Consider the following 53,418-nt stretch of genomic DNA (forward strand, 5'->3'; position numbering starts at 1 on the left):
GCATCGCCATCGCGAACGAGCCGCCCTTCACCGCCGTCGCCGCCGACGGCACCGTTTCGGGTGCTGCTCCCGACGTCGCGCGCGAGGTATTCAAGCGGCTCGGCGTGCCCGAGGTCGTGGCCTCGATCAGCGAATATGGCGCGATGATCCCCGGCGTTCAGGCCCGCCGCCACGACGCGATCACCGCGGGCCTCTTCATGAAGCCCGAGCGTTGCCAGGCGGTCGCCTATTCCGAGCCGATCCTCTGCGATGCCGAGGCGTTCCTGCTGCCGAAGGGCAACCCCAAGGCCTTAAGGTCCTATGCCGACATCGCGGCCGATCCCTCGGCCACCATCGGCGCCCCCGGTGGCGGCACCGAGGAAAAGCTGGCGCTCGAGGCGGGCGTCCCGCGCGAGCGGGTGATCGTGGTGCCGGACGGCCAGTCGGGCCTGAAGATGCTGCAGGACGGCCGGATCGACGTCTACTCGCTGCCGGTGCTGTCGATCTCGGACCTGATGGCGAAGGCCGCCGATCCGAACCTCGAGATGCTGGCCCCCGTCGAAGGCGCGCCGGTCTATTGCGACGGTGCCGCCTTCCGCAAGCAGGACACGGCGCTGCGCGACGCCTTCGACGTCGAGCTGGCGAAGATCAAGGAGTCGGGCGAGTTCGCGAAGCTCATCGAACCCTATGGCTTCTCGGCCGAGGCCGCGAAATCGACCAGCCGCGCCGAGCTTTGCGGCGAATGAACCGGTCGGCGGACGGGATCCCCGTCCGCCCCTTCTCCTTCCTGCACGACAGCCCGGGGTACCGCGCGCAATGACCGACTGGTCCGGATATCTGACCCTGATCGTCGAGGGGGCGCTGATGACGGCGCAACTCACCCTCTACGGCTCGGCGCTTGCCCTCGCGGTCGCCTTCGCCGCGGGCCTTGCGCGGCTGTCGCGCTTCTTCGCGGTGCGGGCGCTTGCCACGACCTATATCGAGTTCTTCCGCGGCACCTCGATCTTCGTCCAGTTGTTCTGGGTCTATTTCGTACTGCCCTTTGCGGGCGTCAGTCTCTCGCCGCTGGCGGCGGGGGTGCTGGCGCTTGGTCTGAACGTGGGCGCCTATGGCGCCGAGGTGGTGCGCGGCGCGGTCCTGTCGGTGCCGAAGGATCAGGTCGAGGCGACGGTGGCGCTGAACCTGACCCGGTTCCAGCGCATGCGCCACGTCATCCTGCCACAGGCCCTGCCGCTGATGCTGCCGACCTTCGGCAACAACGCGATCGAGCTGCTGAAGGCCACCGCCGTCGTCTCGCTGATCTCGCTGCCCGACATGACCTTTCAGGCCCAGGTGGTGCGGGCGCAGACCGGCAGCACGCTGCTGCCGTTCCTGACGATCCTCGTGCTCTACTACGCGATGGCCACGGCGATTGGGGGCGGGGTGCGGTATCTGGAACGCCGTGCGACGCGCGGCCTCGACGGGGTGCGCTGATGGAATGGGACTGGGCCTTCGTCGCCGAGATCATGCCGGTCCTGCTGCAGGGGCTGCGGCTGACGCTGCTTGTCACGCTGCTGTCGGCGGTGGTGGCGGCGGTGCTGGGACTGGTCTTCTCCATCGCCCGCCGCTCGCCGCGCCGCTGGATCGCGCGCCCGGTGGGCTTCTCGGTGGACTTCATCCGGGGCACCCCGCTTCTGGTGCAGCTCTATTTCATCTTCTACGTGCTGCCCGATGCGGGTGTCCTGCTGCCTCCGCTGGTCGCCGGCGTGATCGGAATGGGCCTGCATTACGCGACCTACGCCGCCGAGGTCTATCGCGCGGGCATCGAGAACGTGCCCCGCGGCCAGTGGGAGGCGGCGCGCGCCACCAACCTGACCATTGCCCAGACATGGCGGCATGTGATCGTGCCGCAGGCGATCCCGCCGATGATCCCGGCGCTGGCGAACTACCTGATCGCCATGTTCAAGGAGACGCCGCTGCTGTCGGCGATCACCGTGCTGGAGCTGATGAACCAGGCGAAGTCGGTGGCCAATTCCAGCTACCGCTACGTCGAGCCGATGACGCTGGTGGGCGTGCTGTTCCTCGCCATGAGCCTCGTCTCGGTCGTCCTCTTGCGCTGGCTGGAACGCCGCTACGGAAGGCTTGCCAAATGATCGACCCCATTGTCGCCACCCGCATGCCGCGGCTTGACCCGCGGCCGGTTCCGCACCGGATCGGCCTGATCGCGCTGGCCACAGACCACACGACCGAGGTGGATTTCGCCCGCATCCTCGTGCCCGCCGGCGTGGGCATCTACGTCAACCGCATCCCCTTCGCCAATCCGGTGACGCCCGAGACGCTGCGCGCGATGGAGGCGGATCTGGCCGAGGGTGCGGCGCTGATCCTGCCGGGCGAGGATCTGGACGCGGTTGTTTTCGGCTGCACCTCGGCCTCGGTCTGCATCGGAGATGCGGCAGTGCGCGCGCAGGTGGCGCGCGGAAAGCCCGGTTGCCCGGTGGTCACGCCGGTCTCGGGCACGCTGAACGGCCTGCGGGCGATGGGCGCGCGGAGGATCTCGGTGCTGACGCCCTATTTCGTCGAGACGACCCGGCCGATGGCCGCGATGTTCGAGGCCGAGGGTTTTGCCATCGACCGGCTCACCTGCCTGAACATGGCCGACGACCGTGACATGGCGCGGATCGCGCCGGACGATCTGGTGCAACTGGCCCTAGAGGCGACCGACCCCGCGTCGGATGCCACCTTCATCTCCTGCACCGCCGTGCGGGCGGCTTCGGTCATCGACCGGATCGAGGCGGCGACGGGGCTGCCGGCGCTGTCTTCGAACCACGCCGCCGCTTGGGAGGTCGCCCGCCGCATCGGCCTTGGGGGCGCGCTGGCGCCCGGCCACCTGATGACGCTGGGGCTGCCGGCATGACGCTGCCCGTGACGCTCGACGACATCCGCGCGGCCGAGGCGCGCATCCGCGGACACGTCCGGCGGACGCCGATGCAGGCGGACCCGCGGCTTCCGGGGCTGCTGCTGAAGCTGGAGCATCGGCAGGAGACCGGCGCCTTCAAGCTGCGCGGCGCGACCAACGCTGTCCTCTCGCTACCAGCGGAGCGGCTGGCGCGCGGTGTGGTGACTGCCTCGACCGGGAACCACGGCCGGGCGCTGGCCCATGCCGCGCGGGCGGCCGGCGCGCGGGCGGTGGTCTGCCTGTCGCGGCTGGTGCCGGCGAACAAGGTCGCGGCGGTGCGCGACCTTGGCGCCGAGGTGCGGATCGTGGGCGACAGCCAGGACGATGCGATGGAGGAGGTCGCCCGCGCGGTCGCGGCCGAGGGCCTGACCGAGGTGCCGCCCTTCGACGATCCCGCCGTGGTGGCGGGGCAGGGCACACTGGGGCTCGAGATCCTTGCGGATGAGCCGGCACCCGAGCGGGTGCTGGTGCCGCTGTCGGGCGGAGGGCTGGCCGCGGGCGTCGCGGCGGCGGTGAAGGTGCTGTCGCCGCGGACCCGCGTGGTCGGCGTCTCGATGGAACGGGGCGCCGCCATGGCCGCAAGCCTTGCCGCTGGCCATCCCGTGACGGTCGAGGAACTGCCGACGCTGGCGGACAGCCTCGGCGGCGGCGTCGGGCTTGCGAACCGCGTCACCTTCGCCATGTGCCGGGCGCTGCTCGATGAGGTCATCCTTGTGTCGGAAGACGAGATCGCCGCCGCCATGCGCCACATCCATGCCGCGACCGGCGACGCTGTGGAAGGCGCGGCGGCCGTGGGGGTTGCGGCCCTGCTCGCGGGCCGCCTCGCCCCCGGACCTAGAACCATAGCCATCCTGTCCGGCGCCAACATTTCACCGGACGCTTTTGCCCGGATCCTCGAAAGGCCCGGCGCATGAGGGATCCCGTCATCCTGCTGACCGAGGCCGACCTGCGCGCACTGGTGCCGCTGGATCTTGAAGCCCTCGCCTGCGTCGAGGGCGCCTTCCGCGCGCTGGCGACCGAACCCGTCGCCATGCCGCCGATCCTGCGGCTCGACATCCCCGAGCATCGCGGCGAGGTCGACGTGAAGACGGCCCATGTGCCCGGTCTCGACCACTTCGCCATCAAGATCAGCCCGGGCTTCTTCGGCAATCCCGCGCTCGGCCTGCCTTCGACCAACGGGCTGATGGTGGTGCTCTCGGCGCGCACCGGCCTCGTGCAGGCGATCCTGCTCGACAACGGCTATCTGACCGACGTGCGGACCGCCGCGGCAGGCGCGGTCGCCGCGCGCCACCTGAGCCGCGCCGACAGCGCGACGGTTGCGGTTCTGGGCGCCGGGATGCAGGCCGAGCTTCAGGTCGCGGCGCTGCAACTCGTCCGCCCGATCCGCGCGGCCCGTGTCTGGGCGCGCGATGCGGGCAAGGCGCAGGCGCTTGCGGCGCGGCTCGCGCAGCGCGGGCTGGAGGCTGTGCCGTGCGCCACGCCCGAGGATGCCGCGAGTGGCGCCGACATCGTCGTGACCGCGACGCCCGCCACGACGCCGATCCTGCGCACCGCCCATCCTGGCCAGCACATCACCGCGATGGGATCGGACGCCGAGCACAAGAACGAGATCGCCCCCGACCTGATCGCGCGCGTCACCTATGTCGCCGACCGGCTGTCCCAGACCCGCCTTCTGGGAGAGTTGCACCATGCCATTGCCGCGGGCCTCATTGCCGCCGACCGGGAGTTTCCCGAGCTGGGACAGGTGGTGGCGGGCCTTCGCGCGGGGCGGACGGCGCCCGACCAGATCACGCTGGCCGACCTGACCGGCACCGGCATCCAGGATACCGCCATCGCCGCCCTCGCCGTCGCCCGCGCGACCGCCGCGAAGGCCGGCCAGAGCTTCACCGTCTGACACGAGACCGGGCTGAACTGCCCGAAGGAGGACCTTCCCCGATGACCGAAGTCGACCTGCGGTTCAGCCGCGACGAGTTCGCCCAGCGTCTTGCGAAGACGCGCCGGGCGATGGAGGCGAAGGGGGTGGACCTCCTGATCGTCACCGACCCCAGCAACATGAACTGGCTGACCGGCTATGACGGATGGTCCTTCTACGTCCACCAATGCGTGATCGTGCCGCCCGACGGCGAGCCGATCTGGTATGGCCGCGGGCAGGACGCGAACGGCGCGAAGCTGACCGCCTACCTGCGGCACGAGAACATCATCGGCTATCCCGACCATTACGTTCAATCGACCGAACGGCATCCGATGGATTACCTCTCGGCGCTGATGACCGACCGCGGCTGGGGCAGCCTTCGGATCGGCGTCGAGATGGACAACTATTACTTCTCGGCCGCCGCCTTCGCGAGCCTGACGCGCCACCTGCCGAACGCCCGCTTCACCGACTGCACGGCGCTGGTGAACTGGCAGCGCGCGGTGAAATCGCCGCAGGAAATCGCCTACATGCGCCGCGCCGCCCGCATCGTCGAGAAGATGCACGCGCGCATCGTCGACAAGGTCGAGGTGGGGATGCGCAAGTGCGACCTCGTGGCCGAGATCTATGACGCGGGCATCCGCGGCGCCGAGGGCTTCGGTGGCGACTATCCGGCGATCGTGCCGCTGCTGCCTTCGGGGCGCGACGCAAGCGCGCCGCACCTGACCTGGGACGACCGGCCGATGAAGGCGGGCGAAGGCACCTTCTTCGAGATCGCGGGCTGCTATCACCGCTATCACCTGCCGCTGTCGCGGACGGTGTTCCTCGGCAAGCCGACGCAGGCATTCCTCGATGCCGAGAAGGCGACGCTTGAAGGCATGGAGGCCGGCCTTGCCGCCGCGCGGCCGGGCAACACCTGCGAGGACATCGCCCGCGGCTTCTTCGACGTGCTGGCGAAATACGGCATCCTCAAGGACAATCGCACCGGCTATCCGATCGGCGTGAGCTATCCGCCCGACTGGGGCGAGCGCACCATGAGCCTGCGTCCCGGCGACCGGACCGTTCTCGAACCGGGCATGACCTTCCACTTCATGACCGGCCTCTGGCTCGAGGACATGGGCCTCGAGATCACCGAGTCGATCCTGATCACCGAGACGGGCGTGGAATGCCTCGCCAATGTCCCGCGCAAGCTGTTCGTGAAGGACTGACATCCATGACCGCGCATCCGAAGCCGTCGCCGATTTCGGCGACGGTGGATTTCGACGCCCCGGGCGTGCAGCACGGGTTCCTGCGGCTGCCCTACAGCCGGGACGATGCCGCCTGGGGCTCGGTGATGATCCCCGTTACCGTGGTCGCGAACGGGACGGGTCCGACGGCCCTGCTGACCGGCGCGAACCATGGCGACGAATACGAGGGGCCGATCGCGCTCTTCGAACTCGCCCGGTCGCTGCGCCCCGAGGAGGTGACCGGTCGGGTCATCATCGTGCCCGCGATGAACCAGCCCGCCTTTGCGGCCGGCACGCGCACCTCGCCCATCGACCGCGGCAACATGAACCGCAGCTTTCCCGGCCGCCCGGACGGGACCGTGACGGAAAAGATCGCGGATTACTTCCAGCGCGTGCTGCTGCCCTTGGCGGACGTGGTGCTGGACTTCCACTCGGGGGGCAGGACGCTCGACTTCCTGCCCTTCTGTGCCGCCCATGTGCTGCCCGACAAGGCGCAGGAGGCCCGGGCCTTCGATCTGGTCCGCGCCTTCGGGGCGCCCTGGTCGGTGAAGATGCTCGAGATCGACGCGGTCGGCATGTATGACACCGCCGCCGAGGAGATGGGCAAGGTCTTCGTCACGACCGAACTGGGCGGCGGCGGCACCGCCAGCGCCCGCACCACCGGGATCGCGATCCGCGGCTGCCGGAATTTCCTGATCGAGGCGGGGATCCTCAAGAGCGAGCCACACCCGCAGCCGACACAATGGCTCGATATGCCGGACGGCGACTGCTTCACCTTCGCCGAGGACGGCGGCCTGATCCGCTTCTGCGCCGATCTGGGCGAGCAGGTCGAGAACGGCCAGACGGTCGCGATGATCTATCCCATCGGCCGGACGGGAGCGGAACCCATCACGCTGAGCGCGCGCCGGGCGGGCCTACTTACCGCGCGCCACTTTCCGGGCTTGGTGAAGCCGGGCGACTGCGTGGCAGTGATTGCCGACGAAGTGGAGGGCTGATCGCGACCTCAGGCGATGCAGCCTTGAGAGCGCGCCGCGACGTGCGCATTATCCGTTTCTTCCGCGGGTCGCCACCATCGGTCGGCCCAACTGCGACGTAGGACGCCACGCAGCTGACCTTGCCCCCGGGACTTGATGCGGTGCCGCCGGAGAATCGCTCGCTCTATGACATGATCGGGCGGCAGTACGGCGTGCGCCCCACGCCGGCCCTGCGGTATATCGAGTTCAGCCTGAACAACGCGATCAGGCCGCGGCGGGTGGGTAGCTTTCGGTTCGCTCCTTCCGGATCGCCGCCAGAACGAGAGCGATGACGGCGGCAAGAAGCTTCCTCAGGTGGGCGAGGATCTTGCGGATGTTGTGGCCGCAGCCGCAGAGCACGGCGAAGATGGCGTCACCGAACGTGCCCTTCAGAAAGCATCGCGCGAGCCTTCCGCCGGTCTTCATGTGGCTGATCTCGGGCTTGATGCTGCTGCGCCGTCGGAGCGCCTTCGCCAGCGCCGGGGTCAGCCCGCGGCGAGTGCCGCTGATCAGGACCTGGGTGTGCTCGACGCCGTGACCCTTGTAACCGCGGTCGACGACGGCGCGTTTGGCCAGACGGCCGGTGAGGATGACCACCTGCTCCAGCGCCTCGCCGAGGGTGTGGCCTTCGTAGGGATTTCCGGGCAGCGACCGCGTGCCCACCACGAAGCCGCCCGTCAGCGTGGTGGCGATGCTGACCTTGGTGCCGAACTCGTAGCGCACCCGAGCCTTGTCCTTCGAGATGCAGTCACCTCCGGCTCATGGAGCGCGTAGATCTTGCCGGGGTCCGCTTGCGCCAGCGGGTGAGCGAGGTGGGATAGATCGGCGGGCGATGCTGAAAGAAGGTCTCGCCGGTGAAGTGCTGAAAGTACGGGTTCTCCACCCACCGGGCGACCACGGCCTCATCCGACAGCCGGAAGGCGTGCTGGAGATAGAGCAGACCAGCGACCAGCCGCGGCGACGTCGCCGGACGGCACGTCGTGGACGGGAAGAACCCCGCCCATTCCCGTTCGAAAAAGTCCCAGTCGATCAGCGCTGCCAGTGCAACCAGCTCGTGGGCAACCAGCTCGTGACGCAGGTCGATCATGTCGACGCGGCGCGGCCGGAAAAGATCGTTCTGCTCGGGAGGACGGGGGCGGTGCTTCATGCCACGGGCCGAAATTGCAGGGTTCTGGGCCGGATCCTATGAAATCCTGCAGGACACTGCGACAGAAACCTCCGGTTTCTGGCTATGTATCAACCACTTCGCCGTTGTTCAGGCCGGACTATCGAGGCGGTTCCCGCCTTAGGCGAGGACGCGGCCCTTCTGGAAGTGCCCGAGGGCAGCCCAATATTGGGAATCGAGTCGGCGGCCTTCAACCCGCCCGACGAAGCGGTCGAATTTTTCGTCGCGCTTCACCTGACTGACCGGTTGCGGCCGCATTTCACGATCTCGGTCGTGTCGCAAATGCTGTGGAAATTCCCCTGGCGGCGTACTCCGGGCATGGCAGGTTCGGTTTCTCAGGCTGCACGGTCAAGAAGCATCGGCTCGAGAGGCTGGGACAGCGTCTCCCAGCCGTCGACCTTGCGCATCTGGATCTGGCCGGACGCCAGCAGCGCCCAGAGCAGCATCGGCACGGTCTCGGCACAAGGCGACACCGTCCGGGTCTTAACCCGGCGGCGGAACTCCTCGTTTAGCCGCTCGATGGCGTTGGTGGTCCGGGCCGACTTTCATTGCGGCGGGTCGAGGCGGGTGAAGCTGAATAGCCAATCCCCCGCTTCTTCCAAGCTGTCGGCCACCGCCCGGCGCTTGAGCCGCCATTCGCGGAGGAAGGCCTTTCGGCGGGTCTCGATCTCGGCGACCGTACTGGCGTAGATCATGTCGCGGTAGTCCTCAGTCAGCTCGTCCTGAAGGGTCTTCGGCGCGTGAGCCAGCAGGTTGCGGTGCTTGTGGACCCTACAGCGCTGGATCGGCAGGTCTTCACCCCAGAGCGCGGTCAGTGGGCCGCGACGCTCTTGCAAGACATCTGTAGGACGACCAAGCGGTTCCGTTTCAGACATATTTTGACTGCTCGAAGAGCGAACAGCCGAAACAGGCTGTACGGGACCTTGCTGCGCAGTGCTCAAGCGACGGCTTTGCGGAACCGAATTCCAATCGGTCGACCGGCACGTAAGGGCCTAGCCTGCTTGCCGCGACCTGACGCCGCAGGGGCGGAGAGTAGCCGGTAGGGCCAGCAGCATTGCATCCGCAGAAATCGGCGATAGCAGCCTTTCATGGCTCTCCGGGGAGCGAAGGAGTGAGCAGATACCGACCAGCGTGGACGCGCCGCACTAGAGTGTGATCCTGGCTTCACCCCCGGACTCTCGATCAACTCGGACGCAGACGCTTGTGGCGGTCGAATAGCAGATCCTCGCTGCCGTATGTGGCAATTAGGGCGGCGGCCCTTCGATCGGACTGCCACGGGTGGGAACCTGAGGACTTCATCTGGTCCAAACAATCCCAAGCCTGGCCGATGCGTACGCTGCCTATAGCCTCACCCGCCGCAGCCGAAGGGCGCTTGCGATGACGGACACCGACGAGAGGCTCATGGCGGCCGCCGCGATCATCGGCGAGAGCAGGAGGCCCGACCACGGATAGAGCACCCCCGCCGCCACCGGCACGCCGAGCGCGTTGTAGGCGAAGGCAAAGAACAGGTTCTGCTTGATGTTCCGAAGGGTGGCCCGCGCGAGCTTCCTGGCCCGGACAATCCCCATCAGGTCCCCGCCCAGAAGCGTGATGCCCGCACTCTCCAGCGCCACGTCCGCTCCCGTCCCCATGGCGATCCCGACGTCGGCCGCAGCCAGCGCGGGCGCATCGTTCACCCCGTCGCCGGCCATGGCCACGCGCCGACCCTCGACACGCAGCGCGTCGATCAGCGCCTTCTTGTCGGCCGGCAGCACGCCGGCGCGAACCTCGTCAATGCCGAGACGCCGGGCGATCGCCTGCGCCGTGCGCTCGTTGTCGCCCGTGGCCATGATGATCCGCAGTCCATCCGCGTGAAGCTGCCGGATCGCCTCTGCGGTCGAGGCCTTGACGGGGTCCGCCACCGCCACCAGACCGGCCAGCCGCCCGTCGATGGCCAGGAACATCGCCGTCTTGCCTTCGGCGCGGAGGGCGTCCGCCGTCGCTTCCGAGGTGGAGGTCTGCATCCCGAGATCGGTCATCAGCGCCGCATTGCCAAGCGCCACGGAGTGCCCGGCGATTACACCCTTCACGCCTTTTCCGGTCACGGCCTCGAAGCTCTCTGCGGCCAGAAGCGCCAGCCTGCCCGCTTCGGCACCCTGCACGATGGCCTCGGCCAGCGGATGCTCGGACCCGCGCTCGAGGGTCGCGGCGGCGGCCAGCACTTCCCGCTCGGTGAACTCGGCCAAGGCCACCACGTCGGTCAGCTTCGGCTTCCCCTCCGTCAGCGTTCCGGTCTTGTCCACGATGAGCATGTCCACGCCGGCCATCCGTTCGAGGGCCTCGGCATCCTTGATCAGCACCCCCGCCTGCGCTCCCCGGCCCGCCGCCGTGGTGATCGAGATGGGGGTTGCGAGCCCGAGGGCGCAGGGACAGGCGATGATGAGCACCGAGACGGCGGCGGCCGTGGCGAAGAAGAACGCCGGATCCGGACCCGCAAGCCACCAGACGAGGAAGGCGAGCACCGCCACCGCGACGACCGTCGGCACGAAGATCGCCGAGACGCGATCCGCCATGCCCTGGATGGGCGCGCGCGAGCGGCGCGCGTTCGCCACCATCTCGACGATCTGCGCGAGCACGGTATCGGCCCCCACCCGGCTCGCCACCATGACGAGCGAGCCGTTGCGGTTCAGGGTTCCTCCGTTCACCCGGTCCCCCGGGCCTTTCTCGACCGGCATCGGCTCGCCGGTCAGCATGCTTTCATCGACCGCCGAGTGGCCCTCCAGCACCTCTCCGTCCACGGGCACCGCCTCGCCAGGCCGGACCCGCAGTCGGTCGCCGGCCAGCACATTTTCAAGGGGCGCGTCGTATTCCTGCCCGTCCGGCAGGATGCGGCGCGCCACCTTCGGCGCGAGGTTCAGGAGAGCGCGGATCGCATCACCCGTCCGCTCGCGTGCGCGGAGTTCCAGCACCTGGCCCACGAAGACCAGCGCGATGATGACGGCGGCCGCTTCATAGTAGGTGCCGACCATGCCGTCCATCCGGTAGGCCTCGGGGAAGAGGCCGGGCAGGAAGGTCGCAGCGATCGAGTAGAGCCAGGCGGCACCCACGCCCAGCGAGATCAGGGTCCACATGTTGGCGCTGCGACTTCGGATCGAGTCGAGACCGCGTCGGAAGAACGGTGCTGCCGCCCAGAGCACGATGGGTGTCGCGATGAGGAACTCCAGGTACACCGCGGTGCGGTGACCGATCCAGTCGCGGACGGGCAGTCCCATCGTCCCGCCCATCGTGAGGATCACCAGCGGCACCGAGGCGGCGACGCTGATCCACATCCTGCGGGTGAAGTCCGTCAGCTCGTGCGAGGGCTCGTCCGTCGGAACCATCGGTTCCAGTGCCATGCCGCAGATCGGGCACGAGCCCGGCGCGTCGCGCACGATCTGGGGATGCATCGGGCAGGTGTACTGCGTGCCTTTGGGCGGAGCGGCCACGACCTTCCCGGCGTTGCCCGAGGCGTAGAACCACGGATCCGCTTCGAACCTCGCCAGGCATCCCTCGGAGCAGAAGTGGAAGGTCCGGCCCTGGAACGTCGCGCTGCGGGCGCCCTCCTTCAGGACGACCTTCATCCCGCAGACCGGGTCGATGGCGATGGCGGCGCCCTCGGGAACCGCCGCCTCGTGCCCATGGTGAGCGTGATCGTGCGACCTGGGATCGTTCGGTATCATCCTGCCTCCTGACCCTCCCGGAACTGAAGTTGGCCGATGACGGCCCATGATGGATCCTGCACCTTCCGGAAACTGGAAGGTCAAGCCGGCGTGTCACGCTCACCGGCCCCGGCGTGCGCGGCCCGGGAGGCGTCAGAAGGTCGCCGTTGCGGTCGTTCCATCCGGCGACGTCAGGCGCACGGCTCCGCCGCTGCCCGCGGGAACCGGCGCAGCGGCTTGGCCCTGGAGGACTTCGCCCGCGGGAGCGAGAGGGAATCGCTGCGGCGCGCCTCCGATCACCAGCGTCGCCTGACCCTTCCAGCCCTCGACCGAGACCGGTGCGTCGGAGGCGTCGAACAGGTACACCGTGACGGTCGGGCTCCCGTCCGCGACCAGTTCCGCATGCCACGCACCGGCGTCAACCTTGAGTCCGCCGTGCGGTCCGGGGCTCGGCTCGTGCGCGAGGACGGGAAGCGCGGCGAGACCGAGCAGGACGGCGAGGATCCGGATCATGATGTTCTCCAATCAGAAGGCTTCGATGGGTTTGATGGTGGAGGCCGGGGCTTCGGCCGTGTCGCGGGCCCGGGCGACCAGCCGTTCAAGCGGGCGGCGGCCGTAACGCAGGAACAGGGTGGGCGTCAGCAAGGTGTCGAGGACAGTGGCGGTCACAAGGCCGCCGAAGATGGTGATGGCGACCGGGTGGAGGATCTCCTTGCCGGGCGCGTGGGCATCGATCATCAGCGGCACCAGCGCCGCTCCGGCGGACAGTGCGGTCATCAGCACCGGTGTCAGACGTTCGAGACTGCCCCGCACCACCAGGTCGGGGCCGAACGGCAACCCTTCGTGGATCGCCAGGTTGATGTAGTGGCTGATCTTGAGGATGCCGTTGCGGGCCGCGATCCCGGTCAGCGTGATGAACCCCACCATGGAGGCGACCGACAGCGGCTGCCCCGCAAGCCAGAGCGCGGTCACGGAACCGATCAGCGCCAGCGGAACGCTGGCCATGATGATGAGGACGAACAGCGCGGAGCGGTATCGGCTGTAAAGGATGGCGAAGATGAGCGCCAGCGAGACGAGCGACAGCAGGCCGATTGTCCCCATCGCCTCCTCCTGCGCTTGGAACGTGCCCTCGAGGCTCGCGAAGGTTCCGGTCGGCAGGGCGCGCTCGGCGAGAAGCCTGCGGATGTCCGCGATCACGCGCGCCATGTCCGCGCCGCCCTCGACGTTGGCCAGGACCACGACCCGGCGCTTGCCATTCTCTCGCAGGATCTGGTTGGGTCCATCGGTCTCCACCACGTCGGCGATCTCGCGCAGAGGGATCCAGCCCTTGGGGGTCTGGATCAGCAGACCCTCGAGCCCCGCGGTTGTACGTTCCTCGTCCTGAAGGCGGAGCACGACGTCGAAGCGCCGGTTGCCGTCGACCACGCGCGACACGGTCCGTCCGTTCGACAGACCCTCGAGTTGCTCGGTGACCGCAGCGGGCGTCAGCCCGTAAAGTGCGGCGCGCGCCGGGTCGACGAGGATTTCGAGGTGGGGGATGCGCACCTGCTTCTCGATCTGCAGATCCACCACGCCCGGCACCTGCGCGAGCATCGCGCGATGCTCCTCGGCCAGGGCGCGCAGCATGTCGAGATCCTCGCCGAAGATCTTCAACGCGATCTGCGCCCGCACGCCCGACAGCATGTGGTCGAGCCGGTGCGAGATCGGCTGGCCCACGTTCGTGACCACCGGCAGCACGCCGAGCCGCGAACGGATGTCGGCAATGATCGCGTCCTTGGGCCGCCCCTCCTTCAGGGCAACCTCGACTTCCGAGGAATGGACACCCTCGGCATGTTCATCGAGTTCGGCACGTCCTGTCCGGCGTCCGACGAGTTGAACCTCCGGAACCTCGAGGATCAGGCGTTCGGCGATCAGGCCGACCCGCTGGCTTTCCTGGAGCGAGATCCCGGGATTGAAGAGCATGTTGATGGTCAGCGTGCCCTCGTTGAACGGCGGCAGGAACGCGCGCGGAAGCTGGGTTGCCATTCCGGCCGCGCCGAGAACCCCGGTGAGCGCCAGGGCCATCAAAAGGCGCGGGTGGCGGAACGACCAGCCGAGAAGGCCGCGATTGGCGCGCTTCAGCCCGCGGACGATCAGCCCCTCGTGCTCGTCCAGCCGCTTCAGGCCCGGCAGCAGGTAGAAGCTCATCACCGGGGTCAGCGTGATCGAGACGAGAAGGCTCGCGAGGATCGAGATGATGTAGGCCTGCCCGAGCGGCGCGAAGAGCCGCCCCTCGATGCCCGACAGGGCAAAGAGCGGCACGAAGACCAGCACGATGATCATCGTGGCGTACACGATCCCCGAGCGCACCTCCTGACTGGCGGCGACCACCACGGCGAAGACGGATCGCGGATTGCCGCGTTCGCGGTTCTCGCGCAGCCTGCGGAAGATGTTCTCGACATCCACCACCGCGTCATCGACCAGCTCGCCGATGGCGATCGCGAGGCCCCCGAGCGTCATGGTGTTGATCGACAGGCCCATCAGCTTGAAGACGATGGCGGTGGTCAGGATCGACACCGGGATGGCAGTAAGTGAAATGGCTGTGGTTCGCACGTTCAGCAGGAAGGCGAACAGGACAATTGCCACGACGACCGCCGCCTCGATCAGCACCGTCTGCACGTTGTGGATGGACGTCTCGATGAAGTCGGCCTGACGGAACAGCACCTGATCGGCGCGCACGCCTTCGGGGAGGCTTGCGGTGATGCCCGCCACGGCCGCCTCGATCTCGCGCGTAAGCGCCACGGTGTCCGCGCCCGGTTGCTTCTCGACCGAGACGATCACGGCAGGCTCGCCCATGAAGCCCGCCTCGCCCCGCTTCGCGCGCGCGGCAAAGCCGACCTCCGCCACCTGGGCAAGCGTCACGGCCTGACCCTGGACGGTCGCCACGACGAGGCGCCGTAGATCCTCCATGCCGCGGCCACCGCCGATGTTGCGGATCAGGAACTCCCGTCCGTACTGGTCGGCGAAGCCGCCGCCGCTGTTGCCGCCGAAGCCTGCAAGCGCGTCCTCGACCTGGTCGAGGCTGACCCCCATGCTGCGCAGGGCGGCCGGGTTCGGCGCCACGCGGTACTGGCGCACCTCGCCTCCGATGGGGATGACCTGCGCTACGCCGGGGATCGTCAGGAGGCGAGGGCGGATGGTGAAATCCGCGATGTCGCGCAGGTCCATGGGCGAGACCGTCCCGGGCCCCGTCATGGCGATCAGCATCACCTGGCCCATGATCGAGTTGATCGGCCCCATCTGGGGGACCACGCCCGTCGGAAGCTGCGGCTGCACCAGCGAAAGCCGCTCGGCGATCTGCTGGCGGTTGCGGTAGATGTCGGTATTCCAGTCGAACTCGACATAGACGATCGAGAGGCCGACCCCCGAGGTCGACCGCACCCGCGCCACGCCCGGCAGCCCGGTCATCTGGGTTTCGAGCGGAAAGGTGACGAGCTGCTCGACCTCCGGCGGGGCGAGGCCTTCGGCCTCTGTCATGATGGTGACCGTGGGGCGGTTGAGGTCGGGGAACACGTCCACCGGCAACCGCTGGGCCGTGAGCGCGCCATAGAGCACCAGGACGATGGCGGCCGCGATGACGAACAGCCGGCTCTTCAGCGACTGCGTGACGAGGAAATTGAACATGGCGGCGTCAGCGGATCTGGTTCAGGAGCTCGGCGCCCTGGGTCACGACGCGCGCGCCGTCGCCGATCCCTGCCAGCACCAGAACCCGTGCGCCGTCGAGCGGGGCGACCCGCACCTCGCGCGGCTCGAACCGCTCGGCGGTCGTGTGTTCATAGACCAGCGCCTGTCCATTGCCCGCGCGCACCACGGCCTCGCGCGGCAGCGCCAGACCCTCGCGGGTGCTTTCCGCCTCCGCCAGGACCGTCAGGAGTTGGCCGGCCCTGAGGCCGGGCGCGGAGCCCGTCACGCGGAACTGGACCGGCGTGGCCTGCCCGAGTTCGGCAAGACCGATGCCAAGAAGGCTGAGGGCCACGGGACTGCCTCCGGCCGGCAGGCCCGTGGCGGGGCCGGCAAGGGGCTCGGAGGAAAAGCTCAGCGCCTCGACCCAGAGCGCCTTCGGGTCGGCGATCTGGAAGATGGTGCTGCCCGGTGTCGCAATCTGGCCCGCCACCGCGCGGCCCGCCGCGATCACGCCCGATGCCGGGGCAAGCAGCGGTTCCGACGCGAGATCCCCGCTCTCGAGTCCCGCCCGGCGCTCGAGCAACCCCTTGAGTTCCAGGTCTGCATCGGCCACCTGCGCCTCGGGCACCGCGCCCACGAGCCGGCGGAGACGGTCCAGCTTCTGGCGGGCCAGTGCAATGTCCTGGTCCAGCGCCCTGCGTTGCTGCTCGATGTCGACGGCATCCGCGGCGCCGAGCGTCGGCTCGACGGTGGCCAGAAGCTGTCCACGTTCCACGCGCTGCCCGAGTTGGGGAAAGCCCCCCTCCGGCGGAAAGAGCCTGCCTTCAAGGGAGGCCTGGACGTAGCCGCTCGCATTCGGGTCAGGCACGACCCGGCCCGCCAGTTCCACCGTGCCGGAGTGACGTCCGGCTTCTGTCACGGCGGTCCGGATCGCCAGAAGTCGCTGCGTCGGCTTCGGCACGAAGAGGGATCCGTCCGGCAATCGCTGCGCCACATCGCGGGCGGTGGCCTGGGCCGGCGCGGGAATGGCGGCCAGCGCCACTTCGGCGCGGCCGAGGTTCGGCGCGAGCAGCAGGAGAGCCAGCGCAGCCGCTGCCGTCGGGCGCCGGCGGATCAGCAGCGCCGCGACGAAACCGCCGAGAAACCCGGTCGCTACCCCCAGCAGGAGCAGCGGATCCGCCGCCTCCAGCCGTTTCTGCAGATCCCCGAGGATCGAAGCCGGGGAGATGGCAGCCGAAGATGCGGGCGCGGCGACCGGAGGCTCGGGAACCGACAGCGTCAGGGCGAGAACATCGACATCGCTTCCCGCGATCACCGTCAGCACCAGATCATGGCTCCCCGGTCCGGCGGCAAAGGGCACCCGGTAACTGCCGTCGGCCACGGCTTCCGCCAGAAGCAATTGCCCGTCCGCTTCAAGTTCGACCGAGGCGTCCGACACGGGCTCATTGGTCTCCCGCCGGTCGAGATGGATGTCGACCGCCCCGGCTGCGGCCACAGCGACCGCCTCGAACAGGTTCGAGACGGCTTCGGCTCTCGGGGCCACATTGACGTTGACGGGAGGAGGCGCTTCGCCGTGATCGTGGCCTTCGTGCGCCGCCGCAGGGGTGACGAGCAGCGCAAGCAGGATGGGGAGAAGTAGGCGCACAGGGGTTGCTCCGGCACAGGTTCGACCGGAAAACCTAAAGGTGCTCCGCAGCGCCGTGATTGCGCGTCTGTAACAAAGTGTGTCAGCGCCTCAATGATTCCTGGGAAGCGTCACCCGGACGAGAAGACCGCCTCCGCCTTCACCGTCGAGCAGCGCGAGCGTGCCGCCGTGCCCGTCCACGATCGAGGCCGCGATGGTGAGGCCAAGCCCGAAGCCCCCCGTTTCGACGTTGCGCGAAGGCTCCAGCCGGACGAACGGTTCCAGCGCACGCGCGCGGTCGCCAGGGGCGATGCCGGGGCCGTCATCCTCGATCTCCACAACAAGGTCGTCCCTCCCCTCGACCAGACTGATCCGGGCTTTCCCGCCGTACTTGACGGCATTCTCCGCAAGGTTTCCGAACGCGCGCTTCAGGGCGAGCCTGCGTCCCGCGATCACCGCCCGGTCCGGCACATCCAGCGTCACCTCGGCCCCCCGATCCGCAAGCCCATCGGCAACCGTCTCGAGGATCGTCACCAGATCCACCGGGCGAAGCTCCTCGTCGCGCCGCTCGCCGCGCAGGAACGCAAGGGTCTGGTCGATCATCCGTTCCATCTCGTCCAGATCGCGGGCCACCGCACCGGCCAGATCCGGATCCGCAATCTCCTCGGCGCGGAAGCGCAGGCGTGTGATTGGCGTCTTCAGGTCGTGGGACACCGCGGCCAGCGCCTGTGTCCGGTCGAGGATGAGACGGGCGATGCGGGCCTGCATGTCGTTGAAGGCACGCGCCAGCGCCCGCACCTCGCGAGGCCCGGTTTCCGCGACGGGCGAGGCCGCCGCACCTTCCGAAAAGCTCTGGGCCGCGCGGGCGAAGGCCCCGAGCGGCCTCGAGAGCCAGCGCACGAGGAAGGCGGCCAGAACAAGGCCGCCGAGCGCCATGAGGCTGGTCGAGAGCAGCGTTCGTCCCGCCGTGACGGGAGGGGGCACGGCGTAGGACAGAAGGGCCACGTTCAGCCAGCCCGAGTCCGGCAGCCGGAAAGAGATGAGTGCGACATGCGGGTCGTCGAGACCTCCGTCGCCGCCCGTGCCGATCGTCAGCCCGCCGCCGGCCAGTTCGGGCGCCATGGCTTCAAGCCGCCGGGCCAGCTCGCCAAGGTTTTGCGAACCGGGACCCCCGGGGACCGCATGATCCGTGCGGCTCCAGTGCGCGCGGATGGCGCCTCCGGACAGGTTGTGGGCCACGAGATCGCGTTCTTCCTCGGGTGCGAGCGTGACCGCGCGCATGATCGTGACCATGCGGTCGGCCAGACGGGCTTCGCTGGCCAGCGTTGTCTCCTCGGTCAGCGATCGACGGTAGCCGTGCAGGCTTACAAGGTGGACGAGCGCGATCGACACCATCAGCACCAGGGTGGTCCGGCCCGCCAGCCCGTCCAGCCAGTGCGACACGACCGCGAGAAGGCGCCTCAAGACCGCACCACGTCCGCCGAGAACAGGTAGCCCGCACCGCGGACCGTCCGGATCAGCGTCCCCTGTCGGTCGATCTTGCGCCGGAGCCGGCTCACCTGCACATCCATGGAGCGGTCGAAGCCTTCGGCCACACGGTTGCGGGCCGAGTCCAGAAGATAGTCGCGCGAGAGCACCCGCTGCGGCGCCTCGAGGAAGGTCAGCAGCAGATCGTACTCGCCCCCGGAGAGATCGACCAGCGCGCCGTCCGGCCCAAGAAGTTCGCGGGTCATCGTGTCGAGCGTCCAGCCGGCAAAGGCGATCTTCCGCCCGCGCCGGACGGGCAGAGGTGCCGCGCCACGGCGCAGCACGGCGCGGATGCGGGCAAGAAGCTCGCGCGGGTTGAAGGGCTTCGGCAGATAGTCGTCGGCGCCCATTTCGAGGCCCACGATGCGGTCGACCTCGTCCCCTTTCGCGGTCAGCATGATGATCGGAACAGGATTGTCCCGTCGCAACTCACGGCAGAGGTCTAGGCCGCTCGCGCCCGGCAACATGACGTCAAGCACGACCAGCTCGATCCCGCCGGTCGGAAGCGCGGCCATCATCTCGGCGCCGTTGCGGGCGGTGAGGACGCGGAAGCCGTTCGCCCGCAGGAAGCGCGACACGAGAAGCAGGATCTCCCGGTCGTCGTCCACCAGAAGAACCGTCGCTTCTGCCAGCGATGCCTCTTCGGTCACTTCTGCCACACCTTGTCCCTGTTCCGCTGGTCGGACGCTACGTAACCGCGCCTCGCCGAAACAGGCTCACGCGTGCCCGCGACGGATGGGTCGTCGCAGACAGACAGGCAGGGGAAACGGCGGCGCTTCATCGTGTCGTTCGTCCTGATCCCGCTCGGTTGGGTTTCCGGGCAAAGACGCATTATCTCTTGCCTGAGGCGCCATTCCAAGGCGCGTATCGGACCCATGTCTCGTCTCGCCCCTGGTCCCGAAGTTCCACACCGCCGCCATGCAGGTGACCATGTGCGCCGTTCCCGAACATGTTCATCAGGGAACTGACATGAGCCCGAGGTCACGGGGCATGCTTCACGCCACTCCCGGTTCGGCGGCGCGCTCTCAACTGAAGGAGGGCGATATTGCGAGCGCGCGGAAGAAGTTCGGGAACGGATGCGATTCCTTTGTGTGCTCCGGCTGCCCCGCCTTTCCGTCACCTCTGACCGTGTTCCCAGATCCAGTCCGTCAGTTCCCTGATCTCCCGGGTCTGGTCATCGATCATCTTCTGCGCCATCGCCTTGATCGTCTCGTCCTTGCCGTGCTGCTGCACGGTGCGGGCCATCTCGATCGCGCCCTGATGATGCGGGATCATTCCGCAGGCGAAGGCAAGGTCGGGGTCCTCGATGGCCATGGCCATCATCATCGGACCCTGCATCTTCTGCATGGCCGCGCCATAGCCCGCCGAGGCGGCGCCGCCGCCGTGGGGCATCTGCATCATCCCGCCATGATCCATCATGCCGCCACCCGATGTCTGGCAGGCAGCGGGAAGCGCCGCTGCGTCACCGGCCGAGGGCGCGGGCGCATCCTGTGCCAGCGCAAGGCCGGCGCACAGGATCAGGGGAAGGGACAGGGGAATCGTGCGATGCATGGGACCCGTCCTTTCGCTGGAACAAGGGAGAAGCCCGCGAGAGCTTCGTCGGTTCCCGGCTACGGGCGTCACCCCGTGCCGCGGGAGTGCGGATAGATTGATCGGGATCAAGGATAGGCGCCGGTTATCGTGCAAGCATTCCGCACCTTTGGGAGGGCGCACAGGTGATTGCGGAGAGGTTCATGGCCGGAATGGAACGGGCGGCGCGCCGCCTGCTCGTCGGCTTGCGCCTGTCCTTCCTGCTGCTCGCTGTCTGGCTTGCCGCCATCGTGCCGGTCCACATGGCCGAAGCCCTCGGCCAGGATACGGTGGCGCTGACGGCGGCCGCTCATGCGGACGATGCGGACTGCCTGCACCCGACCCACGGAAGCGTCGGGAATGGCGGCCTCTGCATCGGCCACGCCGCCTGTCTCGTCGTGCCGACAAGCAACGCCGGACCGTCGCCACCGCTTACGGTCGAGCGGGCCATGACCCTGCTGCTCGAGACAGGCCTGCCGCCGGGCCGCTCGCTTCCTCCCGACCGGCGCCCGCCGAAATCCACCTGATCCAGCCGCCGGCGCGCTGCCGGATGCGGAAACCTGCGCCTCGGCCCCCGGTGGCCGTCGCGGCGCAGGGCACGCGCGGTTCCTGCACCCGACACCGATTGCGGCGGGGGTCCGGGGGCTGCCGGTTCCTCCATCGAGATCAGGAAAATGACGAACAGAAATCACTTCACGACGCGCCGCGGCTTCATCGCCACGGCCGGTTTCGGGGGCACGGCCCTCTATGGACTCTGGGCCCTCTATGGCGTGGCGCCCGGCCCCTTCGATCTCATCGATGCGGCTCCCGCACCCTCGGCCGGCGCCGCCGGGCATGCGGCGCATGCGGGCGGAGGGATGGACGCGTCCTCCGAGGTGGCCGCCTTCGAGGACGAGGTCCGGGCTTTCGTCGCGCGCTACGAGCAACCGGATGGAAGCGTCTTTCCACGCAGCGGACCCGCCGCGGCGCAAGACGCACACGCTGGGCATGCGAAACCTGCACCGGCCAGCGACGAGCACGATGTGGCAGGCCCGGACCTGCACGCGATGCACATGCCGGGAATGGATATGCCGACGGATCACGGCACCGGGCATGGCGCGGCGCAGGGTCCCGACTCTCACGCCGAGGCCATCGTGGTGCCGCTTCTCGCCAGCCGCTGGTTCTACGAGCCTTCGCACCTGCGTCTGGAGGTCGGCCCGACCTACCGTTTCCGCATGATGGCCACGGACGTGGCGCACGGGGCCTCGATCCAGTTCGGCACCGGCGGGCGCATGATCCGGCTGCGTCCCGGGCAACTGGTCGAGCAGGAGTTCACCTTCCGCGAGCCGGGCGAGTTGCTCGTCACCTGCAGCTTCTTCTGCGGAGCCGGCCACGACGCGATGCAGGCGCGGATTTCGGTGGTGGAAGGAGCAAAGGCATGACCGGCCCGCTTTCCCAACGGCTTGGGGGCCTCGCCCCCTCTGCCCGGAGCCTGCTGCTTGCCATGGCGGGTGCTGCGATCGTGGCGCTTCTGGTCGGCGTCGCCGGGGGCGCGCTCACGGCCCTCGTTCGCGGCGGCCTGATCCGGCTTCCGTTCGACGACGGCTATCGCGTCCTGACGCTGCACGGGACCAGCGCCTTCTTCTACTGGCTCTACCTCGTGCAGGCGGCGATCCTTCTGGCCTTCGCGGCCGCCGATCGCGGCCGGGGACTGGACTGGAGCCGCCTCGGCTGGCTGGGCTTCGGCCTTCTCGTCTCGGGCTTCGTCCTTTCGGCGGTGGCGAGCACCGGTACGCCCTTCCTCTATGACGGGAACCCGGACCTCGCGCGCGATGCGCCCGAGGAACTGGCGCTGTTCAACGCGGGCTACCTGCTCCTCGGCGCGGCGCTGCTGGTCCTGCCGCTGCCGGCGATCCGCACCCTCACCCGGGGCAAGGCGCTGTCCGCCACCGGCTTCGCCCTGTTCATCTGGGCGGGCTTCCTGATGGTCAGCGGCTTCGCGGCGCTCTACGCCTTCCTGCCGGGCTTTCTCTGGTCGCTGGGCCTTGCGGGCTTCCCCGAGGGGCACGGCACGAGTTGGCACATCCTGTTTCACAACATGCACTATCTGCCGCTGATGGGCACCGTCATCGTCTGGTATGTGCTGATGCGCGAGCTGACCGGAGTCACCTCGATCTTCGGGGAACGGTTCTCGAAGGTGGTCTTCGCGATGTATCTCGTCTTCGTGCCGCCGACCTCGCTCTACCACATGTTCCTGGAGCCGGACCTGCCCCAGCCGATCCGGGTCCTGGGCTCGCTGCTCTCGCTTTTCGTTAGCGTGCCGACGCTGACCGCCTTCCTGATCATCGTGACCTCGCTCGAGGTTCACGCCCGTTCGCGCGGTGGGAGGGGCCTCTTCGGCTGGATCAGGATGCTGCCATGGGCGAACCCGGCGATGGCGGCGGCCGGATGTGCGGTGGTCAACATGGGACTGGGCCTCGTCTTTGCCTTCGTCCTCATCCAGGCCGATCTGGCGCCGCTTCTGTCCGACAGCTTCTTCGTGCCGGGCTATTTCCACTTCTTCACCGTGGGCACGGTGACGCTGAGCTTCCTCGCGGCGCTGGCGGTTCTGCTTCCCGCCCTGACCGGGCGCGCGGCCGCCTGGCCTCGGCTGGCGTTCCGCCTGCCCGTCGCCGCCTCGCTCGGGCTGCTGGCCTTCGGGGCAGCCGGGATCGCGGCCGGCTATCTGGGCGTGCCGCGTCGGGTGCTGGACGCGAGCTATGGCGGCGAGGCTCCCGCGATCTGGGGCCAACTCATGCCGGTCGTCGCCGGGGGCGGCATCGTGATGGCGCTGTCGATTGCGCTCTATGCGCTCGCCCTGGCCGCGTGCCTGCTGCCGCAGAGGCCTGCCGCGGCGCCCGTTACCCTCGCCTGGGCGGGACCGATCCGTCCCGGTGTCGCCGCTCTGGCTGGACCCCTGAGCATCCTGGCGATCGTGATCGGCATGTACGGCTTCACGGCGCTGGGATTCGAACTGATGCGGGCGCTGCCCATCGAGGCCACAGGAGGCACCGGTGGCCACTGAAGCAAGGGAGACGACCATGAAATTCGAGATCGGACTTCTGCTTGCGGTTGCCGCCATCTGGACCGCACTTGCCGCGGCCTACGCCCTCGCGCCGTGGGGGGACATGATCGGCTATGCGTGGGTCTGGGGCTTCGGTGCCGCGCTGTTCCTGGGACTGGCCCTTGTCCTGATGCGCACCGGATCGCGCTGGTCCACAACTGACCATTGAGATGCGTCGCCGGGCGCGTTCTGGAACGCGCCCGCTCATCTGGAGAAAGGAAGAAAGATGGAACGGAAGACCACACGCCTCGTGATGCTCGCCGGGCTTTTCATTCTGACGGCGGCGGTTGCGACAGCTCAGACGAACGCCGAGGATCATGAGGCCCATCATCCTGCGGGGCAGCCCGAGGCTGCAACGCAGGCGGCGCCCACCGAGACGGTCACGCCGGAAGCAAGCCCGCCTGCGATGACGGGCGGGATGACCGGCATGATGTCGCCCGAAATGATGGGCATGATGCAGGGGATGATGCCAGGGATGGCCTCCTCCGGCATGGGTGGAGCAATGGGCTGTCCGATGGTGGCTGGCGGAGCCGCGGCCGGAAAAGGTCTTGGACCCGATGCCCTTTATGGCGCCGCGACGCCCGCCCGGGAGATGACGCCGGAACGGGTGCGTGTCTACCTGCAGGGGCTGCTCGACGCTCACGCCAACCCGCGCCTGAAACTCGGAGAGATTGCGGAGCAGCCCGATGGAAATGTCATCGCCGAAGTCCGCACGGTTGACGGTTCGCTTGTACAGCGGCTGGCGTTCAACCGCTATCCGGGCGTGTTCCGTCCGCTGTCGGACTGAAAGAACGAGGGGCCGGTCGTTGGGCCCGACGGCGCTTGGAAGGCCCGATGATCGGCCGCACCTCTGGCCACACTTCTCCGATGCGTACTAAAGCTGCGAGGGCTGCATTCAGCACTTTATCCCGACGACGGGCGGAGGCGCGAATTGCACGACGAGCGGCTAAAGACTGATGGCGCTATCGCTCGGCGAGGCTCAAGCGGCACAACCCGAGAAGGGACTGATCCCGCGCTGCGGCGTGCTCGAGCGGCGCCTTTGGGAAATTGGGCTCGAAGGATCGACAGGCCGCTGTGGGCCGGGCTGAACAGGTCGTGCCAAGCGCCTTCCCGTGCGCTACGGCCGCTTCCTGCGCATCGCGCCCGTTCACGTCGTCGGCTTGAGCGGCCGATTTCACAGAGCGCTGCGGATGCCGTGCCGCGCGTGCGTCAGACCGCTGACGCGCAGCATGACCTTCTAAGCTGGGCTAAGCAGACCTATTCGCCATCAAGCTTTCTGGCACCATCTGCCGCCAGCCACTCGGCGAGGCGCGACCAGCGCCGTCGCCCGGTCACGTTCTTCACCGCAATTGCCACCGCCTTGGGCTGGCCGACGAGGACCACCAGCTTTCGCCCCCGGGTGACGCCGGTGTAGAGGAGGTTGCGCTGCAGCATGGTGAAGTGCTGCGTCATGACCGGGATCACCACCGCCGGGTACTCGGACCCTTGGGCTTTGTGGATCGTCGTGGCGTAGGCCGGCACCAGCGCGTCGAGTTCGCCGAAGCCGTAGCTCACCGTCCGGCCGTCGAAATCCACCGCCAGCTCGGCCTCCTCGGCATCGACCGCTCCGATGAAGCCGATGTCGCCGTTCCAGACCTCCTTGTCGTAGTCGTTCTCGACCTGCATGACCTTGTCGCCCGCCGCGAAGCGCCAGCCGAAGCGCTCGACACCCTCGGCGCCGGGGTTCAGCGCTGCCTGCAGCTCGACGTTCAGCGACCGCGCCCCAACGCCGCCGCGGTTCATCGGGCAGAGCACCTGCACCTCGCGCACCGGGTTGAGGCCGAAGCGGCGCGGGATGCGCTCGCGCACCAGCTCGAGGATCCGCGCCACCGCCTGGGGCGGGTCGGCGGCCGGCATGAAGTAGAAGTCGGTCTCGCCCTCGGGGCGCGCGAGGTCCGGCATCAGCCCCTGGTTGATCCGGTGCGCCGAGGTGATGATCCGGCTCGCCGCCGCCTGCCGGAACACCTCGGTCAGCCGCACCACCGGCACCGCGCCCGAGCCGATGATGTCGGCCAGCACCTGCCCCGGTCCGACGGAGGGCAGCTGGTCGATGTCGCCGACGATCAGCAGGCCCGCGCCGTCGGGGACCGCCTTCAGCAGCGCATGCATCAGCGGCACGTCGACCATCGAGCTTTCGTCGACCACCAGCAGGTCGCAGTCGAGCGGGCTCTCCTCGCCGCGCTTGAAGCCGAAGGCCTTGGGGTCGAACTCGAGCAGGCGATGGATGGTGCGGGCCTCGAGGCCGGTCGCCTCGGTCATCCGTTTCGCCGCACGGCCGGTCGGCGCGCAGAGCAGGAGCCGCACGCCCTTGGCGCCGAGGATGCGCAGGATGGCGTTCACCAGCGTGGTCTTGCCGACGCCGGGGCCGCCGGTGATGACCAGCACCTTCGACCGCAGCGCGAGGCGCACGGCCTCGGCCTGGCTCGGCGCCAGCGCAAGACCGGTCTTGCCCTCGATCCAGGGCAGCGCGCGGTCGGCGTCGATGGCGGGCCAGGGCGGGGACCCCGAGGCGAGGCGGCGCAGGCGGTCGGCAATGCCGCGCTCGGCGTGCCAGAGGCCGGCGAGGAACAGGCAGTTGGTCTCCCCCACGCGGTCGGCGATGACGGTGCCTTCGGCCACCTCCAGCTCCAGCGCGGTGTCGACCAGCGCCTCGGGCACTTCCAGCAGCTTCCCCGCCAGCGCCTTGAGGTCCGCCACCGGCAGCCCGCAGTGGCCGTCGCCCATCGCCTCGGTCAGGGCGTAGGCGATGCCGGCGCGGACGCGGACCATCGCTGTCGGCTCGATCCCGAGCTTCATCGCGATGATGTCGGCGGTGCGGAAGCCGATGCCGCGGATGTCCTTCGCTAGCCGATAAGGGTTCTCGGTCATCACCTCGACCGCCTCGCGGCCGTAGGTCTTGTAGATGCGGACGGCGCGGGCGGTACCGACGCCGTGGTCGTGCAGGAACACCATGATCTCGCGCACGGCCTTCTGGTCGGCCCAGCCGGCGATGATCTTGGCGGCGCGGAGCGGGCCGATGCCGCCGACCTCGCGCAGGCGCTCGGGCGCGGCCTCGATGATGTCGAAGACCTCCTTGCCGAAGGCCTGGACGAGGCGTTTGGCGTAGACCGGCCCGATGCCGCGGATCATGCCGGAGCCGAGGTAGCGCTCGATGCCTGCGAGCGAAGACGGCGCCGCGGTCTTCAGGAACCGCGCCTTCAGCTGCAGCCCGTGGGTGCGGTCGTTGATCCAGGTGCCGGCAGCGGTGATCCACTCGCCGGCCGAGACCACCGGGGCATGGCCCACGACCGTGACGAGGTCGCGGTGCCCACGGGCCTTGACGCGCAGGACGCAGAAGCCGGACTCGGCGCTGTGGAAGGTCACGCGCTCGACGAGGCCGGCGAGAAGCTCGCCCTCGGCGTGGGAGGGGGGCGCGGGGTCCGGGGGCACGGGAAACGGTTTCGAATAGGGGAACGGTGTTGCCGTCCTAGCGCAGACGGTCCAGGTCGACCAGCCATGGGACGGCGCCGCAACGGACAGGCGCCGAGGCCGGTGTAGGATCTTGCACTAACGTTGCCACGACAGCCTGAGGGAAGGACATGTCGGAGCTGGCATCCCTCCGGGCCGGGGCCGTCTGAGCGGGCACGCCTCCTGCCGCGCCCGGACCCCCTGAACGTCACCGGCGCCCCGGCGCCTGTCCTTAAGTGTCCAAGCGAGAGCTTCTCCTTGATCCCATCCTTCGCGCTCGCCGATCTCGGCTGCGCTTCCGATATTCTTCCGTGACCTCCGCAAATGCCCGCTTGACCACACCGCCACCCGGAGTGGACCATGTTGCCTGCGGCAACAAGAGTGGCCGAGGGGCAGTGATGACAGGACACGAGCAGACCATCGTCAGCATCGCGGGGACTGCCATGGGCCTGGTGATGTGCCTCGTCGCATGGCGCGCCACGCCGCGGAACCAGTCGATCGAACCGGATATGGAGCGAGTCGCGCGGTTCATCGCGTCCGCAGAGCGGTCGCGCGGCTCTGCCAGCAAGGTGGATCCGGAGATTGGAATCGTGGTAAGGATCCGACGGGATGTTTACCGGGATGCCCGGAACGCCGGGCTGGATCTGTCGACCGCAAGCGAGGCCGGTATCCGGCACGCTCTGGAAGGTTGCCGTACCGCCACGAAGACGTCGGAATCCTAGCCGTGCGACGCGGTCGAGGCGGACAAGGATACGCACGGAAACTGCCGGCCAGCGCCTGATGCCCCATCCCCAGAGCAGCCGCGCGCCAGGTGCGGCAGGTGTTGCGAGCAGCCTTGGGACGAAGCCGCTCGCGCACGTGCAGCGCTCGATACGTTCGCCCCACTCACCAGTGGTTGGTGCCCGGGGCGCCCTTAGGGATGCCGTCAAGGTTGGGCGTAACCCAGCCGCCGTAGAACTCACCGGGCTGCGGCGTGACGCGGGCGGTGCCGACGAAGCACGCGTCCATCAGGCCGGGATAGAACGCCAGATAGCCGGTGAGGGCGACAAAGCGCCGGGTGGGGTCGTCGTAGGCCCATGCGGCGCGGCGGGCCGTTCTGGTGCCTCCGGTCACATCATAGTACCGCGCGACGCCCTTCCATTCGCACACCGACCTCCCGACGGCGGGCGTCAGGGTGGCGGATATGTCCTCGGGCGGAAGGTAGTAGGTTGGCGGGTGATGGGTCTCGAGAACCCGCAGCGCCCGGGTGGTGTCGGCGATCACCTCGCCGCCCAGGGTGATGGTGAGGCGCTGACGTACCTCTTCCACCACTGGCGGGCGGGGATAGGACTGAACGTTCTCACGGGGAAGATCCATGTGGGCTTTCCTCTCAGGGGCATCGAGGGATAGGTCGCGGTGCATCGTCACCCTCGCATGCGACGACGCGGCGCGCCGGGAACGTGGCTGACAAACTCGGTCGATGCACCTTCAGCAACTGTCTTCCCGATCTCAGCATCCGGCCCGACCGGCAGCGCCATTCAGGACAATCTCACATCGGTCGCGCCGAAGGCGGCGCGAAAGGCCGGACGCGCCTCGCACCGGCCGAGATAGGCATGCAGCGCCGGATGGCCTTCCAGAGGGATGACCCGGGACGCGATCCACACGGAATAGCCGACCTGGCAATCCGCGCCGGAGAACCCGCTCAGCAGCCATTCGGACTCCTGGAGCCACGCGTTCAGCAGATCGAGAGCGTTGATCAGGCGATCGGCCGCCGGCGGTTCTGCTCGGCGCGCGACGTGCTGGGCCAGCGTCTCGGCATAATGCACCCAGTCGAGCCAGCCGATCCGGCCGGAGGTTCCGGGAGCACGCCAGAGCTGCGGCGCGCGGGTTTCGCACAGCCATTCGGTCATGGCGCCGGTCTCATGCATGGCCACCTCGCCGTCGCGCAGGGCCGGAGGTTCGGCCGGATGCAGCGCGGCATCGAGCGTCGTCGCGGGGGTCAGCAGGTCCAGCCGATACGGGCAGCCGATCTCCTCAAGCAGCCAGAGGATGCGGGTCGACCGGGAAAATGGCACATGCCGGAGGGTCAGGTCGGTCATGGCTCACCCTGTCCCGGATCCGCGCGGCGGCAACGGCAGCCGGCATGGGTGGCGGGTCGGCGGAAGCCAGAGGCGCATCGCGAGACAGCGACGACCGTCAGGAACCTGCTTCTCGGCAACCGGCGTCCCCCAGTCCGCGCCATTTCATGTTCCGGTGCCGGTCGGGAAGAACGCCTCGATCGTCACCTCGGACAGGGCGATATCGACGGCGGTGCCGAAGACGGTGGTGGTGCCGAGATAGGACACGGGGCCGGCCTCGGTCTGCAGCCGCAACGGGACGGCAATGCGGGCCTCCCGCGCCGGGGCAAAGCGCTCGGGGCCGGTCGCCGCCGGCATGGGCATCGCCGCCAGCTCGTCGCGCAGCGCCGCGAGCGCCGGATCGGCCGAGACCTCGATGTCGTGGCTCAGCCGCGTCAGCAGATGGTGCCGCCATTCCCGCAGGTTCAGGATGCGCGGCGCCAGCCCCTCGGGATGCAGGCTGAGGCGCAGGACATTCACCTCGCCCGCCAGCAGATGCGGCGCGACGCCGGCAAGCAGCGCCTGGACCGCGGCGTTCGCCGCGATCAGCGTCCAGTGCCGGTCAACGGCAAGCGCGGGATGCGGCATGTGGCCGTCGATCAGCCGCTGGATGAGGTCGCGGACGCTGCGCATCTCCGGGGCGGCGAGCGCGCTCTGCGGATAATGGGGTGCGAAGCCGGCCGCCGTCAGCATCACGTTGCGCTCGCGCAGCGGCACACCGAGATGCTCGCCCAGATGCAGCACCATGTCCCGGCTCGGGCGCGCCCGACCGGATTCGACGAAGCTCAGGTGGCGCTGCGAGATCGTCGCGTTCGCGGCCAGCGCCATCTGGCTCAGCCCGCGGCGCTGACGCCACTGGCGGATGAGGTCCCCTGCGCTGTCGGTCATCCCGGTCATGATCGCAAAGCTAGCACCGGGTCCCGGAGCGGCAATTACCTGCAAGGTAATCGACCGATCCCGATGCGGTGCGGATGTTCGAGGGGTCGCTGCCGGAGTTGGCGACGATCCACGAAGGAGCCGATCATGAGACCCACCCCCTCGCTCTCGCTTCAGACGCTGCTGGCGCTGGATGCCGCGACCTGCACCGCCATGGCCGGGCTGCTGACGCTGGCAGCTGAGCCCATCGCGCAGCTGACGCAGTTGCCGCCACACCTGCTGTTCGGCGCCGGTCTCGTCCTGCTTCCGGTGGCCGGGTTCATGGCGCTGCAGGCCCGAAGGACCTGCGTGCCCCGCTGGGCGGCGCGTGTCGTGATCCGGGGTAATGGCCTCTGGGTCGCGATCAGCCTGCTGCTGCCCTTGACGCACCTGGTAACGCCGAATGCAGCCGGCTGGACCTTCCTCGTCCTGCAGGCGCTCGCCGTCGCTGGCCTGGCTCTTGCCGAGGCGCAGGCGCTCCATCGGAGCGAGGGCACCATGGCTTCCGGTGACAAGGGAGAAACCGCATGACCGCCTATGCCATCGGACATCTGCACTGGGTCGACATGGGCGTCGACATCGTCGCCTACCTCACCGGCATCGACGCCACGCTCGCGCCTTTCGGCGGGCGGTTCATCATCCACGGAGCCACGCCGCAGGTGCTGGAGGGAGCGTTCCCGGGTGATCTCATCGTCATCGCCTTCCCCGATCTCGAACGCGCCCGAGGCTGGTACGGATCGGACGCCTATCAGGCGATCCTGCCGCTCCGCCTGCGCAACAGCGAGGGCGACGTGTTCCTGATCGAAGGCGTGGATGCGGACCACAGGGCGACCGACATCCTGTCGGCCGGATCAGGCGAGATCTGAGACCGCACCGGGTTCACCGGCCCGAGGGCGCAGGATGTGCGCCGCCGACCAGGTCCATCAATTGCGTTCTCTTTGCGTTCCGCTCCCGCTATGGTACCCTCGCGGCCGCTGCGGTCGCGGGAGGAAGCGCGGCATGGGTGTGGCCTGGCTCGACAAGCTCAACGACCGGCAGCGGCAGGCGGTGGAATTCGGCGTGGGCCGGCCGTTGCCCTCGCCGCCGCTTCTGGTGATCGCGGGGGCCGGGTCGGGCAAGACCTCGACGCTCGCGCATCGCGTCGCGCATCTTCTGGTAAACGGCGCCGATCCACGCCGCATCCTGCTGATGACCTTCTCGCGCCGGGCGGCAACGGAGTTGACCCGGCGCGTCGAGCGGATCACGGCGCAGGCGCTGGGGCAGGGTTTCGCCGCCGAGGCGCTGGCCTGGGCGGGCACCTTCCACGGCATCGGCGCCCGCATCCTGCGCGAGAACGCCCTGAACATCGGGCTGAACCCGGACTTCAGCATCCATGACCGCGAGGATTCCGCCGACCTGATGAACCTCGCCCGCCACGGGCTGGGACTGTCGAAGACCGAGACGCGGTTTCCGGCGAAAGGCACCTGCCTCGCGATCTATTCGCGCTGCGTCAACGCAGGCGATCCGCTGGCCGAGGTGTTACGCGGGCATTTCCCGTGGTGCGCGATGTGGGAGACCGAGCTGAAGCGGCTCTTTGCGGCCTATGTCGCGGCGAAACAGGCGCAGAACGTGCTCGACTACGACGACCTGCTGCTCGCCTGGGCGCAGGTGATGGAGCACGACGGCTTTGCTGCCCATATCGGCGGGCAATGGGACCATGTGCTGATCGACGAGTATCAGGACACCAACCGGCTGCAGGCCCGCATCCTGCTGGCACTGAAGCCGGATGGCCGCGGCCTCACGGTGGTGGGCGACGACGCGCAGTCGATCTATGCCTTCCGCGCGGCGACGGTGAGGAACATCCTCGATTTCCCCGCCGCCTTCGCGCCCCCTGCGGAAGTGATCACGCTCGACCGCAACTACCGCTCGACGCAGCCCATCCTTGCCGCCGCCAACCGGGTGATCGAACAGGCGCGCGAGCGCTTCACCAAGTCGCTCTGGACCGACCGGGCGTCGGCCGAGAAGCCGCGGCTGGTCACCCTGCAGACCGAGGCCGATCAGGCGCGCTTCTTCGTCGACGAGGTGCTGAGGAACCGCGAGGAAGGCATGCGGCTCAAGGACCAGGCGGTGCTGTTCCGCACCTCCAGCCACTCCGGCCAGATCGAGGTCGAACTCACCCGGCGCAACGTGCCCTTCGTGAAGTTCGGCGGGTTGAAGTTCCTCGACTCCGCCCATGTGAAGGACCTGCTGGCGCTGCTGCGCTTCGCGCAGAACCCGCGCGACCGGGTGGCAGGGTTTCGCGTGTTGCAGCTGGTGCCGGGCGTCGGGCCGGCCTCGGCCGGGCGGGCGCTGGAGGCGATTGCCGCACAGCCCGATCCGCTGACGGCACTGGGAACGCTGCCGCCACCCCCGCGTGCCGGTGCCGATTGGGTCGGCCTCGTCGACACGCTTGGCACCCTTGACGCCGACTGGCCGGCCGGTCTGGCCCGCGCCCGTGCCTGGTATGATCCGCACCTCGACCGGCTGCACGAGGATGCCGAATACCGCCGCGCCGATCTTCTGCAACTCGAACAGATCGCCGCCGGATTTCCGTCGCGCGAGCGCTTCCTGACCGATCTCACCCTCGATCCGCCGGACGCCACCGGTGGCCAGGCCGGCGTGCCGCTGAAGGACGAGGACTACCTGATCCTCTCGACGATCCACTCCGCCAAGGGGCAGGAATGGCGCGCAGTGCAGGTGCTGAGCGTGGTGGACGGCTGCATCCCCTCCGACCTCGGCACCGGCACCTCCGCCGAGATCGAGGAGGAGCGTCGCCTCCTCTATGTCGCGATGACGCGGGCGAAAGACCGGCTGACCCTTGGCGTCCCGCTGCGCTTCTACGTCACCGGCCAGACGAGGCACGGCGACCGCCACATCCACGCCTTGCGCAGCCGCTTCATCCCGCGCGAGATGCTGGACGCGTTCGAGGTCACGCACTGGTCGCCCCCGATCCTTGCCGACGGTCCGCGCCCCGCGCCGCTCCCGCCGCCGATCGACGTCGCCGCCCGGATGCGCGGGATGTGGGGATGAGGCTTGGGCTGCGAATACGGTGGCAGAGGGACGTAGTGAGGGGCCTGACGCTCAACGTGAGGGCCGGTTGCCGATCGTCGCAGTTGCCGCATCGCATCTGCCGAAAACGGCCATAGCCGCCGTTTGCTATGGGGAGCGACGCAGTGAGCCGACCGCCGCGGGTGCAATGCCGCGGCCTCACGATCGGCAAGCCGCCCGCCGCGGCGGTCCGCGGGCCGCGCTGCGGTGAGTTCAAAGGTCGGAGAAGGGCTGGAACGCTTCTATTGCTGGGTCGTCCGTCAGCGTCGACTTTGCGAGTTGCGGACCAAGCTCCCCAACAGTTCAGGACGGGCTTACTTGTCGCGGCGGCGCAACCTTGGAACGCGAGACTCTGTTTCGGCTTTGCAGTCCCAAGGATAGGCCTGCCTCCAGGGAGTGGGCCCATGTTTGCGATCCGCTTCGCAAGGTCATGCTTCGTCCTCGTCCTCCGTTGCCGGCGCCCGCGCGGCGGTCCGGAGGCGGCTGGCGCCGAAACGGTCGCTGGGATCAAGCTCGACGGCCTTGGTCAGATAGAGGTTCCCGAGGTCGAGGCGGCCGAGGCGCATGTGGCAGTAGGCGAGTGCGATGAGAGCTTGGAGATAGAGACCCTGCGCCGTCTCGGCCTCCCGGAAGTCTGCGTCCCCAGGGCTGACTGCGGTCCAGTCGGCGGCGACGTTCAGCCGTCGTGCGGCCATGCCCAGGATCGCCTCGGCATGCGGGAGCGCTTGCGCGAACCGGTGGGTGTAGAAGTGGAAGCGGTAGGCCGCCAGCCGCACGTCGAGGTCATGGGGAGCCGCGGCCAGCGCCGCCTCCACCGCGCGCGCGGTGCCCTCCGGGTCGCTGCGAGCGCCTGGCGCGTGGGCGAGCCACTCGAATGCACTCTGTACCGTGTCCTCGAGAGCCATGCCAATACCGTCCCTGGCGCTTCCAAGGGCAGTCTGCTCCGCCGGGGCGGAGGTTGCAACGGCGGCCACGCACCGCGGGGTGCCGAGGCATCTGCGGGACGGGCCTTTCCGTTACTTGCGCTCCTCGGCCAGCCCCAGTTCCTCCCATATCCAGCGGAAATCATAGTTGGCAAGCGGCGAGCCCTCGTTTCGGGCGCTGCTGTTCTCCAGATACTTCAGCCAGTCCACTACCTTCCTGCGGCCCGCTGCGCTGCGGACCGCCTGCCGGGGGCTCTTGCCGCCCAGCACGGGGATCGGCTGATCGAGCGTGTCGCGGTAGTGCCGGTCGAGATGGTCCTGCAGGATCTGGCGGGCGACGTCGGGCGGGATCTCCTCCGCCGGTTCCTCGCGCTCGCCGCGAGTAACGCGGTCGCGCATCGCCTGCTCGACGGTCTGGATCGTGGTCAGCGGCGGCCGCAGGAGGTCGCCGGCAGCGGCCATGATCATCGCCCCGCCCCGCGCGGCGCGCTCCTTCGAATTGACGCGCAAGCGCCTTGCCCTTCAACTCCAGCGATCCGAGCACCGTGCCGCCCTCCGGGAAGGTTTCGAGCGCGAGGCCCGGTGCGCCCGGTCTTCTTGCCCGCCACGGGCTTCGTCCGGGCAAGCCAGTCCCACGACTTCGATCCGTCGCGCGACAGGTCCGGCACTCTCGACAAAGCCGCCACGACCTGCCCCTGCGCCACGCGTGGCACGAAGGGGAAACGAAGCTCGTGGAACTCCAGCTCCTCGCCGTCGGTGTTGGTCAGGTGCGGCGCCGGCGGGTTCAGGAGCCCGGGCAGGTGGGTGAAGAACCGGGCGCCGCTGAAGATCGGCGCGCAATGGCGGAGCTGGTCCACCGTCACGTCGCGGCGTGTCGGCTTGCGCAGCCGCAGCGCGTCGCGCAGCCCGCCGAACAGCATCTCCACCGCCTCCGCCGAAAACGGCAGGACCCCGCCTGCGATGACATGATGATCGCGGACGGAGACCACCCGGGCCACGATCCGGTCCCATTGCTTGAGCTGCCGCGTCGCGCTCTTCTCGCGCACCGTCACCGGCTCGCCGCCCGTCAGCAGGTCGCGCAGCGCCATGCTCTGGCCGGGGACCGCGCGGCTCACCTCGTGCAGGCTGACGTGGGCGTCGCGGAGACCCTCGATGTAGGCGCGGTTCAGGACCTTCTCCGACCAGCCGCGGCGCTTGAGGTAGACATCGACGACGGTCCGGCCGTCCGGCTCCCAGCGGCGGCTGAGGAAGTCCTCGAAGGCGCAGCCCCAGAGCGTCCAGGGCAGTTGCTCGCCTAGGATGTCGGTGAGGTCGTCGAAGTCGAGGTCGAATTCCTCGAGCGCGGGCAGGAAGTGCTCGTCGACCACCGCGGCCAGCCGCGCGGCCCACTCCCTCCTCGCGGTGCGCAAGGGCGATGATGCCGCCGAGATCGTGCCCGTGCTTCACCGTCGCCTGTCCCCTCCCGCCCCGAGCCTCGGCATCCTGCGTAGGACCGTCGCGCGCGGCAGGCAAGCCCGGCCTCGCCGCCTGGAGCCGTGAACAAGAAGCCCGCGCACGGCCCCGCGGCAGCGAAGCAGTTGGCCCTCCGGGACTGAATTAGCGGCGGCCGGTCGTTCATTCCGACGCAACCCTCCGAAGCTGCCGTTCAAGAGTGCCGTGGCGGGAGGCGCTCGCAGCCCATTGCTGCCTGTCGCGCGAGGTGAACCGCCCCGCCCGGCCCCGCCTTGGATGGTAGAGTGCGGCGGGCTTTCAGTCGGCGTCCGGTTTTTTCACAATCCGCAGCATCGCATTGTAGTGCGTTCTGTCACGCTCCCGAATGTATTTCACTGCGCCATTTGCCGCGCGATGACTCTCTTCGACAGTAAGTGGGGGAAGCGAAGTGACGGCCTCGATGTCACCATGAGACTCGATTTGGCATACTCGCTCAAGTTGGTTCATCTCTGCCTGATCCAACCCTTTGATCTTCCCTGAGTCGTCGAACAGCGCTTCGGCGAAACTGGCTTTGTCCGGTGCAGCAAATGCCGTGAATATCTCCAAGAGTTTCCGTATCGCATTGGGCAGTAGATAAAGATAGTCGGTACTCCGATTTTCAGAGGCTTCGAGCACGATAGAAAAAAGGTATTGGTATTCCGAGTCGTACTTCGCCAAGTGCGATGGCATCTTCATCAGAGCTGATTTTCGGCTGCCGTTTCCATCATCGCGGCAGTCAACGAAAAGAAGTCCTTGGGGGACCGATTCCGAGAAGTTTACACCTCGGAAGAAAGCTCGTTTCGCCATGTGCATGAGCTTGAGGTTATGAGTCAACAAAATGACCTGCGCGACACGCTTGGTATGCTTTTTGATCAAACCGAACGCGTAGGTCTGCGCATTGCTGTCGAGACTCGACACCGGGTCATCGATCACTACCACAAGCTTCTTTTTGTCTCGCCCTTCTGCGCCAAATTGAGTTAGAAAGAAGCAGAAGGTGAGAGCGGTCTTCTCGCCCTCGCTGAGGTTCTGCGCGATCGAACCATCTACGCGAACCAATTGATACCCTTCTTCCTTGGCCTCCAGCCGAATTGAATTGTGCCCGAGGTACTCGTGAAGCAGGCTATTGAGCTCGTTGGCCGCGATCCCATGTTTACGAATAGCTTTGCGCAACGCTTCAGCCTTCTCGTTCATATCTTTCGCGGTGCTTTGCGCCATCTGGGCATCATTTTCCGCCTCCGCAGCAATACGCTTCAGCTGACGGTATGAATCTTGCTCGCCGAAGAGCACATGGGCTTTAAGTGCGCTAGCGGCGGCGTCCTTGCGTTGCCTAAACTGATCATGGATGGAATTGTGCTCAGTGATGACTGCGAGAAAACGGTTCTTGGCATCAGTGAACCTAGCTGACCATGCAAAGTCCAAGAGCTTGGTCGCGCTGTCGGGAACGGTTTGACTTTCCATAGGGTTCCGTTGACGCCCCTCAAGCGCAGCTTGAAGCTCACGCACCGCGGTCCCGGTTGCAGTGACCTCAGCCCGGAACACCTTTTCGGCTTCGTCGAAACTTTGGGCTAAGGTGGGTTGAATGGATGACCGCGATGGAAAGCCCTCGAGCCATCCTCTGAGCAACGAGCGTGACTGCCCGCACCATTCAATAGCCGTTTTGAGCGCGTTCATTTGCTGTTGCCAGCTATCGCTGAACAACTCGGTCAAGGATTTTCTTCGTTGGCCTGATATCTCGTTGCCACAATAGAGACATGACCCGAGGCGGTTTTCTTCGTGGTAGCGGTGACCTTCTGCCAGCCACGCCAACATGTTGGCGTGCGCGGTGAGGTCCGACGAAAGCTGTGCGGAGAAGTCTCGCTGCACTAGGTCACACGCAGTTTTAAACTTCTCCCTATATTCCGCGGACAGTTCGAATGCTAGACTAACTTTCGGGAGTGGTTCGGGCTGACGAAGAATCGCACGATATTCGTCAATTTTAACGTCTTCGAGGTTGTCTTGTTCCTTGAACTCTTTTTCGGAGTACTCGCGGTCGACATTCCCTCTATTGAATTGCTGAGTATAGCCGGTACCCCTGACGTCGCGCACGCGTCCGCCGATTTCCGTGCCCTTATCCTTGTATCTTCTTTCTGCCGCTTCCTGCCTTACTTTGGTTGCGCGAACCTCGGCTGAAGCGCTCTCTAGGTCGGCTTCTAGTCGCCGAAGCTCGTTCACCTTTTCAATGCTCTCTTCGTCGATATGGAAGATCGGTAACGCCGAGCCCTTATCCCATTGAAAGTTTCTGGAAATAAAATCCGAGTTGAAGACTAATAGGTGGTTTCCGAGCGGATGTGCAAGACTCGCATCGGTAGCTGTAGTTCCGTCGGAGAACTTGACCTGAAACTTCGCGCGGTCATCGAGCCCATTGGCTAGCGAATTTGCTTCGAGTGAAGAAAAGATTCGGGATAGGCTGGTCTTCCCTGTTCCATTGAACCCATAAACAATCGTCTTTCGCGCAAAATCAGCATCTGGGCTTTGAGGCTTTTGGTCACGCCAGATACCTACGCCCGTGATCTGAACCAGCTTCTCTACAAATATGCTTTCAGGCATTACCCAACCGCCAAAGATTCGTTCGAACATGCAACAGGAAGATGCTTGCACATATTACAATAGATTACCAGCTCATCCATGTCGGCGGCAAATGCCGACGGCACTGTGCGAAGTTGGACCAGAGACCTCAAAGGCGGTGTCCGTCCCCTGCGCATTGCGTCGCCATACACGCTGGTCGCGGATCGCCGCTTTTGCCTGTTGCCGCAGAAATCGCGCTACGAGTGCGTCAGGGCGTGTGAAGGCGGCCAGACTGCCTTGGGTGGCGATCAGCAGGATTCCCCTGACGACCAACACCAACCCTATCAGACACGTGCCGGATGTCAGCGCATGCTCCTGCCACGAGCATCGTTACGTCAATGCACCCGGTTCCAGCCCCGGAGCTTGATCCGGACCGGCGCCCCTTCGTGCGAGAGTTCCGGATCGGCGTCGGGATTGATCACCCGGATCGAATAATGAGCGTCGTCCGGCGAGATGCCGATCTCGAAGACATCGCCTGCTTTCGCTCCGGCGTCCCGAAACCAGGCTGTCATGTAAGTGATGCGGTACTCGTTCCGCGTGCCGTTCGGGTCGTGCAGCTTGTTGTTGTAATAAACGAAACGGAACCTGTGCGGGACGCCGTCCCCTCCGATACAGGTCAGCCACGCGGAGGGGTTCTTGATCGTAGGATCCAGTGGCGGGAGGATTGCCAGAAGCTCCCTCTCGCCCTTCGGGATCAGGATGCCTCCCTGATGCCCGCCGGTCGTGCCCACGTCGTTCGCGCTCAGGGTTTTGCGGAAGGCGGTCCTGCTCATGTCGTCTCCGGTGTGATCTCCAAGGCGCGCTGCAGATCCGCCCCGTCCCGCATCGCGGTCGGCACGGTCTCGTTGCCCAGTTCCTGTTTCCATGCCGAGCGGTCCAGCATGACCCTCTCGACGGTGTCTTCGTAGAAAAGCCGGTAGACCGTCACCGGCAGGGTCTGACCTCGCCGGTGGGCGCGCGCGCTGGCCTGAGCCTCGAGCGCCGGGTTCCAGACCGGGGTCAGGTGGATGACGACAGTGGCGGCAGTGATGTTCAGCCCGGCGCCGGCCGCTTTCGGGTTCAGGACAAGGCAGCCCGGACCCTCATGGGCTGTGAAGTCGTCGATGATCTTCTGGCGGTCCTCCTGCGGAGTCGACCCGTTGATCGCGCCCCAGAACGCGTCCGGGAGATCGGCCCCCGCCTCGCGCAGAAGATCGCCAAGCCTATTGAACAGGGCGAAGACGAGGACCTTCCGGCCGTTGCGGAACGCCTCCCGCAAGAGTTCCAGGGTCCGTTCCAGCTTCGGAGTGAGCAGGGGCAGATCGTGACCGCGATCCAGCTCCGCGAATTCGCCGTCGGCATCGTCCGGATTGGACGGCCGCAGCCATGGATGCGCGCAGAAAAGCTGGAGTTGCAGGGTCGCGACCAGTGGTCCGGCCACCGGATACCTAGCGAGCGTTTCCTCGCGCGCCCGCCGGTAACCCTCCACAAGAGGACCGTCCAGTTCCAGCGGCAGATCGATGTCGATCCGCTCTGGCAGGTCGCCCGCCACGTCCGCCACCCGCCGCTTCAGGATCAGCGGGTCGGTGACGGTCGCGAGATCCCGGGCGGCTTCCAAGGTGTCCGGCCAGGTCTTCTCGAACGACTGCCGAGTGCCAAGCAGACCCGGCACCACGAAGTCGGCCAGCGACCACAGGTCAACCAACGTGTTCTCGACGGGCGTCCCGGTCATCGCCACCGCATGGCGGCGGGGAATGGTGACGATCGATCGCCTGCGGACCGAGTCCGGGTTCTTGATCGCCTGCGCCTCGTCACAGATCACCCAGGACCACTCGAAGGCGGAGAAGATGGCGATGTCGTTCACCATCGTGTCGTAGGTGGCGATGACGACGTTGGTGCCCTGCAGCCCGCGCCACGTCCCGGGACGCTGCGGTCCCCGGTGGACCGCCACCGTCAGCGAGGGCGCGAAGCGCGCGATCTCCCGGACCCAGTTCGCGATCAGGCTCGTCGGGCAGATGACAAGGGCCGGGGCATCGGCAGGAGGCGGAGAGAGCAGCAGCAGCGCGATGATCTGGAGCGTCTTTCCCAGCCCCATCTCGTCGGCGAGGATCAGGCCGCCGTTGCGCGCGGCCGCCTCGCGCATCCACGCCACGCCCCGTGCCTGATAGGGAAAGAGGGTCGCTTGCAGGCCCGGCACGTCCACCACGCCAGGCAGATCGGCCGCGGCCGTCCCTCCCGGAGCGAGGAAGCTTTCCGAGGCGGAGACGGCAAAAGGCGTGTCCTCGCCGCGCAGCAGACGGATGGCGTCGCCGAACCGGATCCGCCCGTGGTCGAGGTCGCCCGTGGCGGCACGGACGAGGTCGCCGACATCCGAAGGCAGCGGTCGCAGGACCGTTCCATCGACAACCCATCCATGGGCCGGCGTCGGGGCGGGAAGTTCCAGACGGTTGCCGCGGACGTTCCGGATCCCGATCAGCCGCACGACGATACGGCCGTTCTCGAGATCGAGGCGGATCTCCGGATCGAGAACACGCTCCGAGAGGGTGAAGCCTTCGGGCAGATGGCCGGCGAGGTCGCCGAAACGGTGAGGTAGCGCCGCGAAATCAACCACGATGGATCCCCATCATGCCCATCAGTTCCTCCGGCGTGTATGGCCAGGGGCGACGGGTGTGTACGGCGCGGTGGCAACTCGGACAGAGGGGCACGAGGTCCGTCTCCGGATCGAAGGGCTTTGGTTCGTGCAGCATCGAGACGGGTTCGAGGTGATGGACCTCGATGATGCCGCCCGCCGCGCCATAGACGGCCTCCGGATCGGTTCCGCAGATCCGGCATGTCCGCCCATGGATGCGCAGGCAGAGGAGCCGGTTGCGCGGGTTCCGCTCGCGCCGGTTTACGGTCGCCCGGCTGAGGGCCCCTTCGACCGCAGGGAGGTCCGTCCCGGGCACCTCCTCCACGACGTCATAGCCGATCAGTTCCGCCATGGCCGCCACCAGCGGCACGAGAACTTCCCGGCAGGTCAGGATCACGGCCTCGTCGGTGTCCGGGTTGATGGTGTCGTGCCGGAAGGTGGCGGTGATTCCGAAGCGGGCATCCGCCACCTGCCAGTCGTCCAGTCCCTGATCCGTCACGGTCACCTCCGCGACCCGCGCAATGGACCGCACCAGCGACCGGGCCAGCTGGACGTCTTCGGCCTCCGCGGCCCGGATCGTGGCGAGGACGCGCGCCGCGAAGGGGCCGAAGGCCAGATGCACCCGGTGGGATTTCAATCCGTAGGGACGGAGTTCCGCAACCGGACCATGTTTCTCGTCGAGATCGTCAAACCAGATGCGCAATCCCCGCCGCAGGCCGCCATCAAGGAAGCCGACCGCGATCGTCGCGCCGGTTCCTTCGGCGAGTTCCCTCGCGATGAGTTCGCGCCGGGAGACGAGCATCTCAGCTGTCCCCGTCGTCCACGACATCCTCGGCGTCGGCCGGCTGTGCGACCGGCACGGCGCGCAGGAGCTTGCGCAGGTTCGACGAGACCACCTCGCGGATGTCGGCGAAGATCGGCTGCATCTCCGGGTTGGAATACTCCAGCTCGGCTGCGGCGAAGGCCCAGAACAGCAGGTCCATGCCCTCGACCGCGTATCCGTTGGAGGCCGCCCGCAGGTAGACCTTCTGATAGAAATCGTGGTGCCGGTTGAGCTCCACGCCCGGAACGTGGCCCGTCGTGCCCGAGCTCCGCAGCGCCGGGACCCAGAGCTCGCCCGTCGTGATCGTATCAACGGCATCGACATGCACCGCCGTCGGCGAGACGTTGTTCTGCACCGGCTGCCGGAGCCTGATCCGGGATCCCATCGCGTTCGTCACGACGGCCGTCTGGGCGGCGGCATCGACCTCCTCCACAACCGGGGTCTTCAGGTTCGGCGTCGTCGCGATGCTGGTGTTGGCCGAGGTGTGGTTCAGCGTGGTGCCTGCGGCCTTTTCCCGCTCCTTCCGGCGATACCGGTTCTCCGCCTCGCGGCGCGCGTTCCGCAGAAGCGTTGTGAGGTGCTCCTCGATCGCCGGATCGAACAGGATGCGCGACTTCTTCACGTCGACGTAGAACGCCTCGTCAAGCTCGTGACCGAAGTCGAACTCGATCCGCAGCAGGGACATGTGCGGCTCGAACGTTCCGTGCGAGCCGAAGACGCCGAGCCATCCTCCCGCGTTGATCAGGCGGCCCTCCCGGTAGATGTAGAAGCCTTGGCCGCGGTTGGTGATGTTCGCCTTCTTCTTCTCCACCTCGGTGAGGCTCGAGGAATGGGGAAGGATCCATGCCCTGATCCGGGCCTCGCCGCCACCGTCGCCCTCAGCCGTGTCCATGCCGATGACCTGCTGGGAGTCCGCCAGAACCTGTTCCGACTTCTCGGGGAAAAAGGGGTTCCAGGGCTCGACGGGCTCGCCGTCGACCGTCATCCGGATGGTTCGCTGACGATCATCCTCCGCGTCAAGAAAGCGATGGTAGATCATGCCGAGATGGTCCTTCAGGGCCACCCGGAGGCGTTTGATCGCCGCCTGCTCCCTCGTGCCACCGGGCTCGTCGTAATGCTTCGACAGCAGCCGGTCGCATTTCGACCAGACGACGAGGGTGCCGCGCTCGCCGCAAAGCTCCTCCCACGCCTCCGCCTCATGGTTTTCGACCGGTTCACGCAACATCTCCCACGTGTCGGTCGTCTCGACATGATCGAGGTCCCACGCGAGTTTGGCCAACGGGGCGCCCTCGATCTTGCGGGAGATGACGGTGAAGCGCTTGCAGACCGAGCTGGAGGCGGTCTTCAGACCCAGCCCGAACTTGCCGAGGCTGGCAAGGTTGGCGCGCACCGGAGATCCGTACCGCAGCGCGCTGTGGACGCCGGCCGCATCCATGCCGTGTCCGTTGTCGCCGAAATAGACGTACTTCCTGCCGTCAGGCCTCATCTCGATCCGGACATGGATCTCGTCGGCCCCGGCCGCGATGGAGTTGTCGATGATGTCCGCCGCGGCAGTCCTGAAGTTGTAGCCGGTGTCCCGCAGGCCGAAGATCAGTCGGGACGCGTCAGGGTTGTTAATAAGGTCGTTCACCATCCACTCCATCTTCTTGTTGGCTCAGGGTCGTCGTCGCGGGAATCTCCCCGGTTTCCGTCGAACCTTGCAGCCAGTCAGTCACCGCGGTTAGCAGGTCATCCGCGGGCATGTCCCGGGTCGCGCATTCCCAGACCGTCAGAACGCGCCAGCCCAGTTGGTGCAGGGACAGGGCCTGCTCGGCATCCCTCGCCACGTTGCGGGAGATCTTCGCCTCCCAGAACGCAGTGTTCGTCTTCGGGAGCCGGAAGTTCCGGCATCCCGGGTGCATGTGCCAGAAGCATCCCTGCACCCGGATCACGGCGCGGTGCCGGGGCAAGGTGATGTCCGGCTTTCCCGGCAGGTCCTTGCGGTGCAGCCGGAAGCGAAAGCCGGCCCGGTGCAGTCCCCGCCGCAGTTTCATCTCCGGCGTGGTGTTCCTCGGGCCGATCCGGGACATCATCTCGGACCGGCTCATGGGAACCCGTTCAGACACTGCGCTTCCTCCGCGGATGCAGCGCCACGGTGTTCCGGATCCACGGCTCCATCGCCTCGGCGATGGCCATCGCCACGGGCGCGGCGACAGCGTTGCCGAACTGGCGATAGGCCTGCGTGTCCGACACCACGATCTTCCAGGGCTGGTTCGATCCCGGACGGTCGAAGCCCATCAGGCGGGCGCATTCGCGCGGGGTCAGCCGCCGGGGGATCCCTCGGGGCTGGTCGATGAGGATCTCGGACCCGTCCTTGTAGTAGCGGGCGCTGAGCGTGCGGGCGACGCTGTCCGGGCCGCACAGGCCAAACCCGAAGCCGTTCCCCGCGGCCTTGTGCTTGGCTGCATAATTCTGGAGATATTTCCAGAGGTTGGGGGTTAGCGTGTACTTGGCGGCCACTTTCGCGTCGGGGCCGACGGTATAGGGTGGCTCCACGGTCTCGCTGCCATCCTCGGGATGAAGGATGGCCGAAAGGACGGGATTATCGGTGGCCGGACGCATGATGTCGTCCAGCGAGAAGTTGGTCCCGATGTCACTCCGGAAGCCCGCGATGAAGATCCGCTCGCGGTGCTGCGGCACCCAGTGACGGGCGTCGACGACCTTGTAGTCGACGATGTAGCCCAGTTCATCGAGCGCGTGCAGGATCACCCGCATGGTGTTGCCCTTGTCATGCGACAGCAGGTTCTTGACGTTCTCCAGCAGGAACGCCTTCGGCCGATGCCGTGCGAGGATGCGCACGACGTCGAAGAAGAGCGTGCCCTGGGTCTCGTCCATGAACCCGTGCGCGCGGCCGAGCGAATTCTTCTTGCTCACCCCCGCGATCGAGAAGGGCTGACAGGGGAAGCCCGCGAGGAGCACGTCATGCTCGGGGATGTCATCCTCGTGGATCTTCGTGATGTCGCCATGGATCGGATGGTCATCCTCGAAGTTCGCCCGGTAGGTCTGCTGCGAGAACTTGTTCCACTCGCTCGTGAACACGCACCGTCCACCGATCGCCTCGAAGCCGATACGAAGGCCGCCGATCCCCGCGAAGAGGTCCACAAACCGGAATCCGCCTTGACCGTCCATTTCCTGCTCCTGCGTCGCGCTCGCGGTTCCATATCCTGGAGTTCCGCGCGCGAAGGTACTCTACATCTGCTCACGCAACATGAACGGGCCTGACGAAAAAATCGAGAGCGATCCGGCGTGGCACCGTGCCAAGGTTGTGGATTACGCTCAGCCGCCCCGGCGGGGCGGAAGGTGTAAGGGCTCCCGGTGGCAAGTCAGCGGCGAGATGCCGCCCGACACGGCCGAGCGGCGGGGCAGGCTTTCACACCGCTGGCATCATCCCCTTCGGGTCCAAGCGCCGGGTGCCGAAAGCCTTCGACCAAAACCCCCCGACGGAGGGGGCCCATGGCGGAGGTCGTGATCATCGGGGGGGGCGGCGACCGGTGGGGACGCTGGCGCCGGCGGATGCTCTGGCAGCGGCCGGCACGGTGGTGCGGCCGGTCCGTGCGGACGAAGGCTAGATCTTCCGCAGCCGGTCGGTCGCGGCCACGACGCCGCCCTCTTCGATCGAGCAAAGGATGCCGCGCAACCGCAAGGCTGCATGACCCGGCGCGACGATCCAGTCCTTGGCCGCCACGCCATAGCGCGCCTTCCATTTCACACAGCCGTCATTGAAGACATCCGAGACGCGCAGCACCGCCGTGCCAGCGAGAAGCAGGCTGCCGACAGGCAGGTTCGCCTCGGACGTGTCGAGGTCGGCCACGATGGTGTCGCCGGGATGCGGCGTGCCCTGACGGTCGCGCCAGACGAGGTCGCAGACGCGGGCGGACAGGATCGAGACCTGGATGCGCGGGTCCGGCCGTCCGTCCGGCAGGCACAGCCACGGCTGCTTCAGCCAGCGTTCGCCGGGGATGCCGCAGCGGCGGGTGAGCAGAAGCCGATCCGGGAAGCTTCGCCGGTTGAACCCCGCGCGCCAGCACAGCGAGACGATTGGTGCATCTGTCTTGGGCGCGGCCAGGACATGCGGCAAAGCGGCGGCCAGTTCCTCGGCGGTAACGGGATGAGCCACGGGATCAGCGCCCGATAGGACGGACATCGAGCGTCGCATCGTCGCCGTCCGATTTCATGGCGTCGGCGATCAGATGATCCACCGTTCCATCGAAATAGGCTACCAGTTCGCTGTGGAGGGTCTGGAACTCGGCAAGCACCGTGCGCTCGAACTCCGAGGCGCGGGCGCGGACCATGATCGTGGTGCGCCGCTGCCTTGGATAGCGGTAGGGCCGGACGCCGTGCTTGCGGCAGAGCGCGACGAAGATCCGGACCGACCAGCTGTCGGGCATGGCATACTGCACCTCGGTCTCGGGCTCGGACGGGGCCTCCGCCGCGATGCGCGCCTGCAGCCGGTCGAGCGCGGCGCCCGCGGCGCCGTGGCGCCGCGGGCAAACAGCGCCTCGAGCTTTGCCAGCTTCGTCCGGATGTCCTCGTCGCCCGCCATCGTGCCCTCATCAGGTGATCCGGGCTGGCTTCGCCCGACAGGGTGGCGCTGTCAACGACAGAGACAGCCGAGGGATTGCGGGCGGCCGAGCCGCCCGCAATGCGGTCGTCACCCGCGTCACCTTTCACCATGAAGATCAGCTTGACCGCCGGTCAACACACGGGGGCAGTTCGCAGGAATGGTGACGCGCGCCGCGCCTGGCACTTGCCATCTTGCCAGTGCCATGGCGCTTCTGCGACGGGTCGGGATTCCCTCGGCTTGATGAACTCCCATATTTGCGCGACACTCAGGTCACAGGAGGAACAGCCCCATGCAGATCCTCAACTGGCCGCTCGAAAGCGACACCGTGTTTATCGGGCTGATGTGCCTGATACTGGTCTTGTCCGTCGTCCTCGGCATTGCCGCCGATCGGGCGGACCGTGCGGCGACGCGAAGGTACGAGGCCTTCGCCTTCAAGCCACTGCCATTGCCGCGCGACCTCGCGGAAAGTGATACCGGCATTGGGTCGGTGCAGCTTACAGATGCGGAGATCCGCCGCCTGCTGGGCTGAGCGGCAGGTGTCCAGGAACGTGTCTACGGTTCTCGAAGGGTCCCCGCGTCCCCGAGCGCCCAATGTCGCCGGTGTTGTCCGTACAGAGAGAGTATGGTCAGGGAACAGGACATGAGGTGTGCAGCCGACCTGGACCAGGCGCAGAAATGGGGAACGAGACGAAGGGGCTGCGCGAGCTTTCGCGCCAGGAGCTCGCGGACAACGCCAACGAAAGTGTTCGCCGGGCCGACATCACATCATTCTTGGCCTTCAACGTAGAGAGCCAGCACCTCGGCTTCGCAGATGCCACCCACGGTCTCGAAGCCGGGGCCCGCGCGCTGGAAGTCGTCGAGGGTCAGATGCGGGAAGGCGAAGTACTTCGCCGCCACGTTCTCCTGGCGGGCCGCGAAGACGATGCGGCGAATTCCGGCGAAACGCGCGGCGGCCAGACACATCTCGCAGGGCTGGAGCGTGCTCATCAGGACGCAGTCGGAGAGGTCTGCCCGGCCAAGCGCGGCGGCGGCTCGACCGATGGCTACGATCTCGGCGTGCTGCGTGGGATCGGGGGCGAGGTGGACGTGGTTGACTCCTTCCGCAAGGATCTGCCCGTCGCGTATCAACGCCGCCGCGATCCCGGCTTTTCCGGCTTCGCCGGAAGCGACGCGGGCCCTCGAGATCAGTTTCCGCATCAGGTGGCTGTCGATCTCGTTCTCCCCCGTCATGAGCGCTCCTCAAGGCGCCAGGTGCCAACGGCCAGCGGGCCGCCGAAGGGATCGCGGTCCGGAACCGTTACCCGCTCGAGGCGCCGATGCGTCTCCGCGTCCGCCGGGTCGCGACGGATGTCCCAGTCCTGCCCGGGCGGGTAGGCCCCGAAGACCTGAAAGACGTCGCTCGCCTCGATCAGACAATGCCCCGTCCCGGCCGGAAGGACGACGGCATCGCCCCGCGACAGGCCAACCGGCGGGCCCTCGGGGCCGCCGATCCGAACCACGGCGCTGCCCTGCAGCACCCCCAGTGCCTCGTGGGCGGTCGAGTGGTGATGGTCGTACCGGAAGATGCCGTTCCGCCACGCGGGGCACCAGCCATGGCGCCGGAACAGATCCTCGGCGGCATCGGCATCGTCCGGCAGGGCGGCGCGGTAGAGCAGCACCGGCAGGCGCGGGTGGCTCCATCCGGTTGTCGCAGGTCGCAGGAGTTCGGGAGAGGCTGTCATGATGTATGCAACGATCCAGCGACCCGAATGGGTTCCACTCGATCACAACGCGAATGCCCCGGCTCCGGACGGCAGGTACCCCCCGTGGCGCATCGTCGGTGCGGCTCGCGTAATGGGAGGAACGATGGAGGCCGTGAGCGGACCCTGTCCGCGCGGCGCGAGGCGCTGCAGCCTCGAGCCACCGCCGCTCGCGGTCACCGCGAACTCACAGCGTCAACCTGCCGCACCAGCCGCCGGCCTGCGTCACCTGGGTCAGGTCTCTGGACCACGCTGCGGGATCCGCAAACGCTCCATGCTTTTTCGCGAAGGGTGCCGCCGCGTGACGCCGACAGAAGCAAAGGCCAAGTGGTCGGCCTCCTGCGCCGGGCATTCGCGTGGTGCCCCTTGCCAGGTTGGTCAGGACGCGCTTCGTGACCCTGAAACACATGGCGCGACGTCAGGACAGTGGCCTTGACGCCGTCGGCAACTTCCGACTGAAACGTGCCACCCGAGGGCTTCACGACCGGCCGGCCCTGCGTCCATAGGGTGGCGGAAGACAGTTTTTCGCATTTAAGTAACTGATTTGACTCGATTTCCGGATTCTGTTCCTTGCTGCGCAGACAGAATCGACGCTTCATGGGCAAGGTCTGAAGACCTCGACTTTCCTTCAGACCCCCATGGCGCGGAAGCGCAGGAACGCACCATGTGGCCCGACCCGGATCCGACCGATCATCACGCGCGCAGCGTGATTGGCCTCATCGCCAACGAGGATGAGATCCCGGATCGTCCGCAAGCGCTCGCCATCGGCATTCCGGCGAATGCCCTGCCGGAGCGGCGGCGCCGGCAGGGCATAGGCCTCCGATCCGGAGTGCGCACCGACGCGCCGAGGGTGCTGAATGACCGGGTTGCCGCATCCCGGGGCTATGTCACGCGTCCGATTGCGGGTCCGTCCGGCTCCGGCATCCGCCGGACATTCCGCCGCCAAAGACAGCGCGGGCAACCCGCCGCGGGCGCCCCAGCAAGCTGAACCAGCCGGTCTTCGCGCCCCGCCACCACACTTTCCATCCGACACCTGACCCGCGACGGCTCCGCCGCGGGACGGACACTGACGTCTCTTACACAGGAACCGACCTCGTGATCTCCAACGATGATTTCTTGCTCCATCTCTACCTGGCCGCCATCGCAGCGGCCGAGGCCCGGCCGACCGGGTCCGATCTCGCCAACGCACCTTGCCTTGATCACTGGCGGCCGATGCTGACCCTCGGCGGCGTCCCGCTTCTCTGGGGCCGGGTCTCCCGCCACCCGCGCCTCGGCGACGCGCTCATCACCACCTCGCCCCTGATCGCGCTCGACCGCGACGAGGGCTGGGCCCGGACCTTCAGCCGCTGGTACAAATTGGGCGTGCCGTTCGACACGTTGCGGCAGATCGTCGGACCTGAGTTTCCGCAAATCCGCGAGCTGCCCGAGGTCATCGGCTTCGGTCTCCCCAGCCACATTCCGCTCGACGATCCAGAAGCGCTTGCGCACCTGCTGGCCGCGCGCATCGACAGCATCCGCCGCCTCGCAAGGCGCGCCGCGCGACACTGACCCGCGGTCAACTTTCTCTGCCCTGATCCTCCTGCCGAACGGACGCTCCGGCGCCCGCCGGCCTCCTCATGCCCAAGGTAACACCGTGTCCCGCATACAGATTCTGCATGCCGCCTTTCCTGATCCCACCCTCAAGCCGCGGATCGAGCGGCGGCTGACGCGCTTCCTCCGACGCCTGCTTGCCGGAGCGAAGAAACCGGATGCACTGCCGGAGGTGGACGATGCAGCCGACGACGACGAGAAGGATGCTCCGGGCAAGGCGGACCTGAGCTGGAGCCAGCGGCAGCGCATTGCGCGCCGCGCCGACCGGATCGTCGCCTGCGCCCAGAGGGGATCACCGCTGTCCCTCCTGAAGCCGGAGGATCGACGCCGGCTCGAGGTCCTCCGCGACGGCGTCGAACTGGTGAGCCTCCCGTCCGAGCATCGCGCCGACGAGATCGCCGCCGAGCTTCATGCCAGGTTCCCCTGGATGGCGCCGGCCACGGAGCAGATGTGGCATGCGCTGAGCCATTCGGCGCAATCCGGCGAGCCGGGCGTGCGCCTGCCTCCCTTCCTCCTTTACGGCCCGCCGGGAACCGGCAAGAGCGCCTGGGCCCGCACGCTCGCGGATCTCATCGGCGTGCCCCGGATGGTTTTCGACGCCACCTGCGAGGGCGCGAGCTTTGGCCTGGTGGGGTCGCAAAGGGGCTGGGGCAACGCGGCGCCCGGCCGGCTGCTGAACTTCATTCTGGCGGAGAAGGTGGCGAACGGACTGGTTGTCGTCGACGAGGTAGAAAAGGCCGGGCGGGTGACCAGCATCAAGGGGCAGACCTTCGCACTGACGGATGCGCTGCTGCCGCTGCTCGAGCCATTGTCGGCCCACGGCTGGACCTGTCCCTACTTCGAGCTCGGCTTCGACATGTCGTGGGTGATCTGGGTCCTAACCTGCAACGATTACCGGACCCTGCCCGATCCGCTTCTGAGCCGCTGTCCGCCCATCCGGTTGGCGGGGCCGACCTGCGCGGACCTGAAGACATTCGCGCGCATCGAAGGTGCGCGGCGCGGCCTGTCGGACGTGTCGCTCGACGCGATCTGCGAGGCCCTCGACCGGGCCGCCGCGCGAGGTCACGTGCCGGACCTGCGTGCGCTGATCCGCATGCTCGACCGCGCCCAGAGGATGGAGCGGCGGCCGCCGCTGCACTGAGTGGCGGGCGCATAAATTCGGGATTCTTGCGTGCCTCGCGCGCCAAAGTTCGCCGGGTTTTTTCTGCGAGGCCCATTTAAAAAAATCCGGAACCGCACGCCCCGAAGCAAAAAGATCAAGTCGTCCAACGGCTTGAGGAGAATCAACATTTCTCGCGGGCATCCGGAATTTTCTGTTTCGCGTTTTCGCGCCTCCGACTCACCATGGCCTGAGCGAAACGGCGCATCCGCGCTGCAGATGAGGAGAAAAAAGAAAAGGCGCCCCCGGAGGTGCGCCATGAGTCGGGGCACTGGTCGCCCGTAACATCTTGCCACCCTAGAGGCCCGAAGAGGCCCAGGCAAGCGCGGTCAGAGTCCCAGAAATTGAAGCGTGCCCCCCGGAAGTGCGCCTTCCGGGGCTGGAGACCTATTGTCGATGCCTGGAAGATCTGACGACCCGAAAAAACGCAAGAAGCGCAAGGAGACGGCACTTGAAGTGGCGCCGATCCACGGCGTGCTGCCCTACGCCGGCGCCCGCAACCCGCTGACGCGGAGCAACACTGCCCGGAAGGTGTCCTTCACCGCCGCCACGGCCGCAACCGCAGGTGTGCGGCAGCTCTATCATTTCGACAGCCAGGCGGAATCCGCGGTGGCGCTGGAAGCCCTGCTCGATCCGGAGCTTTACCGTCTGGAAGTGCAGTTGCCACCGATCCTGTTCCCGTGCCGTCGCGCGAAGAAGGAACGCGAGCACTACTTCGATCTCCGGTTGACCTTCCGGGACGGCTTCCGGCGCGCCATATACGTCCGCAACGGCTGGAGTCTCGGACTGCAGAGCACGCAGGACGAGATCGACGACATCTTCGGGAGCCTCACGACCGATTTCGCGGATGATGCCATTACCGTGAATGCCGACGACTACACCCGGGCGTTCCGCGACAACCTCCGTCGCATCTGGTACCTCAACCGCCAGGCCGATCCTGCCGCCGACGCCCATGTCGAGGACGTCGCGCGCTGCACCAGCTACTGGCTGCTGCAGGATCTCATCGCGAAGTGCGATCTCCCGCCGGCGCAGGCGTGGCAGTCGGCCATGCGCCTGATCGGACGGCGCGTGCTGTGGGCGGACTGGCACGCGGTGATCAACGTGCGGTCCCGGGTGAGGTTGAACGCATGACGTCGCAGCCTCTGTTCAGAATCCCTATGGGCTCCCGGCTGTCACTTGACCGTTGCTCCTGGTTGGTGACCGGCAAGGAAAAGGACGGCTATGCGGTCGAGAACACGGAGGACGGCGAATGCATCACGCTGTCCTTCGCGCGCGTGGATCAGGCGATCCGTGACGGCGCCTGCGACGTCATCAAGCCGGCCGAAGACGAAATGCTCAAGGCGGTGCGCGCCTACACGGGGGGATACGAGACTTTCGAGCAACTGCCGGAAGAGCAGCAGAAAGCCGTTCGCGGACGGCTCCCCGTGGTGCTCGCCATTCTTGCAATGGAAGCGGATGGCACCAAGCTGACCCATCGGAACATGAGCCCCAACAAGACCACCCGGTCCGAGGGCAGGGTGCTGAGGGAACTGAAGGAGCGTGCCCGGAACATCGCCGACGGTAGTCCGGTGCTGGGGGCAAAGAGGGGCGGCCGGGTTACCGTCAGCCTCGACTGGCCTCAGGGCAGGACCCTCAGGAAATACGTCGACACCTACCTCAGGTTCGGTCGGAATTGCGTGGTGCTGCTGGATCGGGACCACATGAAAGGGCCGAGGGAGGCGAAAGATCGCCAGCGAATGAGCTGCTGGCAGGAGCGCTTCATCTCCTACGCGCTCAACCTCTGGCACGATGAAAAGAAGCCGCCCCTCACTGCGCTCGCGAGAATGGCCGAGACGCAGTTTCCCATTCCGCCGGAGGAAATCGCGCGCGACCGCTGGTATCCCTCCATCACCACGCTTCGCACCCGGAAGAACGCGCTCTCCGAGGTGACCCAGACTCTCGGCCGGAAGGGGGTGCGGCAGGGAGCGAACCTCAAGGGCGCGGGATCAACCGACATTCCGGCCCTGATGTTCGGCGAGCGGGTTGCTACGGACCAAGTCTATCTGTCGATCCACACCGACGGCAAAGGCCTCGTGCGCGCGAAGGAGATCGATCCCGCGAAGGCGTCGGAAGATCTGGAAGACAACGAGATCTGCCGGCTCTGGTTGCATCTGATGATCGACGTCGCGACCCGTCTGGTGCTGGCCTGGATCATCGCCGAGTCGGCCGATGCCGATCACAGCCACGCGCTCTTTCGCATGGCGACCCGCGACAAGACGAAGGAAAAGGTCCGCTACGGCTGCAAGCGGGATCCGGCGCCCCCCGCGGGTCTGCTCCTGACGACGGCGGACAACGGAACGGCAACGCGGAACGGCACGGTCTACGCAAGTCAGCTCGGCATCGACTCGATCGTCATGACGAGCCGCACCTATCACTCCACGGACAATGCCTTTGTCGAACGGCCGTTCGGGACCCTGCAGTGGCAGGTGCTGAATTTCCTCGATGGCTATGCGGGCAGTCGTCCGGGTGAACTGGAGGGTTACGAGCCGGAGGCGAATGCCCGGATTACCCATGACGAACTCTACGGGATCATCACGCGCTACTTCGTCGACGAATATCCGTTCGCCCCGCACCGCGGCACCGGCATGTTTGGCGCGACGCCCTGGCAGAAGTACGACGAAGTTACCAAGTTCTATGGCGGGATCGATGTGCCCGACCGTCGCGAGCGCTGCCTGCACCTCGGCGTGAAGCGCAAGATGCACACCACCTCGGAAGGCGTCAACCCCTTCAAAATCCCCTTCAACTCTACCGCGTTGCAGGTGTTCGCGGCCGGCAAGTCGAAGGAGGTCATGGTTCACATCGATCCGGACTTCATGCGGCACGCCTATGTCACGGCGAAGGGTCACCCGGAAATCATAGAGGTCGATCTTCGCTGTCAATCGGCATCCAAAATTGACCCCCAATCGGCGTCCAATTTTGACCCCCCGG

48 protein-coding genes and 3 pseudogenes are annotated in these 53,418 nt (G+C 67.1%); 24 read left to right on the plus strand and 27 right to left on the minus strand.

The genetic code is table 11. The features are described from left to right. The 8 genes from ehuB to doeB form a co-directional block, all read left to right on the plus strand. On the plus strand, positions 1-725 hold a 725-nt coding region (ehuB, locus tag FG154_RS15405), incomplete at its 5' end, for an ectoine/hydroxyectoine ABC transporter substrate-binding protein EhuB (RefSeq protein WP_145109806.1). A 70-nt stretch (positions 726-795) separates the two neighbouring features. Further along, the gene (gene ehuC, locus FG154_RS15410; protein ID WP_145109809.1) at positions 796-1,452 is read left to right on the plus strand and encodes an ectoine/hydroxyectoine ABC transporter permease subunit EhuC; all 657 of its coding nucleotides are present in this window, start codon (positions 796-798) and stop codon (positions 1,450-1,452) included. Then, on the plus strand, positions 1,452-2,111 hold the full coding sequence (gene ehuD / locus FG154_RS15415) for an ectoine/hydroxyectoine ABC transporter permease subunit EhuD (protein ID WP_145109812.1): 660 nt from the start codon (positions 1,452-1,454) through the stop codon (positions 2,109-2,111). Before ehuC ends, ehuD begins: the two co-directional genes overlap by 1 nt. Next, positions 2,108-2,872 carry an aspartate racemase/maleate isomerase family protein gene (locus tag FG154_RS15420; RefSeq protein WP_145109815.1) on the plus strand — a complete coding sequence of 255 codons (765 nt, stop codon included), beginning with the start codon at positions 2,108-2,110 and terminating at the stop codon, positions 2,870-2,872. The genes ehuD and FG154_RS15420 overlap by 4 nt, the downstream gene beginning before the upstream one ends. After that, positions 2,869-3,828 (plus strand): hydroxyectoine utilization dehydratase EutB, encoded by a 960-nt coding sequence (gene eutB / locus FG154_RS15425; RefSeq protein ID WP_186312390.1) that lies wholly within the window; start codon positions 2,869-2,871, stop codon positions 3,826-3,828. Before FG154_RS15420 ends, eutB begins: the two co-directional genes overlap by 4 nt. Next, positions 3,825-4,808, plus strand: coding sequence for an ectoine utilization protein EutC (eutC, locus tag FG154_RS15430; protein ID WP_145109818.1), 984 nt, complete (start codon positions 3,825-3,827; stop codon positions 4,806-4,808). Before eutB ends, eutC begins: the two co-directional genes overlap by 4 nt. 41 nt (positions 4,809-4,849) lie before the next feature. Continuing rightward, on the plus strand, positions 4,850-6,031 hold the full coding sequence (gene doeA / locus FG154_RS15435) for an ectoine hydrolase DoeA (protein WP_145109821.1): 1,182 nt from the start codon (positions 4,850-4,852) through the stop codon (positions 6,029-6,031). Positions 6,032-6,036: 5 nt separating this feature from the next. Further along, complete coding sequence (gene doeB, locus FG154_RS15440; protein WP_145109824.1) at positions 6,037-7,044, plus strand: N(2)-acetyl-L-2,4-diaminobutanoate deacetylase DoeB; 1,008 nt, start codon at positions 6,037-6,039, stop codon at positions 7,042-7,044. A gap of 243 nt (positions 7,045-7,287) precedes the next feature. Here the strand turns inward: doeB and FG154_RS15450 are convergent. Next, a pseudogene (locus FG154_RS15450) lies at positions 7,288-8,209 on the minus strand (transposase). Between the two features lie 84 nt (positions 8,210-8,293). Here FG154_RS15450 and FG154_RS21470 point away from each other — a divergent pair. Beyond that, positions 8,294-8,464 (plus strand): annotated as a pseudogene (locus FG154_RS21470) (UTRA domain-containing protein); the annotation flags it as partial. A 98-nt stretch (positions 8,465-8,562) separates the two neighbouring features. Here the strand turns inward: FG154_RS21470 and FG154_RS15460 are convergent. The 8 genes and pseudogenes from FG154_RS15460 to FG154_RS15495 all read right to left on the minus strand — a co-directional run. Beyond that, positions 8,563-9,042 (minus strand): annotated as a pseudogene (locus FG154_RS15460) (transposase); the annotation flags it as partial. Positions 9,043-9,567: 525 nt separating this feature from the next. Further along, positions 9,568-11,925, minus strand: a complete 2,358-nt coding sequence (locus FG154_RS15465; protein WP_145109827.1) for a heavy metal translocating P-type ATPase — start codon at positions 11,923-11,925, stop codon at positions 9,568-9,570. Positions 11,926-12,057: 132 nt separating this feature from the next. After that, positions 12,058-12,417, minus strand: a complete 360-nt coding sequence (locus FG154_RS15470) for a hypothetical protein (RefSeq protein WP_145109830.1) — start codon at positions 12,415-12,417, stop codon at positions 12,058-12,060. Between the two features lie 12 nt (positions 12,418-12,429). After that, entirely contained in the window at positions 12,430-15,567 is a 3,138-nt protein-coding gene (locus FG154_RS15475) for an efflux RND transporter permease subunit (RefSeq protein ID WP_145109833.1), read from the minus strand. A gap of 7 nt (positions 15,568-15,574) precedes the next feature. Then, entirely contained in the window at positions 15,575-17,212 is a 1,638-nt protein-coding gene (locus FG154_RS15480; RefSeq protein WP_145109836.1) for an efflux RND transporter periplasmic adaptor subunit, read from the minus strand. Positions 17,213-17,302: 90 nt separating this feature from the next. After that, on the minus strand, positions 17,303-18,655 hold the full coding sequence (locus FG154_RS15485) for an ATP-binding protein (RefSeq protein ID WP_145109839.1): 1,353 nt from the start codon (positions 18,653-18,655) through the stop codon (positions 17,303-17,305). Further along, the gene (locus tag FG154_RS15490; protein WP_281282085.1) at positions 18,652-19,377 is read right to left on the minus strand and encodes a response regulator; all 726 of its coding nucleotides are present in this window, start codon (positions 19,375-19,377) and stop codon (positions 18,652-18,654) included. Before FG154_RS15490 ends, FG154_RS15485 begins: the two co-directional genes overlap by 4 nt. A gap of 457 nt (positions 19,378-19,834) precedes the next feature. Beyond that, positions 19,835-20,269, minus strand: coding sequence for a DUF305 domain-containing protein (locus FG154_RS15495; protein WP_246100325.1), 435 nt, complete (start codon positions 20,267-20,269; stop codon positions 19,835-19,837). A gap of 182 nt (positions 20,270-20,451) precedes the next feature. Between FG154_RS15495 and FG154_RS15500 the strand changes: the two genes are divergently transcribed. The 5 genes from FG154_RS15500 (at position 20,452) to FG154_RS15520 (ending at position 24,156) form a co-directional block, all read left to right on the plus strand. After that, positions 20,452-20,814 (plus strand): hypothetical protein, encoded by a 363-nt coding sequence (locus FG154_RS15500; RefSeq protein WP_145109842.1) that lies wholly within the window; start codon positions 20,452-20,454, stop codon positions 20,812-20,814. A 147-nt stretch (positions 20,815-20,961) separates the two neighbouring features. After that, a complete protein-coding gene (locus tag FG154_RS15505) occupies positions 20,962-21,708 on the plus strand; it encodes a cupredoxin domain-containing protein (protein WP_145109845.1) in 747 nt (248 codons plus the stop codon). After that, positions 21,705-23,330 carry a cbb3-type cytochrome c oxidase subunit I gene (locus FG154_RS15510; RefSeq protein WP_145109848.1) on the plus strand — a complete coding sequence of 542 codons (1,626 nt, stop codon included), beginning with the start codon at positions 21,705-21,707 and terminating at the stop codon, positions 23,328-23,330. The genes FG154_RS15505 and FG154_RS15510 overlap by 4 nt, the downstream gene beginning before the upstream one ends. Before the next feature lie 16 nt (positions 23,331-23,346). Continuing rightward, entirely contained in the window at positions 23,347-23,538 is a 192-nt protein-coding gene (locus FG154_RS15515) for a hypothetical protein (RefSeq protein WP_145109851.1), read from the plus strand. A 57-nt stretch (positions 23,539-23,595) separates the two neighbouring features. Beyond that, the gene (locus FG154_RS15520) at positions 23,596-24,156 is read left to right on the plus strand and encodes a hypothetical protein (RefSeq protein ID WP_145109853.1); all 561 of its coding nucleotides are present in this window, start codon (positions 23,596-23,598) and stop codon (positions 24,154-24,156) included. A 470-nt stretch (positions 24,157-24,626) separates the two neighbouring features. On the opposite strand, the gene recD2 is transcribed toward FG154_RS15520, so the two are convergent. Then, on the minus strand, positions 24,627-26,837 hold the full coding sequence (gene recD2, locus FG154_RS15525) for an SF1B family DNA helicase RecD2 (RefSeq protein ID WP_145109856.1): 2,211 nt from the start codon (positions 26,835-26,837) through the stop codon (positions 24,627-24,629). Positions 26,838-27,253: 416 nt separating this feature from the next. Between recD2 and FG154_RS15530 the strand changes: the two genes are divergently transcribed. Beyond that, a complete protein-coding gene (locus FG154_RS15530) occupies positions 27,254-27,577 on the plus strand; it encodes a THUMP domain-containing protein (RefSeq protein WP_145109859.1) in 324 nt (107 codons plus the stop codon). A 163-nt stretch (positions 27,578-27,740) separates the two neighbouring features. Here the strand turns inward: FG154_RS15530 and FG154_RS15535 are convergent, their stop codons facing one another. From FG154_RS15535 to FG154_RS15545, 3 genes are all read right to left on the minus strand, one after another. Beyond that, positions 27,741-28,211: a DUF427 domain-containing protein gene (locus FG154_RS15535; RefSeq protein WP_145109862.1), complete on the minus strand. Its 471-nt coding sequence runs from the start codon at positions 28,209-28,211 to the stop codon at positions 27,741-27,743. Between the two features lie 161 nt (positions 28,212-28,372). After that, complete coding sequence (locus FG154_RS15540; protein ID WP_145109865.1) at positions 28,373-28,933, minus strand: glutathione S-transferase family protein; 561 nt, start codon at positions 28,931-28,933, stop codon at positions 28,373-28,375. Positions 28,934-29,077: 144 nt separating this feature from the next. Next, complete coding sequence (locus FG154_RS15545; protein ID WP_145109868.1) at positions 29,078-29,848, minus strand: helix-turn-helix domain-containing protein; 771 nt, start codon at positions 29,846-29,848, stop codon at positions 29,078-29,080. A 126-nt stretch (positions 29,849-29,974) separates the two neighbouring features. Here FG154_RS15545 and FG154_RS15550 point away from each other — a divergent pair, with 126 nt between their 5' ends. The 3 genes from FG154_RS15550 to FG154_RS15560 all read left to right on the plus strand — a co-directional run bounded on the left by FG154_RS15550 (position 29,975) and on the right by FG154_RS15560 (position 32,914). Beyond that, positions 29,975-30,397 (plus strand): hypothetical protein, encoded by a 423-nt coding sequence (locus FG154_RS15550; protein WP_186312391.1) that lies wholly within the window; start codon positions 29,975-29,977, stop codon positions 30,395-30,397. Beyond that, positions 30,394-30,732 (plus strand): DUF1330 domain-containing protein, encoded by a 339-nt coding sequence (locus tag FG154_RS15555; protein WP_145109871.1) that lies wholly within the window; start codon positions 30,394-30,396, stop codon positions 30,730-30,732. Before FG154_RS15550 ends, FG154_RS15555 begins: the two co-directional genes overlap by 4 nt. A gap of 133 nt (positions 30,733-30,865) precedes the next feature. Further along, positions 30,866-32,914: an ATP-dependent helicase gene (locus FG154_RS15560; protein WP_145109874.1), complete on the plus strand. Its 2,049-nt coding sequence runs from the start codon at positions 30,866-30,868 to the stop codon at positions 32,912-32,914. Positions 32,915-33,360: 446 nt separating this feature from the next. Here the strand turns inward: FG154_RS15560 and FG154_RS15565 are convergent, their stop codons facing one another. From FG154_RS15565 to FG154_RS21480, 12 genes are all read right to left on the minus strand, one after another. Then, the gene (locus tag FG154_RS15565) at positions 33,361-33,837 is read right to left on the minus strand and encodes a hypothetical protein (RefSeq protein WP_145109876.1); all 477 of its coding nucleotides are present in this window, start codon (positions 33,835-33,837) and stop codon (positions 33,361-33,363) included. A gap of 111 nt (positions 33,838-33,948) precedes the next feature. Continuing rightward, complete coding sequence (locus tag FG154_RS21475) at positions 33,949-34,317, minus strand: hypothetical protein (protein ID WP_246100327.1); 369 nt, start codon at positions 34,315-34,317, stop codon at positions 33,949-33,951. 2 nt (positions 34,318-34,319) lie between these two features. Next, complete coding sequence (locus FG154_RS15570; RefSeq protein ID WP_246100329.1) at positions 34,320-35,264, minus strand: DUF7986 domain-containing protein; 945 nt, start codon at positions 35,262-35,264, stop codon at positions 34,320-34,322. A 340-nt stretch (positions 35,265-35,604) separates the two neighbouring features. After that, entirely contained in the window at positions 35,605-37,941 is a 2,337-nt protein-coding gene (locus FG154_RS15575) for an AAA family ATPase (RefSeq protein ID WP_145109879.1), read from the minus strand. A gap of 323 nt (positions 37,942-38,264) precedes the next feature. Next, positions 38,265-38,702 carry an EcoRII N-terminal effector-binding domain-containing protein gene (locus FG154_RS15585; RefSeq protein ID WP_145109884.1) on the minus strand — a complete coding sequence of 146 codons (438 nt, stop codon included), beginning with the start codon at positions 38,700-38,702 and terminating at the stop codon, positions 38,265-38,267. Continuing rightward, complete coding sequence (locus tag FG154_RS15590) at positions 38,699-40,519, minus strand: DEAD/DEAH box helicase (protein ID WP_145109887.1); 1,821 nt, start codon at positions 40,517-40,519, stop codon at positions 38,699-38,701. The genes FG154_RS15585 and FG154_RS15590 overlap by 4 nt, the downstream gene beginning before the upstream one ends. Beyond that, positions 40,512-41,339 (minus strand): HNH endonuclease, encoded by an 828-nt coding sequence (locus FG154_RS15595; RefSeq protein WP_145109889.1) that lies wholly within the window; start codon positions 41,337-41,339, stop codon positions 40,512-40,514. The genes FG154_RS15590 and FG154_RS15595 overlap by 8 nt, the downstream gene beginning before the upstream one ends. Before the next feature lies 1 nt (position 41,340). Continuing rightward, positions 41,341-42,990, minus strand: a complete 1,650-nt coding sequence (locus FG154_RS15600; RefSeq protein ID WP_145109892.1) for an ATP-binding protein — start codon at positions 42,988-42,990, stop codon at positions 41,341-41,343. Further along, positions 42,974-43,447, minus strand: a complete 474-nt coding sequence (locus FG154_RS15605; protein ID WP_145109895.1) for a very short patch repair endonuclease — start codon at positions 43,445-43,447, stop codon at positions 42,974-42,976. The genes FG154_RS15600 and FG154_RS15605 overlap by 17 nt, the downstream gene beginning before the upstream one ends. A 10-nt stretch (positions 43,448-43,457) precedes the next feature. Beyond that, positions 43,458-44,528, minus strand: a complete 1,071-nt coding sequence (gene dcm / locus FG154_RS15610; RefSeq protein ID WP_145109898.1) for a DNA (cytosine-5-)-methyltransferase — start codon at positions 44,526-44,528, stop codon at positions 43,458-43,460. Between the two features lie 436 nt (positions 44,529-44,964). Beyond that, positions 44,965-45,543, minus strand: a complete 579-nt coding sequence (locus tag FG154_RS15615; RefSeq protein ID WP_145109901.1) for a hypothetical protein — start codon at positions 45,541-45,543, stop codon at positions 44,965-44,967. Then, positions 45,521-45,787 carry a hypothetical protein gene (locus FG154_RS21480; protein ID WP_246100331.1) on the minus strand — a complete coding sequence of 89 codons (267 nt, stop codon included), beginning with the start codon at positions 45,785-45,787 and terminating at the stop codon, positions 45,521-45,523. The genes FG154_RS15615 and FG154_RS21480 overlap by 23 nt, the downstream gene beginning before the upstream one ends. A gap of 465 nt (positions 45,788-46,252) precedes the next feature. On the opposite strand from FG154_RS21480, the gene FG154_RS15625 reads away from it, so the two are divergent. After that, complete coding sequence (locus tag FG154_RS15625; RefSeq protein ID WP_145109904.1) at positions 46,253-46,492, plus strand: hypothetical protein; 240 nt, start codon at positions 46,253-46,255, stop codon at positions 46,490-46,492. A 236-nt stretch (positions 46,493-46,728) separates the two neighbouring features. Here FG154_RS15625 and FG154_RS15630 read toward each other — a convergent pair whose 3' ends face one another. Both FG154_RS15630 and FG154_RS15635 read right to left on the minus strand, forming a co-directional pair. Further along, positions 46,729-47,193, minus strand: a complete 465-nt coding sequence (locus FG154_RS15630) for a nucleoside deaminase (protein ID WP_145109909.1) — start codon at positions 47,191-47,193, stop codon at positions 46,729-46,731. Then, a complete protein-coding gene (locus tag FG154_RS15635) occupies positions 47,190-47,684 on the minus strand; it encodes a cupin domain-containing protein (RefSeq protein ID WP_145109912.1) in 495 nt (164 codons plus the stop codon). Before FG154_RS15635 ends, FG154_RS15630 begins: the two co-directional genes overlap by 4 nt. 682 nt (positions 47,685-48,366) lie before the next feature. On the opposite strand from FG154_RS15635, the gene FG154_RS15640 reads away from it, so the two are divergent. The 5 genes from FG154_RS15640 to FG154_RS15660 all read left to right on the plus strand — a co-directional run. Further along, the gene (locus tag FG154_RS15640) at positions 48,367-48,690 is read left to right on the plus strand and encodes a hypothetical protein (protein ID WP_145109913.1); all 324 of its coding nucleotides are present in this window, start codon (positions 48,367-48,369) and stop codon (positions 48,688-48,690) included. 107 nt (positions 48,691-48,797) lie between these two features. Continuing rightward, positions 48,798-49,250, plus strand: coding sequence for a DUF6634 family protein (locus FG154_RS15645; protein WP_145109916.1), 453 nt, complete (start codon positions 48,798-48,800; stop codon positions 49,248-49,250). Continuing rightward, positions 49,183-50,433, plus strand: a complete 1,251-nt coding sequence (locus FG154_RS15650; RefSeq protein WP_246100333.1) for an AAA family ATPase — start codon at positions 49,183-49,185, stop codon at positions 50,431-50,433. Before FG154_RS15645 ends, FG154_RS15650 begins: the two co-directional genes overlap by 68 nt. 414 nt (positions 50,434-50,847) lie before the next feature. Then, entirely contained in the window at positions 50,848-51,582 is a 735-nt protein-coding gene (locus FG154_RS15655) for a hypothetical protein (protein WP_145109920.1), read from the plus strand. A 26-nt stretch (positions 51,583-51,608) separates the two neighbouring features. Then, a partial coding sequence (locus FG154_RS15660; RefSeq protein ID WP_246100335.1) for a hypothetical protein occupies positions 51,609-53,418 on the plus strand: 1,810 nt, incomplete at its 3' end.

This window comes from Cereibacter sediminicola, from assembly GCF_007668225.1.
In the GTDB taxonomy this organism is placed as follows: domain Bacteria; phylum Pseudomonadota; class Alphaproteobacteria; order Rhodobacterales; family Rhodobacteraceae; genus Cereibacter_A; species Cereibacter_A azotoformans.

Coding starts and splice junctions, on each gene's coding strand:
- ehuC (WP_145109809.1), top strand. CDS start 796: ATGACCGACTGGTCCGGATATCTGACCCTGATCGTCGAGGGGGCGCTG.
- ehuD (WP_145109812.1), top strand. CDS start 1,452: ATGGAATGGGACTGGGCCTTCGTCGCCGAGATCATGCCGGTCCTGCTG.
- FG154_RS15420 (WP_145109815.1), top strand. CDS start 2,108: ATGATCGACCCCATTGTCGCCACCCGCATGCCGCGGCTTGACCCGCGG.
- eutB (WP_186312390.1), top strand. CDS start 2,869: ATGACGCTGCCCGTGACGCTCGACGACATCCGCGCGGCCGAGGCGCGC.
- eutC (WP_145109818.1), top strand. CDS start 3,825: ATGAGGGATCCCGTCATCCTGCTGACCGAGGCCGACCTGCGCGCACTG.
- doeA (WP_145109821.1), top strand. CDS start 4,850: ATGACCGAAGTCGACCTGCGGTTCAGCCGCGACGAGTTCGCCCAGCGT.
- doeB (WP_145109824.1), top strand. CDS start 6,037: ATGACCGCGCATCCGAAGCCGTCGCCGATTTCGGCGACGGTGGATTTC.
- FG154_RS15465 (WP_145109827.1), bottom strand. CDS start 11,925: ATGATACCGAACGATCCCAGGTCGCACGATCACGCTCACCATGGGCAC.
- FG154_RS15470 (WP_145109830.1), bottom strand. CDS start 12,417: ATGATCCGGATCCTCGCCGTCCTGCTCGGTCTCGCCGCGCTTCCCGTC.
- FG154_RS15475 (WP_145109833.1), bottom strand. CDS start 15,567: ATGTTCAATTTCCTCGTCACGCAGTCGCTGAAGAGCCGGCTGTTCGTC.
- FG154_RS15495 (WP_246100325.1), bottom strand. CDS start 20,269: ATGCATCGCACGATTCCCCTGTCCCTTCCCCTGATCCTGTGCGCCGGC.
- FG154_RS15500 (WP_145109842.1), top strand. CDS start 20,452: ATGGCCGGAATGGAACGGGCGGCGCGCCGCCTGCTCGTCGGCTTGCGC.
- FG154_RS15505 (WP_145109845.1), top strand. CDS start 20,962: ATGACGAACAGAAATCACTTCACGACGCGCCGCGGCTTCATCGCCACG.
- FG154_RS15510 (WP_145109848.1), top strand. CDS start 21,705: ATGACCGGCCCGCTTTCCCAACGGCTTGGGGGCCTCGCCCCCTCTGCC.
- FG154_RS15515 (WP_145109851.1), top strand. CDS start 23,347: ATGAAATTCGAGATCGGACTTCTGCTTGCGGTTGCCGCCATCTGGACC.
- FG154_RS15520 (WP_145109853.1), top strand. CDS start 23,596: ATGGAACGGAAGACCACACGCCTCGTGATGCTCGCCGGGCTTTTCATT.
- FG154_RS15530 (WP_145109859.1), top strand. CDS start 27,254: ATGACAGGACACGAGCAGACCATCGTCAGCATCGCGGGGACTGCCATG.
- FG154_RS15535 (WP_145109862.1), bottom strand. CDS start 28,211: ATGGATCTTCCCCGTGAGAACGTTCAGTCCTATCCCCGCCCGCCAGTG.
- FG154_RS15540 (WP_145109865.1), bottom strand. CDS start 28,933: ATGACCGACCTGACCCTCCGGCATGTGCCATTTTCCCGGTCGACCCGC.
- FG154_RS15545 (WP_145109868.1), bottom strand. CDS start 29,848: ATGACCGGGATGACCGACAGCGCAGGGGACCTCATCCGCCAGTGGCGT.
- FG154_RS15550 (WP_186312391.1), top strand. CDS start 29,975: ATGAGACCCACCCCCTCGCTCTCGCTTCAGACGCTGCTGGCGCTGGAT.
- FG154_RS15555 (WP_145109871.1), top strand. CDS start 30,394: ATGACCGCCTATGCCATCGGACATCTGCACTGGGTCGACATGGGCGTC.
- FG154_RS15560 (WP_145109874.1), top strand. CDS start 30,866: ATGGGTGTGGCCTGGCTCGACAAGCTCAACGACCGGCAGCGGCAGGCG.
- FG154_RS15565 (WP_145109876.1), bottom strand. CDS start 33,837: ATGGCTCTCGAGGACACGGTACAGAGTGCATTCGAGTGGCTCGCCCAC.
- FG154_RS21475 (WP_246100327.1), bottom strand. CDS start 34,317: ATGGCCGCTGCCGGCGACCTCCTGCGGCCGCCGCTGACCACGATCCAG.
- FG154_RS15575 (WP_145109879.1), bottom strand. CDS start 37,941: ATGTTCGAACGAATCTTTGGCGGTTGGGTAATGCCTGAAAGCATATTT.
- FG154_RS15585 (WP_145109884.1), bottom strand. CDS start 38,702: ATGAGCAGGACCGCCTTCCGCAAAACCCTGAGCGCGAACGACGTGGGC.
- FG154_RS15595 (WP_145109889.1), bottom strand. CDS start 41,339: ATGCTCGTCTCCCGGCGCGAACTCATCGCGAGGGAACTCGCCGAAGGA.
- FG154_RS15605 (WP_145109895.1), bottom strand. CDS start 43,447: ATGAGCCGGTCCGAGATGATGTCCCGGATCGGCCCGAGGAACACCACG.
- dcm (WP_145109898.1), bottom strand. CDS start 44,528: ATGGACGGTCAAGGCGGATTCCGGTTTGTGGACCTCTTCGCGGGGATC.
- FG154_RS15615 (WP_145109901.1), bottom strand. CDS start 45,543: ATGTCCGTCCTATCGGGCGCTGATCCCGTGGCTCATCCCGTTACCGCC.
- FG154_RS21480 (WP_246100331.1), bottom strand. CDS start 45,787: ATGCCCGACAGCTGGTCGGTCCGGATCTTCGTCGCGCTCTGCCGCAAG.
- FG154_RS15625 (WP_145109904.1), top strand. CDS start 46,253: ATGCAGATCCTCAACTGGCCGCTCGAAAGCGACACCGTGTTTATCGGG.
- FG154_RS15630 (WP_145109909.1), bottom strand. CDS start 47,193: ATGACGGGGGAGAACGAGATCGACAGCCACCTGATGCGGAAACTGATC.
- FG154_RS15635 (WP_145109912.1), bottom strand. CDS start 47,684: ATGACAGCCTCTCCCGAACTCCTGCGACCTGCGACAACCGGATGGAGC.
- FG154_RS15640 (WP_145109913.1), top strand. CDS start 48,367: ATGTGGCCCGACCCGGATCCGACCGATCATCACGCGCGCAGCGTGATT.
- FG154_RS15655 (WP_145109920.1), top strand. CDS start 50,848: ATGCCTGGAAGATCTGACGACCCGAAAAAACGCAAGAAGCGCAAGGAG.